The organism is Nisaea sp., assembly GCF_034670185.1.
Classification (GTDB): domain Bacteria; phylum Pseudomonadota; class Alphaproteobacteria; order Thalassobaculales; family Thalassobaculaceae; genus Nisaea.
The window spans coordinates 461,374-517,437 of sequence record NZ_JAXMNY010000003.1 but is presented as its reverse complement, the minus strand read 5'-3'; the positions used below and the strand labels follow the sequence as shown (position 1 = coordinate 517,437).

Genomic DNA, 56,064 nt, shown 5'->3' with positions numbered 1-56,064 from the left:
GCCCGCGGCGATGACCACGGCAACATTTCCAATCGCATCGTTGCGCGAGCAGAGCCAGACGGAGCGGACATTCGCGTCACCGTCACGGAAGCGATAGAGCAGTCCAACGCTGGCCATATTGGCAATGAAGGCGAGGACACCGACCGAACTCATAACGACTGCTTCCGGCACACCGACCACAAGCACCTGATAGGCGGTGGAGGCAAACACCCAGAGCCCCATGAGCGCGAGTGAAAACCCTTTGAACAGGGCCGCGCTGGCCCGGACCCGGGCGGCTTTTCCGATGACATAGAAGCTGAGCGCATAGGTCGCTGTATCGGCCAGAAAATCGAGCGCGTCCGCCTTCAGGGCCATCGACCCGGCGCCGAACCCGGCGGCCATTTCGACGACGAACATCACGCCGTTGATCAGGATTACGGCCCAGAGCGCCCGGCGGTACGCCGCTGACATTCCTTCGAAAACCACATTTTCATGATCGTGACCGCAACAGCCGGCCATGGCACGCCCCTCGACAAATCAACTCATCAGGCCCAAATATGGGAGCTACAGCGACTGTAGGTTCAAGGACAAACGACAGAGAATTCGAGAAAGCCATGACGGAAATCGCCACAAACGCCACAGTCCCGCGTTATCCCATCGGCGATCTCGCCCGCCAGACGGGCACAAAGGTGCAGACGATCCGTTATTACGAGTCCATCGGGTTGCTGGCGGAACCGGCCCGCACCGCCGGCAACCAACGGATCTACGGACAGGATCAGCTCGACCGGCTGGGCTTCATCAAGCATGCCCGCGATTTCGGTTTTCCCCTGGATGCCATTCGCGAACTACTGGAGATGACCGACAAGCCCGCCGCCTCTTGCGTGGAAGCGGACGAAATCGTCAGCCGTCATCTTGGAGAAGTCAGAAGGCGGATCGGTCGCCTGCAGGCTCTGGAAGGAGAGTTGGCGCGGATGCTGGAGAGCTGCTCGCACGGAACAGTCGCGGACTGCCGAATAATCGGTGTGCTTTCGGACCACGAAAAGTGTTGCGCCACCAGCCATGAGCCGGTGGAAACCATGCCCTACCGGTCGCCGGATTAACCCTCGTCCTCCGGGTGAAGCGTACGCTCGTCATAGCCGTGCTTGGAGCTGTAATAGGCGAGCCACATCAGACCGCCGCCAAGCAGCAATGTGAAGAAGGCTCCCAAGGCCAGCGCAATGAATCCGTGGATGCTCATCTCGACATCCTCGACGGCGAACCAGACCTCCCAAACACCCCAAAGGGCGCCCGCGAGAAGGCTGAGGAGTACTACGGCGAGCAGGATCACGTTACGCATTGCCTATCACCCGGCGAATTTGACCAATCACAGAATATAGGCGCAATCTCGCGCGGATCGACAAAAACGGGAACAGCTCATGACGTGGTCAATCGTCGCACGTGATCCGAAGAGCGGCCGCTTCGGCATCGCCGTCTCCACTTGCGCCTTCGCCGTCGGCGCCATCTGCCCCTGGTCCCGTGCCGGAATTGGCGCCATATCCACCCAGGCTCACACCAACCCGATGCACGGTCCGCTCGCGATGGACCTGATGACACGCGGCCTGCCGATAACCGAAGCCCTCGCAATGACACTCGCCCACGATGAAGGGCGGGAAATTCGCCAGGTGCACGGTGTCGACGCCAAGGGCAACACATTCGCCCATACAGGCGCTAACTGCGTCGACTGGTGCGGGCACCTGACGGGAGAGAACGTCACCGTCGCCGGGAACATGCTGGCCGGCCCCGCCGTGGTGGCCGATACCCTGGCAAGCTACGAAGCCCATAACGGACTCGAGTTCGGCGACCGTCTGCTAACGGCTCTGGAGGCAGGAGAAGCCGCAGGCGGCGACAAGCGTGGCAAACAATCGGCAGCCCTGCTTATTCAGGGAAGTGAGCCCTATGCCGAAGCCGACATCCGCATTGACGACCACCCCGAGCCCGTCACCGAATTGAGGCGACTATTCGGCATCTACGCGGGAAGCCGGCGCGCCTACATGCGCACCATGGGTGGGATCGGCGATTTCGCGGGCATCGTCGATGACGCAGAGCGGGAGGATTTTATGGCGCAGAAGCAGGACAACTGAACGGCAAAAGTCAGCTTCCGCTCTGCGCATCCGACACCAGCTTCTCCATACCGCGGATCAGATTCCGCTCAAGCACCTGAATCCGGGAATGATCGATCCCAGCCGCAACTGCTGCTGCCTGCGCAGATTCTATATCCTTCACAACGGTAATCTCGACAGGCAAGGCTGAGGCTTCGATATCGAATGACCCAATATATGCGACTGAACCTTTCGGAATATCAAAGAGATAAGCGGCACGAACACTGGTCCTGCCATCTTTCTTTTTCAGCGTCTCGGCGAGACGCGTGACTTCCATACCTTGAGCTCCTCCGCCTCGCACATAAACATCGTCTAAAATGTACAATCCCGCGACGACAGGAAACACTTCGTACGACCATCCCTGGCCACCCCGAACGGATATTGCATGATTACGGATGTCACGCCTCTTCGGGATGTGAGACAGACCAATCCCGGCACTGGTCGACGGTGTGAAGAGACCAATCACGCCCTCTCGCATCTTCGGCTCCACACGCGCTCCCATTATTATGTGCGCGTTCGGCGTCTGATAATCCCGCGTGCTTGCACAGCCGCTGAGAGCACCAAACACTAGAAAGAAGAAAAAAACTTGCCGTTTCATCGACCACACCATTCTCAACATTAAAATCTCTAATAAATTCAAATAAATGTGCAATTATTCAACGTAGATATCATATGAGAGAATAGATCGTTCGATCATTTAATTCTCCTCAACTTTCGTACGACAACCCGTGAAACGTCGAGACGGCTGGACATCGCCTCCTTCATTCTACTGACATCTAACCCGAAAGAAAATTTAATATTCTTGGCGTAATGATAAGTCCTCACCTCATCCACAGGCATATTCGAATTCTTGAATGAATAATTTTTATTCATGACATTTTTTGAAACAATATCGAACTCTATTTTTGCATCTGCAACATAAACCAACTCTCCGGCAGAGACAGAAAAACCCAGCGAATTTTGCGACACCTGCCCACGCTTCAATTGCATTACATTATAAAGTGTGTTTCCACATCCACGAGGATTGATACAGCCAAATTTGTCATATCTATAACGCTCGAAGACCCAATTCCCTGGAGTAACTTCAAAAACATCATAAACCAGATATCCCTCGCCAAAAACCTGCGCGCTTTTCCCGTGAAATTTGTCTGTTATTTCAGAGATATCAACGCCTCGACCGCCCCCCCCAAAAACAATAGACTGAAGTGAATTCCGAAAAGGAAAAGGCGAAAGGTTCAAATCAACAATAAACGTCTCATTATCATTCACTGGGTATTTAACGTCGGATAATTTTCCATCGCTGTTATATTTTCTAAAAATCATCTCCCGTCCGCTAGGCATTCCTCGAATTACTTCGGAAGACACCTGCGACTCCAGAGTATCGTTATAGTCAAAATAGTCTTTCCAGCCATGCGCCACAGCTTCCCGACCAACGATCACGTAGGCTTTCTGCTGATTGAGACCTTTGGACAAATCTGGCTGCGTCGTAACACAGCTGCAAAGAGCAAAAAGCAGCACGAAAACCGGCAGCCTGCGAAGACGAAACTCTCTAAACATTACAAGCCCTGGATCTTTTGAAATTTACCTAATCAACGATTATCGCGACTGAGCATGAAAATCGACCCCTGCTACCATTTTTTAATGTCCACAAAGCCCCGCACCCGGTGCATCACTGCATAAACCCGGTCTATCTCCCCGAGCGGGCAGATATCCCAGTCCCATGATCTGCCGCCGGGTGGCAACGGGACGTCATGCAGGGCAGCGAGCCCTATGCCGAAGCCGACATCCGCGTCGACGACCACCCGGAACCGGTCACTGAACTGCTCCGCCTCTTCGGGATCTATTCAACCAGCCGCCGCGCCTACATGCGCACCATGGGCGGGATCGGCGATTTTGCCGGTATCGTCGATGACGCGGAACGGGATGCCTTTGTCGCTGCAAACCTGAAGACAGAGGAAGCCTCCTGATCAACCCGGTACCGGCGCCTTTCTGAAGGTCTCCCGCGCCTCGCAACGTTCTGCGAAGGCAGCCAGCGCCGGGAAGCGTTTTTCAACGCCCAGATTAGGGCGAATCTTCCGCGCAAAACTGAAAGCGACAACGGCCGAAATATCAGCCTGGCTGATATTATCCGTCCGGCCCAGCCAGCCATCTCCCGCCTTTTCGACCAGCTCGTTCAGATAGGCAAGGCCACCACAGGCCTGATTTTCATTCTTATCGATCCAGGGTTGGTGGACTTTCTCCGCCGGATGGAACGTAACCTCGTAGGCGGCCCACTGAGTCTTATCCATCGTCCCGAGCGCGATCGCAGTGATCTTGAGGATCCGACGCCGGTCCGCACCGGATGCCGGGACAAGAGCCTTCTCTGCCCCCGCCATCTCGTCGATGGCATCGAGAATGGCGAAGCTCTCGACCAGCACCTCGCCGTCATCGAGAATGAGCGTTGGGATCCGGATGAGCGGGTTGTGCCCCGAAACCGCTTCGGGGTTCTTGCTCACCATCACGTTTTCCATCTCGTGGGCAATACCGAGCTCATTGAGGCTGATCGCCACCCGCCGGGCGAAGGGTGAAAGATAATTTCCGATCAGTTTCATTGGTCGATGCTCCCCAGAAATTTTTTTGTTACGGATCATTCTAGAGCGCGGGAGCAAGCTTCGAAAAGCGAAGACGGTTCAGCCCTTCGGAAAATCCGCATACCCCCTCACCCGATGCACCACGGAATGATCCCTGTCGATCTCCCCGAGCGGGCAGATATCCCAGTCCCAGGACTTTCCACCAGGCGGCAGAGCTACGTCATGCAGGGCGGATGCTGTTGCGGTTTCCGCGCCTGACCGGTCACGGATGATATGCGCCTCGTCGGCGACCAGAGCCACGGGGCACTCGAAAGCGCCGAGATAGGCGAGATGCGCGCGGACCAGTTCTTGCCCCAGCCGCTCGCTCTCCGCGTCGCTCTGACCGAAGTTCTTTTCAAGATAGGCGTTCGGGACGACGAAAAGCTGGGACAGGATGCTGGCGGAAATCACCAGCGAGATTGAGGGGTCATCCAGGTAGGCTGTCGGTTGCGTCAGCTCGGTATTTCCTTCGGCGAGGGAGGAGAGCGAGGCGGTGACGTCGAGAGTAGCCAGCTCGATCCGCTCCTCCCCCTGCGCGGCGTGGCGGGCAGGCGTCATGAAAAGAAGATCCGCCAGAATGACGCGCCGGAACATGCCGAGCAGTTCAGCCAGGGGAATGTCGTGGAGCAATCCGGCACCGAAGATCAGCACCGTATCACGCGTGTCGCACTGTCCGGCCGCTTCCAGCATCAGCTTCCGGCTCTGCTCCAGGTGTGACGCCCAGGGCTTCCGGTTCCGGCGATACCGGCTCTCGATACCGACACATTCACGAAGATATCCCATCCGCCGATAGGGCGCCGGGCACGGGGTGGTGAGGTACGTGATACATTCGCGAATCATTCGGCGATGATAATGGCATGGGAGGCCCGCTCCAAGAACAAGCCCCCCTTTCCGTCTCCCTGCCCCTCAGATCAAGCATTAACGTCCGTATCGCGCCCCTGATCCCAACACCAGGGGCGATGCGCAACCCGTCGATTTGCGCCTTCATGCGCGGCCAGCTCGGAAAGCCGTTTTCCCGCGCGATGACAAGCTGCACATCGGCGAGCTGCCGCTCCGAGGCGACGCCCTTCGGATGATGTGCTTCCCATCGTGCAACAGCCTCCGCATCTCCTTCACGGACAGCTTTCGGAAGCTCTTTTACAAGTTTTTTCAGTTGTTCAAGATTGAGCCGTTCGCCGATAAAATCGAGCGGACAGGTCGCTGCCGGACCGTTGGCGGAAACAATACAGGTACGGCCTGGGCGAGCAAGAAGGGGACTGAACTCTTCAGCCTAATCGTCCGGATAGATCGCGGAACGATATGCGAAGAGCGCAGGCAGCCCGCCGGTATGGATATAGAGCACGTTCCCCATGCCCTCGAACGCGCCCGCTCGGGTGAGGCCGATCAGGCCGGCCAGGCTTTTCGCCGTATAGACCGGGTCGACAATCAACGCCTCAAGGCGGCCGGCAAGGTCGATGGCTTCGTGCGTGCTCTCCACCATCTTGCCGTAGCTCGGGCCAAGCCAGTCGTCTCGGCAGATCACGTCGCTCTCGGGAACTATCTCGCCGCAGCCGAGCATGTCTTCGGCCAACCTGGTTATGGAGAGAACGCGCTCTGTCTGACTCTTCGCGTCCCTGCGCACGCAGATGCCGTGCACCGGCCCGGTATATCCCGCGAGCCGCAGGCCCAGCAGGGTACCGACATGGGTGGCGGCACTGCCACTCGGCACCACCACCGCATCGAACGGCATGTCTCCAGCAATGGATTGCTCGAATAATTCAACGACGCATTGCATATAACCGAGGGATGTCACCGGTTTGGTGTCCGCAGAGAGGGTGAAAAGGTAGGGTTTCTTGCCTTCCCGCTTCAGCCGCGCGGCAATGCTGTTGAGATTGGTGTCCGCCGCCTTCTCGTCCTCGCCAAGCGGGAAGTGGTGCATGCGGGCACCGAACATCCGGTCCAGCAAGACATTGCCGGACTTGTGATATTCCTCGCCCATACCCTCGACCCGGTTTTCGAGCTGGACATGGCATTCCATGCCGAGCTTCGCCGCGAAGGCGGCGGCCGTGCGCATGTAGTTCGACTGCACCGCCCCGGTGATCACGGCCGTATCGGCCCCGGCAGCCTGGGCGGCGCCAAAGGAATACTCGAGCTGGCGCACCTTGTTGCCGCCGGTGGCAACGCCGGAGCAATCGTCCCGCTTCACCCAGAGCGACGGCACCGGCTTGCCAAGCTCCTCCGAAAGGTGGCTGGCCAACCGCTCCATCTTTTCCAGCGGTGTTGGAAAATGTCCGAGCCGGACGCGCGGCAAACCATCCAATCGAAGTTGAAGCGCGTCCGGCGTACGCATCATTCCATACCTTCAAGTTCGGTGATGAAGCCGTCGATCACATCCAGCCCCTTGGACCAGAAAGCCGGATCGCTGGCATCGAGCCCGAAGGGTGCGAGCAGCTCCTTGTGGCGCAGTGTCCCGCCAGCGGAAAGCATCTCCAGATACTTCTCCGCAAAGCCCTCTTCCGCGTTTTGGTAGACGGCGTAGAGCGAGTTCACCAGGCAGTCGCCGAATGCATAGGCATAGACATAGAACGGCGAATGGACGAAGTGCGGGATGTAGGACCAGAAGGTCCGGTAGTCGTCGTCGAATTTGATGGACGGACCGAGGCTGGCGGTCTGGGTTTCGATCCAGATATCGCCGAGATCCTCCGGCATCAGCTCACCGTTGCTCCGGGCCGCATGCACCTTGGTCTCGAACTGGTGGAAGGCAATCTGCCGGACCACCGTGTTCAGCATGTCCTCGACCTTGCTGGCCAGCATGGTCCGGCGCTGCTTCGGATCGGTCTTGGATGCCAGGACGGCGCGGAAGGTGAGCATCTCACCGAAGACGGACGCCGTCTCCGCAAGAGTGAGCGGCGTGTCGGACAGAAGCTGGCCCTGCTTGCCGGCGAGAACCTGATGCACGCCGTGGCCGAGTTCATGGGCCAGCGTCATCACGTCCCGGGTCTTGCCCTGATAGTTCAGCAGCAAATAGGGATGCGCGCTCGGCACCGTCGGATGCGCGAAGGCACCAGACGCCTTGCCCGGCCGTACCGGCGCGTCGATCCAGGCATTGTCGAAGAAACGCTGACCGACCTCGGCGAGATCAGCTGAAAAGCTCCCATAGGCTTCAAGCACCGTTTTCTGTGCTTCGTCCCAGGGGATCGTGGTGTCATCGTCGTCCGGCAGCGGCGCGTTGCGGTCCCAGTAGTTCAGCGCATCGACACCGAACCATTTCGCCTTCAGCGCATAATAACGGTGCGACAGCCGATCGTAGCTCCCCGTCACGGCATCGGAGAGTGCCTGAACAACTTCGTCCTCGACCTGATTGGCGAGGTTGCGTGCCGAAATCGGCTGGGCATAACCGCGCCACTTGTCATCAATGGCCTTGTCCTTGGCGAGCGTGTTTGTGACCAGCGCGAAGAGGCCGATATTCTCCTTCAACACACCGGCGAAGCTCTTCGCGGCCTTCTCGCGGATCGCACCGTCCTTGTGGCTGAGCTTGTCCAGCACCTCGGCAGAGGTGAGCTGCTTGCCGTCAAACGGGAAGCGCAGGCGGGCGAAGGTCTCGTCGAAAAGCCGGACCCAGGCGGATTTGCCGGTCACGGACTTCTCGTGCAGCTTCTCCTCGATCTCGTCAGAGAGCTGATGATCCCGGAAGGCCCGGACATCGCGCAGCCAGGGTTTGTAGAAGGCGAGTTCCGGCGCCTTAAGGCTGGCCTGGAGATCCGCCTCCTCGATCCGGTTGATCTCCAGAGTGAAGAACAGCAGGTCCGTCCCGGCGGCGTTGACCTTTTCCTGCATGGACTGGAAGAAGCGGCCGTTCTCGGCGCTGCTCATGTCTCCCGCATAAACGAGATAGGCGTACGACATGATGCGCCCCGTGATCTCGTCCATCAGCTCATAGGTCTGGATAGCCCGGCCAAGCTCGGTGCCGCCGAGGCCAGCAATCTTTCCGGCATAACGGTGCTTGAAAGCCTTGGCATCCGCGGCAAGCTTCTCCAGGTCCTTGGTCAGGGCCTCCGATTCCGGTCCGGGATAGAGATCGGACAGGTCCCATTCGGGGAGAGCGCCAAGTTCGGATTGTGCGGCATCGGCCATCTGAGTATCCATTCGTTTCATTAGTGCGAGCGCGAATGCTCAACCAGTCGTTCGTCTGCTAAACTCATCCAGAGCCGCCAGGAAACGAGCGGCCATGGGAGGAAACACCAATAATGGACTACAAGGCAGTACGAAATCTCGCAACGCTGTTCTTCGATCAGTCTGAAGCGCTCTCCACGCGCCCATTCCTGTGGATCAAGCAGAGCGGCACCTATCAGCCCATGACCTATGGCGAGGCCGGGGATGCCGTCCGTCGTTTCGCGAAGGCCTTGCGGGCGAGCGGCATTGAAAAGGGCGACCGCGTCCTGATCGTCTCGGAGAACCGGCCGGAATGGGTAATCGCGGACCTTGCCATCATGGCAACCGGTGCCATCGCGGTTCCGACCTATACGACCTACACGGCCGACGATTACCGTCATGTGCTTGAGGATAGCGGCGCAAAAGCCATCGTGGTTTCCACCGAACGTTTGGTGGAGAAGGTTTTGCCAGCCGCCGAAAATGCGGCGGACTGCAAAACCCTGATCACGATCGACAAGCTTTCGAAGACACCCGACAGCACGCTAACCATCATGAACTGGGACAGCTTTCTCCAGCACGGCGACGCTGTCGACGGCGATCCCGTCGACTGGGCCGCGGCATTGCAACGCGACGAGGTTTGCAGCCTGATTTATACGTCCGGCACCGGCGGCCAGCCCAAGGGGGTGATGCTGACACACGGCTCACTTCTGGCTAATTGCGAAGGTGCGCATGACCTGCTCTGCGGCCTCGGCCTGGACCATGAGGTTTTCCTCTCTCTACTCCCCCTCTCTCACTCCTACGAACATATCTGCGGGCTGCATTTTCCGATCTCCATCGGCGCCGAGATCTACTATGCAGAAGGGCCCGAAAAGGTCTCCCAGAACCTGACCGAAGCCCGGCCGACGATCATGACCGCGGTCCCGCGCCTCTACGAGGTTCTGCATGACCGCATCCGTCGCGGGGTCGATACCAAGGGCGGGTTGAGCGCGAAGCTGTTCCACCGTACCGTCACGCTCGGCAGAAAGGCCTATAACGATCCCAAAAGCCTCTCGCTTCTCGAATGCGCCGAGAATGCCCTGCTCGACATTGCCGTGCGCAAGAAGGTTGCAGGCCGGTTCGGCGGCAGGCTCAAGGCTTTCGTGTCTGGCGGCGCAGCACTGAACCCCGATATCGGAACCTTCTTCCTCTCCCTCGGAATCCGCATTCTGCAAGGATATGGCCAGACCGAAGCGTCACCGGTCGTCTCCTGCAACCGCTGCGCCCCGAACAAAATCCAGACGGTCGGCCCACCGCTGAAGGATGTGGACGTCCGGATCGCGGCAGACGGCGAGATCCTGGTGCGCGGCGAACTGCTGATGAAAGGCTATTGGGGCGATCCGAAAACCACCGCCAGCACCATCGTCGACGGCTGGCTGCATACCGGTGATATCGGCCGGATCGACGAGGACGGCTACATTCACATCACCGACCGCAAGAAAGACATCATCGTCAATTCCGGCGGCGACAACATCGCCCCGGCCCGTGTCGAGGGACAGCTGACGATCGAGCCCGAAATCGCTCAGGTCATGACCTATGGGGACAAGCGTCCGTATCTGGTGGCCGTCGTGGTACCGGAACAGACGTTCATCGAGGAATGGGCGACAGCGCATAACGCTGAGCCGACGCTTGCCGCGATCAAGGAAGACAAAGAGTTTGTAAAAGCCGTAGGCGCCGCGGTGGACCGTGGCAACGCCCGCCTCAGCCAGAGCGAGAAAGTGCGGCGCTTCCTTATTGCTGACGAGGCGTTCACCACCGAAAACACCATGATGACCCCAACCCTGAAGCTGAAACGGCACCTGATCAAGGACGCTTACGAAGACCGGCTAGCCAACCTTTATGCGCGGAACTGAGTGATAACGCGCAAACCATCCACTAAGGCCTCATGAAACAAAACTAGCGAATCACGCGTAGGTTTGCGTAAAATAAAGAAGGCTTAAGCCCAGAACAGGGCAATCAACTCCTGCCAAAATGGTTTGGAAATGAAAGGCTCAGAAGATTGAGCGACTACAGTACAAAACCAGCTCCCAAATACGGGCATCGCGTTCTTGACCCGATGCCGACGCGGGAAGATCTCGACCGTTTTTATGCGGAACAGTATTACAAGCTCATAAACGAAGGTGAACTCGCCTCCGACATTGCGCGGGCCAACCGCGGCGGCGACGAGGCGGCAGACCAGGAAAAATGGCTCCGGGAAACCGTCCACAAAGACATCATCGACATTCTTCTGGAATTTGCGCCCGGCAAACGGGTCGCCGAAGTCGGGTGCGGACTCGGCGAGCTTGTCAACGACATGAAACAGGCCGGGCTTGAACCGCTCGGCATCGATTTGGCCAGCGATGCAGTTGAAGCGGTAAAATCCAAGGGACTGGACGCTCTCGAAGGCTCTCTGGATGGTCTGTTTGAGGATGGAACGATCAAGCCCGAGAGCCTTGATGCGGTGGTCTTCAACAATGTTCTCGAGTTCACCCACGATCCAGCACACAACCTAGGGACTGCATCCAAGATACTGAAGCCCGGAGGTGTTCTGATGGTCCGTGGCGGAAACGACTTCAACGCACTGCAGATGGCGGCGGTCGATTCGCTCGGCCTTAGGGAATGGTGGGTCTCAGCGCCAGGGCATATCAATTACCTCACCTTCGATGCCGTTGAGGCCATGATGCACGATGTCGGGGTCATGCCCTTCCATAGGCATGGCGAGTTTCCGATGGAGCTATGGCTTCTTCTCGGCTTTGATTATATTTCAGAGCGTGCGCTCGGTGCCGATTGCCACAACCGGCGTGTCGCGTTCGAACGATCTATCCCGACCGAGGTCCGCAGGCGGCTTTACAAAGCCTTCGGGCAGGCCGAGCTTGGACGGACAATGGTTATCGCCGGGAGGCGTTCCTAGGAGATGACGATGCGTGTTGCGATCATGCAACCGACATGGCTCCCCTGGATGGGATATTTCGATCTGATCGACCAAGTCGACCAGTTCGTCTTCCTCGATACCGTGCAATTCTCCAAGCAATCCTGGCACTGCCGCAACCGAATCAAAACCAGCCAAGGCAGCAAGTGGATTTCGCTGCCTGTTTCCGCCCGATTTAGCGAAGGCACCAGTCTCGACACTGCGATTGTTCACCCTGAACGCCGCATGCGGAAATTCGCAAAGACCCTGCAGCAGGAGTATGCGAGCGCTCAGGCCTTTGATAGAGAATTTCCGGCATTGGCAAAGCATTTGTCGTCCATTTCTGACAGCGCCTGCCTCGCGGACGTAAATATCGCTTTCATCCACTTCGCGATGGAGCGTCTGGGGATCACCACGGAAACAGTCCGCGCTCAATCTCTTCCTAAATTCGATGGCCGCGTGATGCGCCTGATTGAGATTTGCCGTCTTTATGGCGCCGATACCTATGTCAGCGCTCCCGGCTCCGCCGACTATATTGGACTCGATGGCATAAAGCGTTTCGAAGAGGCTGGCATCGATGTGGTGTTCCAGCGCTACGATCACCCGATTTACCCTCAGTGCGGATCCGGATTCCTAGGCTTCATGTCAATCGTAGATCTGCTACTGAATGCCGGAGAACAGGCCGGAGCGATACTTCGCTCTGGTCACCGTGATCCGATACCAGCCCGTGAATTCTTCAGTGTTTCCAGGAGTGAGTCCGGTGGACGAGAAAACAATTACGGCGCAGCTTGATACGTGGCGGGGCCGGTTCGGCGATGCCTATGCAGAACGCAATTCCGCAACAGCCGAACGTGTGCGCGACTACACTCGCGCCTACGCGAAAATGTGGGAGTGCATGGCTGCCGACCCGCCCGCTTCCATTCTTGAATGCGGCTGTAATGTCGGCATCGCCCTGCGCGCCCTGTCGAACATTACCTCCGCTGAACTCCATGCCATCGAGCCGAATGCCAAGGCCCGGGCGAAAGCAATTGCAGCTGGCGTAACGGCCAAAGGCAACATCGTCGAAGGGTGGCTGCAATCAATTCCGTTTCCAGACCGTCATTTCGACATGGCGTTTACATCTGGTGTTTTAATCCATGTAGAGCCGGATTCCCTGGACAGGGCGCTTTCTGAACTTGGACGTGTCGCAAACAAGTACGTGCTGATGACCGAGTATTATTCCAAGCATCTTCAGGAGGTCGAGTATCGCGGCCAGAACGAGATGCTCTGGAAAGCCGACTACGGTGAGCTCTTCATGAAACAGAACCCCGACTGGCGCCCCATCGAAGCCGGGTTCTTCTGGGATAAGCTGACCGGGTTTGGCGATTCAAACTGGTGGGTTTTCAAGCGCGAAGAATAACAAGGCTCCATATCATGACACCGGCGGCAGGCACGATGAACCAGGAAACCGGAAATCTCGAGCAACTGTTCGCCGAAGCGATCGCACAGCACGAAGCCGGACGCCTGGATCAAGCGCGACCTATTTACGAGAAACTCCGTGCGTCCGTAGGGCCGAACCCGGATATATTACACCTTCTGGGCACGCTTTATTTCCAGCAAGGCTCGCCTAATAGGGGAGCTCACCTCATCCAGCAAGCGATTGTTCTGCGGCCCGACCCGGCGTCCTATTATGATCATTTCGGCAGCGCGGTTCGCGCCGAGGGCAGTCCGAGTCTTGCTGCATCGGCCTACAGACGCTCATGCGTCCTTAATCCCGTTTCCGGCACTGCGTTCCTGAATGCCTCTATCGTCGCCCTGGAGATGGGACACCCCGAGATTGCTCTCACAAATGCAGAGCAATCTGTCCATCTCATGCCGGAAAATGCCGACGCGTGGTTGAGGTTTGGTTGCGCTCTTCACACGAACGGCAAGCTCGAAGACGCAGTCAGAGCGCTAACCCAGGCTCGTGACCTATCCCCAAGCACGGTCGAGCCCTATTTCCATCTGCACACCATTTACCAATCTCTCAAAGACACTCCGGCTGCTGATCGCGCAGCCATGCAGGGCATCCTCCTGAACCCACAACGCCACGAGATCTATGCCAATTTTCGGAGCGGTGACATTTCAAACGTGACTGGGTGGGAGAGTATCGTACCGAAACGACTAGCAACCATTCTCCAACCCATTTCGGCAAGAACATGGAACCAACTTTCTGCCGAATATTATGCGGATCTGAACTACCAAGCATGCACCGACGCATCGCGTCGGTCAGTTATTTTAGCTCCAGAGCTTGGCACCGCTTATAATTCTCTCGGCACTGTAACCTACCAGCTCGGTGCATTCGAAAACTCTGTCCGAATATCCCGCAGAGGATTGGTGGTAGAGCCCGGTTTCGCGGATATGGCCTACAATCTCTCCCTTTCCGCATTTTGTCTGCAGGATGTAGAAATCGGATGGCGCTATTGGCCATACCGACTTGCCATGAAATCGTCTCCCAAAAGAATTGGTCTGCCTCCGCATCGAAGTAACGTCACCACAAAACCAGATCATTTGCTCGTCGCTTCCGAACAGGGGATTGGCGATGATATCCGGTTTTTGAGCTGCCTTCCGGATCTGCTGAAGGACGTGGACACCGTCACAGTGGAAACCGATGTGCGACTGCACAGTTTCCTGAAACGAACTTTCCCGACTCTCAATCTGATCGACAAACAGCTTCGCCCAGGCCCGCATGGAGAAACCACATACGACTACACCTTGACCACGCAGGAACACGGGTTCACACACTACCTTTGCAGCGGGGATCTGCCCGCACTCTATCGCACACAGCGCGTTAGCCAACCGGATCGGCCCGGCTATCTAAAAATGGATAGTTCCGAGAGGACCAAATGGCAAACCCGTCTGAATGAACTAGGTAACGCGCCTTACCTCGGCGTCTGCTGGCGAAGCGGCACACTGATAACCTCACACCGATCTATTCACTACAATACTCTCGACGAACTTATTCGGAGTATTCCTGCAGACGCATTCACGCTGATAAACCTTCAGAACGGGGATGCAGGCGAAGAAATCGAATCTGTTCACGCCAAATATGGCGTGACCATTCATGACTTTCCCGATCTCGATCAAACAAAAGAACTCGACCGGGTCGCAGCGCTGATGTCCTGCCTGGATCTCGTCATAACGCCTTCAACGGCAGTGCTCGCGCTCGCTTGTTCAGCCGGAGCGCCTTCCATCGGATTGGGTAAAGCCTACTTCTATTTCGGCGACGAGTGGGACCCACTTTTCCCGAACCACTATCCCATTATGAAGCCGTCAGATCCGACATTTGTTCCTGACAGGCCGCAACGGGTCGGCACTGCTGTACGCTATTTCCTAAAGCACGGAAAACTTCCGATCAGGAAATCTTGATTCGGTTCACGTGTCCCATCTTTCGGCCCGGGCGGGCTTCCGCCTTGCCATAGAGATGCAACTTCGCGTGCGGCTCGGCGGCGATATCCAGCCACTGATCAGCTTCATCGCCAATCAGGTTCTGCATCACCGTCGGGAACAGTACGTCCACTGGCCCCAGCGGCAGCCCGGTCACCGCGCGCACAAGCTGTTCAAACTGGCTTGTCGCACAGCCATCCTGCGTCCAGTGTCCCGAATTGTGAGGACGCGGCGCGACTTCATTCACGAGAACGTCGCCCTCTTCCGTCACAAACATTTCGACAGCCAGGAGCCCGACCAGCTCCAGGCGTTCCGCCAGGGCAACGGCCGTGGCTCGGGCGGCCTTTTCCGTCATTTCAGGAATTTTTGCCGGCACGGTGCTGGTGCTTAGAATGTGATCGACATGATGGTTTTCCGCCACGGGGAAAGCCAATGCCGTACCGTCGATGCCGCGCGCCACAATGACGGAAACTTCCTTGTCGAAAGAAACGAAGCCTTCCAGCACCGCATCGCCTGTCTTCAGTGATGCCCAAGCCGCCGCAAGATCCGTCTCCGCCGTGATCTTGACCTGACCTTTGCCGTCATAGCCGAAGCGGCATGTCTTGAGGACCGCCGGGCGACCGATTTCGGACACAGCATTGCGTAATTGGTCAAGATCGGTGACATGCCGGTAAGGTGCAGTGCCCGCCCCTGAATCGCGCGCAAAATCCTTTTCGGCAACGCGATGCTGAGAGACCGCCAGCACACTCGGCCGTGGCCGGACCGGCGCCAGTTTCGAAAGGCGCTGCACAGTATCGACAGGGATATTCTCGAATTCATAGGTAATGACATCGACAGCTGCGGCGAATTCCGCCAGCGCCGTCTCGTCTTCATAGGAAGCGACAGTGGTCTTCTCGGCCACCTGTGAGGCCGGACTGTTTTCTTCCGGTGTGAAGATATGGCAGCGATAGCCAAGCGGTGCCGCCGCCAACGCCGTCATGCGGCCGAGCTGACCGCCGCCGATTATCCCGATGACGCAGCCGGGAGCCAGAACGTCAGACATCAGGCATCCACCGGCACGTCACCGACCGACTCAGTCTGCGCCTTGCGCCAGGCATCCAGCCGGGCATGCAGCTTTTCATCCTCGTTAGACAGGATCGCGGCCGCAAGCAGCCCCGCATTCTTTGATCCGGCCTTTCCAATAGCCAGAGTTCCAACTGGTATGCCCCCGGGCATCTGGGCAATCGACAGCAAGCTGTCCATCCCCTTGAGCGCCTTGCTCTCGACCGGAACCCCCAGCACCGGGAGCGTCGTCTGCGCGGCCACCATGCCCGGCAAGTGCGCGGCGCCGCCAGCCCCTGCAATAATTACCTTGAGGCCCCGTTCCCGCGCCGTCGCGGCATAGTCCGCCATGCGAGCCGGCGTCCGGTGCGCGGAGACAATCCGGGTTTCATGCGGGACGTCGAGGGCATCCAGAATGAGCGCGGCTTCCTTCATGGTCTCCCAGTCAGACTGGCTGCCCATGATGATACCGACAAGAGGGGTCGCGGCATTGGCCATATACGCATTCCTGCTTCCGTCACGACCCCAGCCCGAAAGACGGGAAAGGTCAAAGAAGCGCGGCATTATAGGAGCGAGGCTTGCAGTTACAAGCTTGGACTGACGACTTCCGCCCGCTCCGGCTTCATGCTTCAGTCTTGGCACCTGATATTCTGGGGAGGCAAGCCCAATGACAGCACTTCCAACACGGGATGCAACAGCCTTCCTGCATCAAGCTGGCTCCACACCGGTCGACCATGCCTTCATCTCTTGCGAGGGTGCCTGGGCGACAGACGAAACCGGCCACCGGTTCTTGGATTTCCACGGCAACTCTTGCCACAATATCGGCTACCGGCACCCAAGGCTGATCGCCGCCCTGAAAGAACAACTCGATACACTCTGCTTCACCCCACGGCTTTTCACTTCCGAGCCTGCCGTAGAGTTGGCGGAGATGCTGGCCGCCCGCTGGCCTTATGGCCCCGCGAAAGTACTGCTTGGCACCTCCGGTGCCGATGCCATCGAAATGGCCCTCAAGCTCGCCTATACCGCAACCGGCCGGACCAGAACTGTCGCTTTTGACGGAAGCTGGCATGGGGCTGCTCTCGGCGCGCTCTCGGTTGGCGGGACGACCGGCGAGAAAGACGGTCTGCCCATGCTTGAAGGCTGCCATCACGCCCCCTCCTATTGGCCACGGCGGCAGGAAGAAGATCCGGAGACAAGCGCCCGGGATGCGCTCGCCGGCCTGAAACAGATCCTTGAACGCAACCAGATCGCCGCGCTGATCGCGGAGCCGGTACGGTCCACCGGACAGACGGCACCCGACTGGTTCTGGCCGGAGATCAGAACGCTTTGCGACCGCGCGGGAACCTTATTGATCTTCGATGAAATCCCAACGGGCCTCGGCAAGACCGGCCGGTTTTTCGCAAGCGATCATACCGGCGTCGCGCCGGACATGACGGTACTCGGAAAATCTCTTGGAGGCGGCGTTCTACCGCTCTCGGCGGTGATCGCCAGAGCAGAGCTTGATGTCGCCGGGCATCTCGGGGTCGGACATTATACGCACCAGAAAAACCCGGTCCTTGCCCGCACCGGGATCGAGACCTTGCGGATACTCGACTCGGAAAACCTGATTGCAGCGTCTGAGAACAAAGGCTGTGACGCTTTGAAAGCGCTGGAACAAATGACAACGGAGGCTCCGGCATACGAGACCGCAATAGGCCTCGGGCTCTCCATGGCTGTCGCCTGCACAAATCCCGATCAACTAAAAGACCTGAAAGATGCCTGCTACAGGCTCGGCCTCAATACCGGTGCAGCCGACGGACGTCTTCTCACCCTGTCGCCGGCTCTCACCATTTCAGAGGATGAGCTTGCCAAGGCCACCGAAATCCTTCGGCGTGCCAGTCTTGAAGTCGTTAGCTGACGCCAGTTCCATTGCGTTGCGGATCGTAAAGCAGCCAGGTCTTCACCTGCTCAGACCGGCCGAGAACATCAATGCTCTGCGGTTTTGATTTGGTCTTGCCCGACAGGTGGAGAATGCCAAGCGGGCGGTGCGGAATGCCCGGCTCGACAAATTGGGATATCCCGGGATCGAAGGCGGGAAGCGCCATGCTGGCCAGCCAGTTGAACTGGCTAGGCAGGAAACAGCGCGGATGATCCCCAGCATAGACAACGTGATTGAGCGACATCTGGTCTGCAAAAAAGCCAACATGTCGCTGCAAAGCATCCCTCAGCTTCTCTGCCCACAAGTCCCAAAGCGGATGCGCCGACGGCATCGAAAAGACCCCGCAATTCAGGACCGGGTTATAACCAACCCTCTTTGCGACATCGTGTCCGAAGAATTGCGCCTGCTGGTCAACGGTCCAGCGGACATAAGCCTTGAAGTCAAAACAATGCTCATAGGCCCGGTCCATCTCCGGGGCTATATTGAGGTCGCCACGGCGCGCGCCTTCAATGAGCCAGTCAATTGCCCACCAGTTCTGAACCCAAGCATCCGCGTCAATCCAGATATAGACGTCATAACCCGGAAAATGATCGCGTAAGAATGGTCGGGAGGTCATTGCCTTGAAGCCGTCTCCAACCTTGGTTGGGTCGCCATCCGGCGGTACGAAATCGATATCCCAGCCGGGCGTCACGACACTTGCACCGTATTCGGAGAGCTTTTCCAGATTTCCGGCGGAGAGTCCGAGGTTCAGATAACCGATATCGATATCGCCCTGCTGCTGGTCGCGCACCGAGCGCAGCAAACATTGCGAGATCGGAAAGAACCGATCCTCTCCGGCCGTACAGATGATGGTTTTGACACTCACTGCGCGGACCGCCCCGGTCAGGCGATGATGTCGGGCAGCAGTTCGCTCTCAAGCCTGATCATCTGATCCTTCAGGAGCAGCTTGCGCTTCTTCAGACGCTGGATCTGGAGCTGATTGAACGGACCGTCTTCCGCAAGACGTGCGATCACGTCATCAAGGTCCCGGTGTTCGATCTTCAGCTCTTCGAGCCGGCGGGACAGTTCTTCGCGGTCCTGTTCCAACAAGGCATTCCGTTACAATTTGTATGTGAGACGGTCTGTCATATCGCAAAGCACAATAGTTTGGTAGGGCGCTTTTGCATGCTAGACAAGACGGATGAGCGTGCCTGACACCCCATTCTGGACCTATTCACTCGCGACCTATAGCCGGAAAGACGTGGCCGCCGGATGCCTGGCACTGCAGGACCGCTTCGGCCTCGACGTGAACCTTATCCTGCTTTGCTGCTGGCTGGGCTCCCGCGGGACGGCTCTGGACAGGGCTAAAACCGATCAGGCCGTTGCTCTTGCCGGAGAATGGGCGGACCCGGTAATAGCCCCCCTGCGTGCGGTCCGCCGGCACCTCAAGCCCAGGACCGCTGACGAGCACATCGCGAGCTTCCGCAAACAACTTGCCGCCCTTGAGCTCGAAGCGGAACAAATCCAGCAGCATCGGCTTTTCGAATGTTTCTCCGCTCTTCCTGCCGATCCAGCAGCAGCACCTCTCCCGACAACCGCCAATAACCTCGCGCATTACCTGAGCGTTTTCGGCCTCTCCACGTCCGGACAACAACTTGAGCAGCCGCTGCGTGAAACTCTTGTAAAACTGCTCGTTGCCGTCTTTCCCGAGGCTGCGGAAGCGGATATCGTTTCGTCTCTTGCCGTATCGGCTACCGATCCGACGATATAGGGAGTTCGTTCATGCGCGACGGCGCCACGGTTACGCTTCGATTTGAGAAACCCGATGGCGGAATGCTTGCCGTCACTGTGTCCAACCTGATTGTCGGCGGCTGGACCGGCCGCGATACGGACGCGCTCCAGCATCATATCGACGAGCTCAAAGCCATCGGCGTTACGCCACCGAGCGAAACGCCGCTTTTCTACCGCAATGCAGTCAACGTGCTGATGCAGGACGACGCCATCCAGGTTGTCGGGCCGGATACATCGGGCGAAGTCGAGGCCGTGCTGATCTCCACTGATGAAGGCATCTGGGTCACGGTTGGCTCCGATCACACGGACCGGGCCGCCGAGACTTATTCGGTCGCCGGCTCGAAACAGATGTGCCCTAAAGTTCTCGCCCGGGAGGCCTGGCCGCTCGATGATCTGCTGGATCACTGGGACGATCTCCGGCTGAGAGCCCGCGCGACCATTGATGGCACCGAAGTCCTCTATCAGGACGGTGCACTCGCGGCCATGCGCCGCCCGGAGGAAATGATGGAACTATATGCCAATGGCGCGCTGCCATCCGGATCTGCCATGATGCTCGGCACCTTCGCCGCCATCGGCGGCATCCGTCCCGCCAGCCGCTTTGCCATGGAGATCGAGGACCCGGTTCGCGGCGTCACGATCTCCCACGCTTACAACATCCATTCCCTGCCACTTGTGAGTTGAGCCCATGTTTGCCCCCCTGAAAAACCTCGCCGCCGATCTTGCTGCCGGAAAGACAAGCTCTGAGAAGCTGACCGAGGAAGCGCTGACCCGAATCGGAGATGCAAAAGGTGAAGGCGGCAGGGCCTACACGGATGTTTTCACCGAAGCCGCCCGTGCCGCAGCGAAGGCAAGCGACGCTCTTCGCGCTTCGGGCGTGGTGCCTTCCCCACTCGCAGGCATCCCAATCTCGGTGAAGGATCTGTTCGACATCAGGGGCCGCGTCACGATGGCCGGGTCCGTCGCCCGCAAGGACGAACCCGCCGCCAATGAGGATGCACCGGTTGTTGCCCGGCTCCGCGCTGCTGGTGCGGTGATCCTCGGCCGCACCAACATGACCGAATTCGCCTTTTCCGGCCTCGGCCTCAACCCGCATTACGGCACACCGAAAAACCCGTTCGACCGGGAGACCGGGCGCATTCCGGGCGGCTCCTCCTCCGGCGCAGCGATCTCCGTCACCGATGGCATGGCCGCCGCCGGCATCGGCACGGACACCGGCGGATCCGTCCGCATTCCCTCCGCCCTGAACGGGCTGACCGGCTTCAAGCCGACCGCCCGCCGCGTGCCGACGGATGGGGCCTTCCCGCTCTCATGGGCACTCGATTCCATCGGCCCGCTGGCCCGCTCCGTTGATTGCTGCGCGTTGCTTGATGCCATCATGGCCGGTGAAGCGCCGTCGGACGTCACGCCGCTTTCGGTCAAGGGAATGCGTCTGGTGGTGCCGGGCACCATGGTGATGGACGACATGGACGAGCATGTCGCCAAGACATTCGAGGCCGCGCTGGACAAGCTGTCGGCTGCCGGTGCGCTGCTGGAAGAGAAGAGCTTCGAATGGCTGCTGGAAATCCCGGCCTCGAACAAGGCCGGCGGATTTGCCCCGACCGAGGCCTACGCCATCCACCGCGAGCTGCTGTCCCGCAAGGAAAGCGTCTATGACCCGCGCGTGGCCACGCGTATTCAGGGCGGCGCCAAGATGGCGGCAGCAGATTACGTGATCCTGAGCCGCCGCCGGGTGGAAATTCAAGCCGTCGCCAATGCCGCGACGCGGGGTTACGACGCCGTGCTGATGCCGACCGTGCCGCAAATCGCCCCGAGCATCGCCAGCCTGGAGACCGACGAGCACCTCTACCACACCATGAACCTGCTGATGCTGCGTAACCCGTCGCTCGGCAACTTCCTCGACCGCTCCGCCGTCTCCCTGCCCTGCCACGAAGCAGGCACGGCACCGGTCGGCCTGATGGTCATGGGCGAGACGATGGGTGATGCGAAGACCTTATCAGTCGCCGCCGGCATTGAGGCTGTTCTGGAGAAATAAAGCCTACCGCGCCCCTGCAAAGGGGGACCGCCGTTTCGGGGCGCAGTCTTTCAGCGCCTCGAACGGGTTCTTCAGCTTCGCGCCGGCTTCTTTCAGACGCCCGGTCAGTTTCGGGATCTGCATGACGTTCTGGATTCGGCGATCCAGGAACGACCAAGTCTCCGCGTAGTCTTCCGACGTATCGTTCAGCCAGAATAGCAGTGTCGAGGAATACACCGCCGCGAGCAGCCCGCGCTTTGTGTAGAAATTGTAGTCAGTCGCGGTATCTCCCGCTGCCTTCCAGATTGCATCGACTGTCTTGTAGAGGCTGCGGGTGCCAAGGCCGCCATGACCGGGGATGGCGAGATAAGCGAGGGTCCGGCGAACGGCTTCCTTATGCGGAGCCGCCTGCTCCAGACGGATGCGCACGGCAGCGGCAATGCGCTCGCGGATTTTCATCGCAGACGGATTCCGACTCTGGAAGGCCTGCACCATATCCCGGTCCGCCCGGTCGAGAAAATGGCCGATACAGTCCGTGACACCGGCGGGGAACAGACGATCAAGCTCGGCGATTGAAATGTCTGCATCCTCGGCGCCGTGACGCAGGGTCTTGCGACTCCAGCCGTCGAACATGACATGCGGCAGGATGCAATCGAGCACCCGGTCACGTTCCGCCTCGCGTTTTTCCAGCACGGAATCGGTGTCTTCGGTCATTTTCCGTCTCCCCGAATGTCGTCCGGCGACGCATCGACCGCCGCCTGCAACAGTTCCTCGCCATAGCCGAAGCGGCGCATATCCGTCATCCGCTCGGGATAGAGAATGCCGTCAAGATGATCGACTTCATGCTGAACCACCCGTGCATGAAAACCTTCCGCCTGACGCAATACCTTCTCACCCTGAAGGTCGAACCCCCGATAGGCAATCTTCCGATAGCGCGGCACTTCGCCCTTCAATCCTGGAATCGACAGACAGCCTTCCCAGCCAAGCTCCATCTCGCCGGAAAGCGGCTCGATCTCCGGATTGATGAGGACCTGCAGCTCCAGCGGCCCGTCGTTCGCCGCCGCCGTTGCCCGCTCGCCCGGCACCTTGAAAACGATTATCCGCTTCGGCACACCGATCTGCGGCGCCGCGAGGCCGACGCCACCGGCTGCCGTCATCGAGTCGGCCATGTCTGCGGCAAGGGCCGCGATCTCTTCTGAGGCCGGATCCGGAATTTCATCGGCCCGGCGCCTGAGCACAGGCGCGCCCATGCGTACGATCTGTTGAGCTGTCATGCCTTGGATATAGAACCCTCTCCCCAATTGGTAAACTCTCGGCTATAATGTGAGCGCGTCAGATTGGCGCCGAGAACAGATTGCAAAGCCGCCATGCAAAAGCCGCGTGATTTATGCACGCTGGGCCTTTGCAAGCGGCAATCTCTTGTGATACACACCGCGTTCTTGTCCCAGGGGGGCGAATTTTCCCGGGGCATTCTGCGTTCTGAATTCGCACAATTGTTTTGGAGGTCGGGTTTCGTGCATGTAACGGTCCGCGATAACAATATTGATCAGGCACTGCGCGCGCTTAAGAAGAAGATGCAGCGCGAAGGTGTCTTTCGGGAAATGAAGCTGCGCCGCAACTTTGAAAAGCCGTCCGAAAAGCGGGCACGCGAGAAGGCTGAAGCCGTCCGCCGCTACCGCAAGCTGATGCGCAAGCGCATGGAGCGTGAAGGCTTCTAGAGCTTCAGGGCTTCGCCGCTCCGGCGGCAGACTACCCGATCCAAACACGGAACCGCCCTCGCATGCCGAGTGGCGGTTTTTGTGTTTGTAGAATTTCTCTCGGTCAGTCGTCCTGTTTTGGCATCAGCCGCGCCAGCGACATGGCAAGCTCTGCAATCGGCTGGGTCTGCACGATGACACGGCCGGGGCCTGTGACGTGCGTCACGAAAATTCCCTCACCACCGAACACCAGGTTCCTGATGCCTTTCTGGAAAGCGATGTCGTAGTCACACGTACCGGAAAAGCCGACGAGGCAGCCGGTATCGACGGTGATCCGTTGTCCGGCGGCGAGTTCACGCTCCACCAATGTGCCGCCGGCATTGAGGAAGGCGAGACCATCTCCTTCCAGCTTCTGCAGGATCAGTCCCTCGCCACCGAAGAAGCCGGCGCCGAGTTTGCGGGTAAGTGCGATGGAGACATCGACGCCGCGGGCGCTGCAGAGATAGGCGTCCCTCTGACAATAGAAGAGGCCCCCATTCTCGCTGAGGTCCATGGCGCGGATCTGCCCGGGCATGGAGCCGGCGAAGGATACATCCTGCCGCTTGTCGCCTTCATTCACGAAATAGGTCAGAAACAGACTCTCGCCGGAGAATTTGCGGAACAGGCCGCCAAGTAGACCTCCGGACAGCTCCGTGGTCATTTTGATGTGCTGGTCCATCATCACCATGGCGCCGGCCTCGGCCTGCACGGCCTCTCCGGGATCCAGCGTCACCGTCAGAAGCGGGGCGTGATCCCCTTCGATCCGGTAGTCGATAACATCGGCGGCCATGAGAACTCCTGTCGGTGCGGATAAACCGGCGATCAACGACACATAATGTCGGCATGTGCGCAATCAACGTGATTACAATCCGGTATTGAGACCGATAATGCTGCCCTAAACAAGTCCAGCTTCGGGACTACCGCCATGACCAATCTGCTCTCCGAACTGCTCGCCACCCGCCCCTGGCTGCTGGCCGATGGCGCCACCGGCACGAACCTGTTCGCGCGCGGCCTGCAACATGGCGACGCGCCGGAGCTGTGGAACCTGGAAGAGCCGGAAAGGGTCCGGGCGCATTACCGGGACTTCATCGAGGCGGGCAGTGACATCGTCCTGACCAACACATTCGGCGGCACGGCGAACCGGCTGAAGCTGCACAAGCTGGAAGACAAGGTCTACGAGATCAACAAGGCAGCCGCCGAACTGCTCGCGGCCGAAATTGCCGAGAGCGGCCGGACGATCGTCAATGCGGGCAGCGTAGGACCGACTGGCGACCTTTACGAGCCGCTGGGCCCGCTTACCATAGAAGACGGCAAGAACGCCTTTGCCGCCCAGATGCACGGCCTGAAAGATGGCGGCGCCGATGTCGCCTGGATCGAGACCATTTCCTCCGAAGAAGAGCTGACGGCGGCACTCGATGCTGCGGATGAGGTCGGCATTCCGGCGGTCTGCACACTCTCGTTCGATACCAATGGCAGGACCATGATGGGCATGACACCGCAACGCCTCGTCGCGATGGTGCATGCGCGCCCCGTAAAGCCGATCGCCTTCGGTGGAAATTGCGGCACCGGGGCATCTGATTTGCTGGTCGGCCTGCTCAGCGCCCACGACAGCCTCGCGCCGGATGATGTTCTACTGTCGAAGGCCAATTGCGGCATCCCGGTCTTTGAGGATGGCGCGGTTCGCTACAACGGCACGCCGGAACTGATGCAGGCCTATGCCAGGCTCGCTGTCGATCTGGGAGCCCGGATCATCGGCGGCTGCTGCGGCACCACGCCGGAGCATGTCCGTGCCATGCGGCAGGCACTGGAAAGCCACACCAAGGGCGATACGCCCGACATGACGGCCATCGTCGCGGCTTGCGGCGTTCTAACAGGCGCCACCGCCGAGCTTCTGGGCGACGGAGAGAGCAAAGAATCTTCTCGCCAGCGCCGTGGTCGCAGACGGAATTAATCCGGCGAAAGCCGATCCGGGAACGGTTCGGTTTATTTAACTTTCCGGCCTTTTCAACACGTTGACCCTCCCCTGCACCGTCCTTACCTTCAGGATCGGAACGGATAACCATTCCCGCGGGATTTGACAGGGCAGCTTGCATCCGCGTCACCAACTGCTAAAGCGCCACGGGTGCGTTCCCGTGGGCCCGAACCGAGTGGCGGGCATGCCGCGTTCTGCGCGGTCTTGCATGACCTGAGCGATGAAACAGGCGGATGATTTCCGTCAACGGGCCGTCTTGTCCGATTGCTGAGGCACGCCTGCGAGCGACGCTGGAAGGATAGAACGAGCATGGCGCAAGCAATCGAACGGATACACGAGGACAATACGGGCAGGTATCACCGGGCCTGGGATCAGAGCGAAGCCGAAACGGCGGCCCTGCATCGGCGGCTGACCGAGAGTTACGGAAATCTGAGCGAGCAGGACATGCTGTCCGCCCTGACCGAAGAGGAATTTCCCGGTCGCAGCGCCGTGATCGCTTCCTTTGGCACGGAATCCGCCGTACTGCTGGATATCGTCGCCTCGGTGAACAAGAACCTGCCGGTGATCTTCATTGATACCGGTAAGCATTTCGAAGAGACCCTGCGCTACCGGGACCAACTGGCTGCCCGGCTTGGCCTGACCGATATTCGCAACGCCACCCCGTCGACCGCACTGGTCCGGCGTCAGGACAGGGATGGCACGCTCTGGCAGACCGACCCCGATGCCTGCTGCAACCTCCGCAAGGTGCTGCCGATGCGCCAGGCCATCCAGCCGTTCGGGCTGATCATCACCGGCCGCAAGCGCGCCCATGGAGGCCTGCGCGCGGAGATCGAGATGATCGAGCAATTCGGCGAGCGCATACGCCTCAACCCGCTCGCGGACTGGGACTCGTCCCGGATCGATGCGGAATTCACCGTTCGCGATCTGCCGCGCCACCCGTTGCAGGCGCAAGGGTACAGCTCCATTGGCTGCGCGCCCTGCACCGCCCCCGCCGCCGCGGATGGTGACGTCCGCTCGGGCCGTTGGGCACAGTCCGACAAGACGGAATGCGGCATTCACTTCAATGCCGATGGCTCCGTGAGCCGCGACGGGCCGCAAGACCGGAACAACCGGGATCAGGCAGCCGCCTGATCCTCTTTCAACCATCTCGCAGCCATGCAATGGCACGGACCGTGGGTCCCACCCTGCATGGAATGATTGATCCCGGCGACCGCCAACGCTAGAAAACGGCGGTCGCCGCCCTTCCAACGGGCCGACAGAATTCAGGCCGCCCGGTCATTACCGGCGGTGCCGGTGCCAGCCGGCCCTCGCAACAGGTGAGCAGGTAAATGAACATGATGGACAGTCACGCGGCGGCTCCCGCCAGCGCCGAAGAGCGCAGCACCGGCGGCTTTCCGATTCCAGACGGCGTCTTCGCGGAAACCGTGACCGAGGTGCAGCACTATACGGATCGCCTATTCCGCTTCCGTATAACCCGACCGCAGAGCTTCCGTTTCCGCTCCGGCGAATTCGTCATGATTGGGCTGCCGAACGCGGAGAAGCCGGTCTACCGGGCCTATTCCATTGCCAGTCCGTCTTGGGATGAAAATATCGAGTTCTACTCGATCAAGGTTCCGGACGGCCCGCTCACCGAGCATTTGCAGAAGATCCAGCCGGGCGACACCGTGCTGATGCGCAAGAAGCCGACAGGCACGCTGGTCAATGACGCGCTGACGCCGGGCAAACGGCTCTACATGTTCTCCACTGGCACCGGCATCGCGCCTTTCGCTTCCGTGATCCGCGATCCGGAGACCTACGAGAAATTCGACGAGTTGATCCTGACCCATACCTGCCGCGACGTTGCCGAACTGGATTATGGCAAGGAGCTGGTCGCCTCCCTGAAGGCAGACGAGGTTTTTGGCGAACTCGCCCAGGCCCAGCTCACGCTCTACTCCACCACAACCCGTGAAGAGAGCCCGAAGATGGGCCGCATCACGGATCTGATGGAAAGCGGAAAGCTTTACGAGGATCTCGGTGTGCCGCCGCTCAATCCGGAAACGGATCGCGGCATGATCTGCGGCTCCATGGCCATGTTGAAAGACGTGAAAGAGCTCTGCGAGAAAGCCGGCCTGACTGAAGGCGCGAACAACAAGCCGGCCGAATTCGTGGTCGAGCGGGCGTTCGTCGGCTAGCGACACGCTACATTCCGGCGCCATGTGGCGCCGGAATAACTGTAACGACCAGCTCAAAGTTCCGAAAATTCCAGCGTTTGACCGTGCCCTATTAAGCTCGGCTTAATACTAGGTTTGTAGAATGGGCTTGCCCGCTCAAAAAGCTGGCCCACGTTATGAACCAGATATGAGCAGAAGCACTCAGGTGGTGGCATGATTAAAGGATGGAACTTGGTCGGGACTGGCATGGGATCTTACAGGCCGTACGCAAACAACATCGAAGAAGACGATGATGCGCTGGTTTTCATGGATGAAGACCCGGACGTCGAAGACGGTGTCGATTCCGATCCAGAAAGCCAGATGCCATGGCGCATCCTTATTGTCGATGACGATGCCGATGTACATCAGTCGACACTTTTCGCGCTTGGCGGAGAAACGATGCTCGGCCGTCCGCTGCATTTTCATCACGCATATTCCAGCGCCGAAGCGATCGACGTTCTGGGCAAATGCGACGGTATCTCGGTCATCCTGCTTGACGTGGTAATGGAGACACCGGACGCAGGCCTCAAGCTGGCGCATTACATCCGCGAGACACTCGATCAGGACGATATCCGGATCGTTCTGCGTACCGGTCAGCCGGGTTTATTGTCCGAGCGGGAAGCCAAAGAGAATGACGAGATCAATCGGTATGTCCTGAAATCGCAGATCACCCGATCGTTGCTCATGGATGTGGTTGCCACTGAACTTCTTGAGTATCTGGGCTCGGAATCCTAACGAACCAGCCCAGAGGATGCCTTGGAAAACTGCGACTTTTCCAGGCAGGAAAAAGCCACCCAAAACCGACTCTGACAACGCAATTATCGCCCACCGGGAATCTTCGCACTTGCGAAATACCCAGATAAATTGCTCTAATTTCGGACAATGTCAGAAAGCAAAAACGATTACGACGAGATGTTCGGTGGCGCAGGCGATGTCCGCGAGCCGTATCGAGAGTACTATGACTGGGTCAACTCAGAGGACCCGGGTCAGCTACTCAGAAAATCGGTAGAAGCGGAAACTTTTTTCCGCCGTACCGGCATCACCTTCAACGTCTATGGCGATGTGGAGAACACCGAACGGCTGATCCCGTTCGACGTCGTTCCGCGCATCCTGTCGGCGTGGCAATGGTCCAAACTGGCGCGCGGTATCGAGCAGCGTGTGCGGGCTATCAACGCGTTCCTGTACGATCTCTATCACCAGCAGGAGATCATCAAAGCCGGGCGCATACCGGAACGGCTGATCGCCGAAAACAGCGCGTTCGAGCCAAAGATGATCGGGGTAAATCCGCCAGGTGGCGTCTATACCCATATCGTCGGCATAGATCTGGTGCGCACGGACGACAACGAGTTTTTCGTGCTTGAGGACAATGCCCGCACGCCTTCCGGCGTCTCCTACATGCTGGAGAACCGGGAAACCATGATGCAGATGTTCCCGGAGCTGTTCTCCCGCATACCGGTGCAGAATGTCGGCGACTACCCGAAGAATCTTCGGCGCACCCTCGCCCGCTCTGCTCCGGACGCCTGTAATGGCCGGCCGACCATCGCGGTGCTCACCCCCGGCATCCACAACTCCGCCTATTTCGAGCATTCCTTCCTCGCCGACCAGATGGGCGCGGAACTGGTCGAGGGGCACGATCTGCGGGTGATCGACGGCCGTGTGGCCATGCGCACTACCAGAGGCTACGAGCCGATCGACGTCATCTACCGGCGGGTCGATGACGAATATCTCGACCCGATGAATTTCAATCCGGATTCGATGCTTGGCGTGCCTGGTATTCTTGATGTCTACAGATCCGGTGGCATCACCATCGCAAACGCGCCCGGCACAGGCGTCGCGGACGACAAGGCCGTCTATTCCTACATGCCGGATATCGTCCAGTTTTATACGGGCGAGACACCGATCCTGAAGAATGTCGATACCTGGCGCTGCAGCGAGCCGGATTCGCTCGCCTATGTCCTCGACAATCTGGAAGAGCTGGTGGTCAAGGAAGTGCACGGCTCCGGCGGCTATGGCATGCTGATCGGCCCGGCCGCCAGCAAGCGCGAAATTGCCCGGTTCAGAAAGTTGCTGAAAGCCAGGCCGGAAAACTACATCGCCCAACCAACCCTGGCACTGTCGACAGTGCCGATCCTGACCAAGGCCGGACTTGCACCGCGCCACGTCGATCTTCGCCCGTTCGTTCTGGTCTCTCCCGACCGGATCGACATCACGCCCGGCGGCCTCACCCGCGTTGCCCTGAAAAAGGGCTCTCTCGTGGTGAATTCAAGCCAGGGTGGCGGGACCAAGGACACCTGGGTGTTGGAGGACTGATGCTCGGAAAATCCGCAGGCGGCCTGTTCTGGATGTTCCGCTACCTGGAGCGCAGCGAAAATCTCGCGCGTCTTCTGGAAGCCGGCTTCCGCATCGCCCTCACCCGCTCCAGCGCGGCAACCAGCGAATGGCAGTCCGTGATCGCCACAGCTGGCGTCACCGAAGGTTTCATTGCCAGCCACAGCGAATACAATGCTCCGAACGTTGTCGATTTCCTGCTCCGTGATCGCAGTAACACCTCAAGCGTCCGCTACGTCATCGAGCAGGCCCGGACCAACGCGAGACTGGTGCGCACCGCGCTGACCCGGGAGGTCTGGGAGGCAACGAACGAATGCTGGATGGTGCTGGACCAGATTCTGCAACGGCCGATCCGGGAACGGGACCTGCCATCCGTTCTGGCCACCATCAAGCAGCAGAGCACCTTGGTGCGCGGCACACTCGTCGGCACCATGCTGCGAAACGATATCTATAACTTCGCCCGTCTCGGCACATTCATCGAACGGACGGACAACACGGCACGTATCCTGGACGTGAAATATTACGTCCTGCTGCCATCGCTTTCCCATATCGGCTCGTCACTGGACAATGTGCAGTGGGAGACGATATTGCGCTCCGTTTCTGCGAACCGGTCCTATCGCTGGCTGAACGGCGAGGACATCAACCCGACCAGTATCGCCGATTTCCTGATCCTCGACCGGTCCATGCCCCGCTCCATCGCGCATTGCATGGAAGAGATCGTAGACAACCTGGATCAGCTCTCGGAACGTTATGGCGAACGCAGCATATGCGCGGATCAGGCCACCGAGATGTTCAGCAAGCTGGACAGACGTCCCATTGACTCTATCCTAGCGTCCGGGCTGCACGAGTTTCTGAAAGGTTTCATTCAGGATACCGGACAGCTCAGCGGCCAAATCGAACAAGATTACAGATTTTATAGCTGATCATGCGTCTCAGGATCTCCCACAGGACGAGCTATCACTATGATACGCCGGTCCATTTCGCACTCCAGCAGCTTCGCAAGACGCCGCGTTCGTCCCCTATGCAGTCGATTGTGAACTGGAATGTGAGTCTCGAAGGCGCCACTGAGGAGCTCAGCTTTACAGACCAGCACACCAATCACGTCATCCTGAGCAGTATCGAACCCGGTCAGAGCGAAATGACGATCCTCTGCGAAGGCGAAATTGACACGCACGAGACCCATGGCGTTCTCGGGTTCGAGGCGCAACATGCGCCGCTCTGGTATTACCGTCGCGAAACGCCCGCCACCTTCGTCGGGCCGGAAATACGAAAACTGCTGAAAGCTCTTGGCGAAGAGGAGTCCGATCTTACGCGGATGCATACACTCTCGGCCCTGATCCGCGACCGGGTCGCCTATGAGGCCGGCCGGACCGAGGTGACGACGACAGCGGAAGAGGCCTTGAAGGCGGGCCATGGTGTTTGCCAGGACCATACCCATATCTTCATAGCTGCTGCCCGAGAAATCGGCTACCCGGCCCGCTATATTTGCGGTTATCTGATGATGGATGACCGGATCGAGCAGGATGCGGAACATGCTTGGGCAGAGGTTTTCGTGACCGATATCGGCTGGGTGGGATTCGACGTCTCGAACGTCATCTCGCCGGATGAACGATATGTTCGTGTTGCCTGTGGTTTAGATTATAAGGAAGCGGCACCTGTGTCAGGAATGCGCTTCGGCGACAGCGCCGAATCATTCTCTGTCAGCTTGCAGGTGGAACAACAATAACCGCGCGTTCGGAGCACACTAAAAGAATGACCTACTGTGTCGGCCTTAGGCTGGAGAAGGGTCTCGTGTTCATGTCGGACACCCGCACCAATTCGGGTGTCGATAACATTTCCCAGTTTAAGAAACTGTTCACCTGGTCGAAGCCCGGTGAGCGTGTAATTACCATGATGACCGCCGGCAATCTGGCGACGACACAAACAGTCGTCAGCATGCTGGACGAACGCGCCAAGGCGCCCGAAGACCGCAGTCCGTCGATTCTGGACGCCCCGTCCATGTTCGATGTCGCCCGCCAGGTTGGCGAGCTGCTGCGCGACGTTATCCGGACCGCCTCCCCGACGGGAGAGCGTGCGGATTCCACCTTCGATGCGACGATCATGCTCGGCGGCCAGATCCGCGGCGGCGGCGCCCGTCTTTTCCTGATCTATCCGGAAGGCAACTTCCTGGAAGCCTCGAAGGACACCCCCTTCTTCCAGATCGGCGAGACCAAATACGGCCGCCCCATCATCCTGCGCGCGTTCGAGCCAACGATGACCGACGAGCAAGCCATCAAGCTTTTGCTCGTCTCCTTTGACTCGACCATAAAAGCCAATCTGTCCGTCGGCCTGCCGCTGGATCTGATGACCTACAAGGAAGACAGCTTCGAGGTCGGCCACGAGCATCGGATCACCGCGGATGACCCTTACTATCTGGCCATTTCACAGGGCTGGGGCGATGCGCTGAAAGATGCCTTCAACGCATTGCCGGACTTTCACTTCTAGGAGCTGGCGCGCCGGGATTACTCAATCCATTCGACAGCGTCACCCGGACGGATCACACCACCCTCGACGATCTCGCAATTGAGGCCAGAGCGGTTCAACAGCAGTTTGAACAGCTTCTTGCCCAGCAGATCGTCGAGATACTTGCAGGGCGTGTTCAGCCTGCCGCCATAGAGCACCGTCTCGCCGACCCGGAAGCGTTTGCCAACGAGATGGTTGAGCGGCACGCCCGTGACCGTGAGATTGCGGCGGCTTTCGACCGGGGTGAGTTCCATATCGTGGTCCCGCGCCAAGGCTGCCAGGGTCTCGCTCTCGATCAAGGTGACCTGACGGTCGGGAGCCGGTTTGTCCGAGTACGTGCCGGTCCCGAGGAAATAGCGGTCCCCTTCGATACCCTGCCCCGCGACGAGCTTTGCTTCTCGCAGCTCGGTCATGCTCTCCGCGCCCTTGGCGCAGATATGGATGTGATCGAGACGGCCCTTCCAAGACATGCACATGCTCCCCAAAATGCTCGCGGAAACGGTAGCATGAAATCACCTAGTACCGTCATCCCGGCTCGGTGGCCGGGATGACGATTATAAAGTGCATAGAAAAACCGCCGCCCGTTGCCAGGCGGCGGCTCACTTTATTCAGGTGAGGTATCCGATCAGGCCGACTTGAAGCCCTTGTCGAACGGCAGGGTACGCACCCGCTGTCCGGTTGCGCGGAACACTGCGTTGCCCACAGCCGGGCCGATCGGCGGAACGCCGGGCTCGCCAATGCCGGTCGGGCGTTCGGTGCTGGGCACGATATGCACCTCGACCTGCGGCATCCGGTCGATCCGGAGCGGCAGATAGGCATCGTAATTGCCCTGATCCACCACACCGTCGGTCAGAGTCAACTCTTCCTGAAGGACCGAGCCGAGCCCGAAACCAACACCGCCTTCGACCTGCGCCTTGATGACATCCGGATTGATCGGCGTGCCGACATCGACGGCGGCGACCACCCGGTGCACGATCACTTCTCCATCCTCGACCGAGACCTCGGCCAGCTCCGCCACATAGGAGTGGAAGCTCTCATGCACGGCGACGCCCCAGTGGTGGCCTTCCGGCAGCGGCTTGCCCCAGTCAGCCTTTTCCGCCGCCAGCTTCAGGACGCCCGCATGGCGCGGATGATCTTTCAACAAGTCTAGGCGGAACTGCACCTGATCGGCACCGATCTCGGCAATCACTTCGTCGAGGAACATTTCGGTTGCATAGGCCGTGTGGGTGGAGCCGACAGAGCGCCACCAGAGCACCGGAATCCCCACATCCGTGGTGGTCAGTCCAACACCAAGATTTGGGATGGCATATGGCAGGGTGGAAGAACCTTCGACGGAGGTGGCGTCGACACCGTCCTTGATCAGTCCGGCGAAGGGACCGCCCGCAACGATGGACTGGCCGACAATATGGTTATCCCAGGCCACCAGCTTACCATCCGCGTCGATCCCGGCACGCAAACGGTGGACATAGGCCGGACGATAGCGTCCGCCCCGCGTATCGTTCTCACGGGTCCACTGCACCTTCACTGGCGCCTTCCAGCCGATCGCCTTGCCAATATTGACCGCTTCGAGGATCACATCCGCATCCGGCGTCGCCCGCCGGCCAAAGCCACCGCCGGTCTTCATGATGTGCATGCGCACTTTCGACGGATCCAAACCGGCAGCCTTGGCCGCCATCTGCTGATAGAAATCCGGCATCTGGTGACCGCCCCAGATTTCCAGATCGCCATCCGCATTCATATGCACCGCTGCATTCAGCGGCTCCATGGCGGCATGAGCGAGATACGGAAACTCGTAGGTCGCCTCCAGTACCTTGGCGGCCGAAGACAGCGCCGCCTCCGGATCACCGTCCGTCCGGGCAACCGCCGTCGGGGCCTTCGTGGCCAGGGCGTGATACTCGGCCATGATTTCGGCCGAACCACGCGTCTCCGCCTTGCTCTCATCCCAAGTGACTGTAACGAGGTCTCGGCCCTTCAGCGCGGACCACATATCCGTCGCCACCACCGCGACGCCCCGGTCGATGGCGACCACATCGGTAACGCCTTTCAACGCCTTGGCTTCATCCGCATCGAAGCTGGCAACAGTCGCACCGAATTTTGGCGGGTGGATCATTACGGCGGTCAGCATGCCGGGCAATTTCACATCGATGGTGAAATCCTGCTCGCCTCTGGTCTTGCCGACGCGGTCGAACCGCTTCAGGTCCGGATTGCCGATCTCCGTCCACCCGGACGGATCTTTCAGTGCGATCATGTCCGGGATCGTCAGGTTTGCGGCGGCTTTCGCGAAAGCTCCGAAACCGGAGGACTTGCCGGAACCAACATGGGCGATGATGCCCTTGCTGACAGTGATCTCGGAGGCCGGAACATTCCATTCCTTCGCGGCAGCCTCGACCAGCATCATCCGTGCGGCGGCACCGGCCTTGCGATACCGGTCCCAGGAAGATGCCATCGAGGTAGAGCCGCCGGAGCCCTGGAACCCGCCGCCCCACATGACATTGCCGTAATGGGTGACATTGCCGGAAGCGCCCTCGACCTTCACCTGCGCCCAATCTGCCCCAAGCTCCTCAAGAACCAACGTTGCGACGCCATGATAGGAGCCCTGGCCCATATCAAACTGCGAGGAATAGATGGTGACGGTGTCGTCTTCGGAAATCGCGATATAGGCCGCAAGATTACCGCCCTGTTTGGACGGTTCAGTCGCCGCGAGACCGGCCAGCGGGCGATAGCCGATGGCGAGCCCTGCCGAGGTGGCGGCGGCGGATAGCAGGAAGCCTCGCCGAGAGACCGGTTCGGCCTTCACGCGTTCGGCAAGTGCATTGAGTTTATGGACCAGCATCGATCAGGCCTCCAGACGGTCGGCGGCGACATGGATCGCTGCACGAATGCGTTGGTAGGTGGCGCAGCGGCAAAGATTCCCGCTCATAGCCGCGTCGATATCGTCATCCGTCGGCTTCGGCGTTTCCGCCAGCAGCGCGGCCGCCGACATGATCTGTCCGGACTGGCAATAGCCGCATTGCGGCACGTCCAGTTCCGCCCAGACTGTCTGCACTGTCTCGGCAACTTTGCCCGAGACGCCCTCGATGGTGGTAACTTTTGCCCCGTCGATATCGCCGAGGAAAGTCTGGCAGGAGCGCACTGGCGCCCCATCGACATGCACGGTACAGGCTCCGCACTGCGCCAGCCCGCAGCCGAATTTCGTACCGGTCAGACCGGCATGGTCGCGGATTGCCCACAGCAACGGGGTATCCGCATCGGCATCGAGCTGATGCTCGGTGCCGTTCAGATTAAGTGTTATCATTTTTCAGCTCTCCCACACGCGCGAAAGCTCGCCGACGCATACCCGCGCCGCTTTCGTCGCCGTTGGAAAAGAGATAGGTGCAGCCGCGAAAAAGACATCCGCCCTTGAACTGCAAGGATTGTGCAATATTTTTCAGCAATGCAAAGAGACATACTCCCCCACCTTCCCGTCGTCCTCGCCGTTGCCCGGCGCGGCGGGTTCGCCGCCGCCGCCAAAGAGCTCGGAATGAGCGCCTCGGCAGTCAGTCACTCGGTGCGATTTGTCGAGGACCGGCTCGGCCTGCCGCTCTTCGCCCGGACGACGCGCAGCGTGTCCCTCACCGACTGGGGACAATTGCTGGTCGATACCACCGGCCCTTCTATTTCCGGCATCGACGAAGCGCTGGAGCGGCTGAAATCGGCTCAGGGAAAGGTTTCCGGGCTATTACGCCTGACAGTCGCGCAACCCTTCGTTCCGATGGTGGTCACACCGGTCGTCAAGGAGATGCTGCCGCGCTATCCCGACCTGAGGATCGAGATAGCCGTCGACAAACGGCTGGTGGATATCGTCGCCGAAGGGTTCGATGCGGGTATCCGGCTCGGCGGCTCCATTGAGCAGGACATGAAGGTCTTCCGGCTTAAACCGCCCTTCCGGACCATCGTCGCGGCATCCCCGTCCTATATCGAACGATACGGCAAACCGACATCGATTGAAGATCTCGCGAACCACAATTGCATGTCCTACCGAAATTCCTCGGGCGGCATGTATGACTGGGAGCTGGAATCCGGCACCGGCGAAGTGCGCGTCCCCTCCAACGGCAATCTTGTTCTGAACGATCTGACGATCGGCCTTGATTTCGCGCTCGAAGGACTCGGTATCATCTATATTTTCGAGCCCTGGATCGAGGATGAACTGGCGGATGGCAGCCTCGTGGAGCTGCTCCCGGAAGCGTCCGTCGAGGAGACCGGCCTGTTCCTCTATTTCCCGGAACGCGCTGGCAATAATCCAAAACTGCGCGCCTTCATCGACACGGCGAAAACGGTCCTGAAGCGCCTGGACCATGCCACGATGGACTAGAGCGCGACGTCGAAGCCGTCTCCTTCCGCCCGCTCCAGCCCGAGATATTTCACCCACCGCACCAGCTCTGCCTCCATCCGCGCCTTGCGCTGAGCTGTAAGGCTGAGGCGCGGCTCAAGCCAATGCTTCTGCACGCGCAGAACACCGGCGCTCCGGTCCGCCTTCATGTCGATCCGTCCAACCAGCTTGTCGCCTTCCAGCATCGGGAAGACGTAGTAGCCATATTCCCGCTGCGCCTCGGGCACAAAGACCTCGATCCGGTAATCGTATCCGAACAGGCGCTGCAAACGCTTACGGTCGCGCAGCGCCGGATCGAACGGGCTGAGGAACCGGATACGGCCGGGCGGGGTCGGCGCGCCTGCCATCAGGTCGAGCGCATCGGGCCGGGCCAGATGCTGCCGCAGGCTACCGTCCGCATTCTCCACCTCTACCGAAATAGCGGTTTCAGCAGTCTGCTGTTCGGCCCAGGATTTCGCCTCCGCAGGAGAGATCGCGTCCCAGTAGGCGGCAAGTTCCCCCGGTGTGGCGAACCCAAGCCGTTCCAGAGCGGAGCGGCAGGCCCAGTCGATGAACTCCGCGTCATGCACCACCGGGTCAAAATGCTCCGCCGGCACCACATTGGAGGCAATATCGTAGACCTTCTGAAAGCCTTCACGAGCCGAGACCGCCAGCTCTCCCGTACGCCAGAGATGTTCGAGCGCGGATTTCGACGGCTTCCAGCCCCACCAGGCCTTGTTCTCGTCGCTCCCGTCGTGATGGCTCTCCCCCACCGTCAGATCTCGGGACCGGACCGGGCCGTTCTCGATAATGTGGGCGCGAATCCGGGCGCAGGTTTCCTCGTAATCCTCCCCGAGCCTTTCCCGCCACCAGTCCCGGCTCATCAGGCGTGCGCGGGTGCGGGAGAATTTCGGTTTCCAATAGCGGTAGAATTCGACCGGGATCACCGAGGCATCATGCGTCCAGTTCTCGAACAGGGTGCGCTCCCGCTCGATATGGTGATGCAGCCATTCCGGTTTGTACGCTGTCGCCCGGGAAAACAGGATGTGATGATGCGCCCGCTCCACGGTGCGGATACTGTCCACCTGCACGAAACCAATACGATGGATCAGCGCCGGCAGGTCCTTACGCCGGAATGGTCGGCCGGGAGAGTCCGATAGCGCGTGCAGATTGAGAAACAGACGCCGCGCGTCGCGATTGGGTATGATGTCGGCCATGAGGTAAGCTTCTTCCGAATTGCCCTACCGGATCGAAACATAACGTGAACAAAAAGGAAAGCCCATGGCGCTCAAGACGCTCGATCACGTGAACCTCCGGACAAAAAACCTCGACGCCATGATCGCATGGTACGGCCGCGTCCTCGACATGCATCCGGGCGACCGTCCGCCCTTTCCGTTCCCCGGCGCCTGGCTTTACGCCAACGGCGCCGCGATGGTGCATCTGGTCAGCGTAAAGGACGACCCTGCCCCCTATCGCCCCGACGCGCAGCTGGAACATTTTGCGATTTCCGCGGATGGACTGAGCACTTTCCTGGCGCATCTGCGGGAGCAAAATGTTGCCTACCGCTGCGGCGTGCTGCCGGAAATGGGAATTCAGCAGGTGAACATCCACGATCATGACGGCAATCATATCCACGTCGACTTTGCGCCCGGGGAAGAAGCTGACCTGATTGACTATGATGGCCGTTAACGAGCCTAACCCCGACATTTCAGACCTGCTGACCCTTCTGTCCTCTCCACAATTCGATGACAGGTTGCGCGGCCTCGTGCAGCCATATTTGCGAAAGGGCGCACGCAGTTTGGTCGCCACTCTTCCGCTCGCGCGGCATATCGGGCATCTGGGCCCGGAACCTCATTATCTGAAGACAATGTTCGGAAGCATGTACGAGCAGATCGTGCTGATCACACCGCCAAGAAGTGACGCCGGGATCAATCAGAGTTTGTTCGATCTGCTTGCGAAGCAATTCACGATCATCGAGACCGACGACAAGCTCGTGCTCTATTCGTCACTGCTCAATCAGGGGCTCGTACAGAAAGGACCATACGATTTATATGCCGCACATATTTTGCGGTTTTACAGAGATTATGGAATGGAGCGCTGGACCCACGGGCCGTCGTTTCTTTCCATGGACGAGCAATTACTGGAACGCGGCTGGCATTGGCTGAACCGGCTCGGCATTGAAGCCGGGCGCCGTTTCATCCTTCTCCATGTCCGGGACGTGGAGCACGTATCCAACCCGGTCAACAGACGTGAAGGTGTGATGCGCGCCGCGTCGCTGGAGAATTTCCTCCCCGCCATCGAATGGCTGACACAACAGGGGTTCCCGGTTTTCCGCATTGGCAGCAAGGATGACCCATTGTTGAATACCGGGAGTGGTCTTGTCTTCGACGTGCCCCATCTGGATGACCACGAAGACTGGATGGATGTCTTCCTCTGCGGGCAGTGTTTCCTGTCAATCAATTGCCAATCCGGACCGGAAGGCCTGGTCCGCGCCTTCGGACGGCCGAGCCTGACGACAAACCTGATCCCGACCATTTTCGGTCATCATCTGCCGGGCGATCTGTTCCTCTATAAACCGCTCATCGAAACCGGTGCTTCAGCACCTCTCACCTATCAGCACATTCTGGAGCGTGACCTACCGATCACCCTCAATTCAACACCTCTGCCCGACGCACAATTTTATCAGGATGCGGGAATCGCTCCGATGGAGAATTCAGGTCGCGCCATAGAACTGGCGACGATGGAAATGATCGGACGGCTCGAAAACGGGACGGAAAGCCGGACATCGGAAATGAAGGAGCGTTTTCTCGCCCGGAGCATGTCCTATCAGGCACGACTGAACGGCAATCAGTACGCTAGATCGCGCGGGCTCGATCTTTTCACCCATGCTCTCGGCTGGGGCTCACTGGCCGACGCGCAATTGGATCAGGTTCCAGATTTCGTCTAAATGCCCCCGTCTCAGGGCATATGGCGCCCGGAAATCCAACGTAGCCGTTCTCCTCGCAAGGCAGCGTCATAGGCTTCAGGGAAAAACTCTTCCAGCTCCCGGACGCAGGCCTGATTTTCGAACAGTTCGTGTTTTCTTGCCTCGATTTTCGCGACGACTTTGGCCCGCCATGCCGGGTCGGTGCCGCAAGCGAGCGTGATACGGACGTAATCATCCGGCGTGTCCGCAACCAGCTCCATCACATCGATGGCCTTCAGCCAGCCAATCGTCATCCTGCCGCGCACATAATCCGCCGGCAGGGTAATCGGCGGGATACCGAGGCCGAGCGCTTGGATGGTTGTGTTACCGCCGCAGAAATGAGTGGTGTCGAGCATCGCGGCGCTGTGTTTCAGCAAGGCGTAATAATCGAGTTTCGGTAGTCGCCCGACCCAGTGGATGCGCTCCGTCAGATCGCCGAGCGTCTCCGACAGGCGTGCCTCAAGCTGCCGGTTCCGAGTTTCTTGCCGGTCTTTCAACAGCACGAGCATACCGTCCGGATCGCCCTCCAGAATACCTTTCAGGATGGCATCGAAATCCGGATGGAACTTGAACAGGGTCTGCGGACAGAAATAGAGCGTCTGGTCCTCCGGCAGGCCGAAGGCTGAAAGCGTCTTGTCCGGAACCTCAGGCAATTCCGGATAGCAGAGCGGGATATCCTTCACCCTGATCGGCATTTCCGTGTAATGCGCTTCCGCGCCGTCAATTTCCTGCAATGCGCTGCAGACGAAATAATCCATATGCGGCAGGCCGGTCGTCACCGGATGGCCCTGCATGACACATTGCACAGGGGCAAACCGCGCAAACCCGAGATAGTAGCTGAGCGGTTCCATCCCGATATCGCCGAACACCAGGACGTCCAGCTCCAGGGCCGCGATATCGCGTTGCGCCTGGAAAAGATCCTCCTCGATCCGTGTATATCCCGCCGGCGTCTGGCCCGGCGGGAAGATATCGACATCCTGTTCCGCCATGGTGCTGATCAGATGCACTTCGAAGAGCGCCGAATCGAGATTGCGGATGATGCCTTCGCTGATGAACTTGACCGAGTGATCGTAGAAGAATTTCGACAGGAAACCGATCTTCAGTCTGCCGCCAGTGCGCGGTTTTGGCGCCCGGCAATGCGGCGCAATGAAACCGAGAGGTGGGCAGAGCGCAAGATACGTCTCGGCGATCAGCGTCTGCAGATCCCTGTCGTTCCGGCCATGGTAGGCGAGATAGAAGTTCGGGCGGCCAACCTCTTTCAGAGGATCGGCGATCAGCAAACCGGAGCGTTTGATCGCCTGCATCCGGCGTTCGATATCCGTCCGTATCGTATCGATTTCAGCTTCGGAGCGCAGGATGGTGGGGAAGGTCATCGCCCGTTTCATCGCGAGGCCGGCATCGTCCGGTGCAATCCGGAGCGCGTGGTCGTATGCAGTGGCAGCGGCTTCCATGTCGGTCATGTCGAACAGAAGTGCCGCGTGGTTCTTGATCGCAGGAAGCAATTCCGGAGAAATCGTGCGGGCCCGTCCGTAGGCGAAATTCGCCTCGCTAACAGCACCGGCCTGCTTCAGCATCACTCCCCGGTCATTCCATTCCATTGCATCGGCAGGATCGAGCAGTAGTGCCCTTCTGTGCCCCGCAATGGCGGCCTCTTTCTCACCGCTGGCAAAACGGGCGAGCGCCAAGGCGGCATATGCTTTCGCATCTGCAGGAAGAGCGGTCAGCGCCTGCGCTGCAAGGTCGCGCGCCTTGGCGGGACTTCCGTGCAGAGCCTCGATACGCGCTCCGAGAAGCAAAGCATCAGGCCAGCCCGGAGCGATCGCAAGAGCGCGCCCGCATTCACGGCTAGCGGCGTTGTTCTGACCAATCAGATCGAGAATACGGGCCGCATTGAAGACCGCGTCGAGATCCGCCGGGGCGAGGCATTGGCTCCGCCGGAAAGCAGTCACGGCTTCAGCATGCGCGCCCCCTTGCCCAAGACAATGAGCCAGCAACAACTGCAGCCGGGAGGAAGCCGGAAAACGCCTGACAGCATCCTCCAGAATAAACTGGGTGTCTTCGGCCCCGGCCCTGAAAGCAATCTCACCGAGCCGCTCTGCCTGCTCGACCTGCAGGCTTCCATCAGCCAAAAGCCGGCGGCCACTGCTCAGAACGTCAGCATGCAGACCAGCGGCGTGAGCAACGTCAAAGAGGAAGGCCAGAGCTTCCTGATTACCGGATTCTCCGGATCGCCGAAGAGGCGGGACGGCCTCCCCGACCGCGCCACGACGCAATCTGAGCCGGGCAAGATTGATCGCCGGATCGGCCAGCTCCGGTTCCATTTCATGGGCACGCGCCAGCACTGTCTCAGCCTCATCCGCACGGCCGCATCCGTCCAGCGCAATGGCAAGCAGGTTACTCGTCGCCGCATCCGGCCCGTCTTCAAGAACGGAACGGTAGCCAGCAATCGCGCGGGTCAGATCGCCCGCATGATGTGCGGATTTGGCCTCAGCGAGGAGAGGAGAATTCGTCATGCAACAATGATAACGGGTCTGGCGCAGAGCGCCACATTCCGATCATTCGGGCACAAGAGGGGTCAGTGGATGGGGTCGGTGTCTTCCGCCTTGGTGCGGAAATGCTCAAGCAGGAACATCCGGACAGCAGCCGTCCGGCTCATCTCGGGGAAAGCCTTCTCGGCATCGGTCACGATGGAATCGATGCACAATTCACGGTCATGCGCGCACTCTTCCAAGGCATCCCAGAAATCTTCTTCCAGGATGATGGAAGTCCTATGCCCCGCATAAACGTTCTTGCGTGATTTTGAAGAGCTCATGCTGCCCCCGTTAAAATCCAACGCCATGGTTAATTCCCGTGAATACTAAGACAAGTTGTATGCGTTCAACAATCCGTATGATCTGGAAATCAAGAAAAACACGGAACTTATTAATTCTTGATTAACATCCAATCCCCAAAAAGCCCGTGACTCCGCAAAAACACAACCAATAGGGCGGGATATTCAGTCATTTCAATCTTTAAGGGATATAGGTTCTGCTGTTGGATTACCCAGGATCAGATCCGCAGCCTTCTCCCCGATCATCATGGTCGAAGCATTCAGATTTGCAGACGGCATGGTCGGCATGATTGACGCGTCGACAACCCTGAGATTTTCCATACCCCTAACCCGAAGCTGATCGTCCACCACCGCTGTCGGATCGCTGTCCGGGCCCATCCGGCAAGTCCCCATCAGATGGAAGGTTGTGGTGCCCCGCTCGCGGGCGGCGGCCAGCAGCTCATCGTCGCTCTGCACGCCCGGTCCGGGATAGAGTTCGCCGTCGAAATAGGGCTGCAACGGTTCAGTCTGTAACAAGCGCCGGGCGAGCTTCATGCCCGAAAGCAGCACCTGCCGGTCCGTCTCGTCCGCCAGATAGTTTGGCTGGATCACCGGGGCCTCGAACGGATCAGCGTTGCGGGCACGGATATAGCCGGTGCTCTCCGGCCGTTGCTGCCAGGAAGCGATAGTCATGCCCGGCAGATCGTCCAGCTTCGACTGCACGCCGTGCTTGTAGCTGGCCGGCGTGAAGGTGAATTGCAGGTCGCTGTTCCGCGCCGTCTCGTTCGAATGCCAGAAGCAATAGACCAGCGTCGGGCTGAGGCCGAGGATGCTTTTCTGGCCGGTGAAATACTTGAACACCTCGCCCCAGAGCCGCGGCCCGCGGGCCAACTCGTTGATGCTGCCTGAATTCTTGACCCGGGCGGTGAAACGCGGTGCGTAATGGTCCCGCAAATTCTCGCCAACGCCAGGGAGTGCATGCTGCACATCAATACCGAGACCGCGCAGCAACTCCGGATCACCGACGCCAGAAAGCTGCAGCAGTTGAGGTGAATTCACCGCACCGCCGGACAGGATCACCTCGCGCCGGGCGAAGACCTCCGTCTCGATCCCGTGCCGACCGCCTTCGGAATAACAGATACCTTTGGCACTCTTGCCTTCGAACAGAATTCTCGTCGCATGCGCATTGGTCTTGACGGTCAGGTTCTTGCGTTTCATCGCCGGACGCAGATAGCCGCGCGCCGTACTCATCCGGCGGCGGCCGTAGATCGTCCGCTGGGCGTAGGAAACGCCCTCCTGGATCTTGCCGTTGTAATCCTTGTTGTGCGGAATGCCGAGGCTCTCGGCTCCCTTGATGAAGGCGTCGCAGAGCGGGTGCTGCCAGTCAATGTCCGTCACCGCCATGTTTCCCTCGCGGCCCCGGAACGTATCCTCGCCCTCGCCTATGCGATGTTCGGTCCGCTTGAAATAGGGCAACACGTCTGCGTACCCCCAACCCCGGTTTCCGCGCTGGGCCCAGCCGTCGAAATCGAGACGCTGGCCACGATTGTAGATGTGCCCGTTGATGGAGCTGGAGCCGCCGAGTGTCTTGCCGCGCGGCGCCGCGATGGAACGGCCGCCCGTCCAGTAGCTCGGCTCGCTCTCGTAAAGCCAGTTCACCGAGGGATCGACCAGCGTCTTCATGAAACCGGCCGGAATATGGATCATCGGATGGTAGTCCGGCGGGCCTGCCTCAAGCAGGCATACGGTGACGGACGGGTCCGCACTGAGCCTGTTAGCGAGCACACAACCGGCAGAGCCGGCGCCGACGATCACATAATCAAAGCTGGTCATTGAAGGGCGTTTCCAGGAGTGGGAAGAGCGTTTCCAAGGGTTGGTTAATTAGCTCTATCATTGCGCAAGCTTAGTCGGTTGCGCAATTTGGTTTCCTCATGGAGCCGAACCGACTAAGAGAAAGTCCATGTCACCTGGCGGTTTTTGCGCTGCTATTCAAAAGAAACTCGGGAGGATCAGAGATGAAGCATCTCTTCTCGCGCCGCGCCATGATGGCGGGCGTCACCGCACTCGGCATTATGGCCGGGACGTTCGGAACGGCCGTTGCCGCCGACAAGATCACCGTCGGGGCGCTCCGCTTCACCTCGCACTCGGGTGGCTTTGTCGCCTTTGAGAAAGGCTACTTCACCGAGCAGGGTCTCGAAGTCGAATTCAAATACTTCCAGGCAGCTCAGCCGATGGCCGTGGCGATTGCCTCGGGCGACGTCGATTTCGGCGTGACCTCGATCACCGGCGGTCTGGTCAACCTGGCCGACAAGGGTGCCGTGAAAGTGATCGGCGGCGTTCTGCAGGAAGAAAAGGGCATTGACGGCTCCGCCATTCTCGTCGGCACCGCTGCCTATGAGGCTGGTCTGACCAGCCCGGACAAGCTCGCGGGCCATAGCCTTGGCATCACTCAGACCGGCTCCTCCTTCCACTACATGGCCTCCCAGGTTGCGGCGAAGGAAGGCTTCGATATCTCGAAGATTTCCCTGAAGCCCCTGCAGAAGGTCGGCGCCATTATCGGCGCGCTGAAGTCCGCCCAGGTCGACGCCATGATCATCGTGCCGCATATCGCCAAGCCGCTGCAAAAGGGCGGTGCCGCGAAGATCATCGGCTGGATCAATGCATATGACGACTATCAGGTGACCACCGCTTTCACCTCCGCCAAGAACGCCGCCGAGCGTCCGGAGCTGGTGAAGAAGTTCGTCGCTGCCTACGCCAAGGGATCGGCCGATTTCAACGCCGTCATGGTCGACAAGACCAAGGGCGATGCGGCCATCGAAGAGATGACCAAGCTGATCCACAAATATGTCTATGCCAGCCGGCCCTACGAGAAAGCCGCGCCGTCGATCAAGAACGGCGCCATGCGGCTGCAACCGGGCCTCAAGCTGAACCTGACCAACGTGAAGAAGCAGCTTGCCTGGTTCCAGAGCGAAGGCCTGGTCGGCAAGGACATCGCGATCGACACGCTGGTCGACCCGAAATTTGTCGAAACCTACTGATCCGATGCGCCCGGCTCCGCTGAGCCGGGCGCAAACGGACGCCGCGAGCAGCCATGCAACTGACACTGAACGGCATCAGCCACCGCTATGGCGGCATGCCGGTTCTGAGCGACATCGACCTCGAAATCCCCGCCGGTGAGATCGTCTGTATCGTCGGCCCGTCAGGCTGCGGAAAATCGACCCTGTTGCGCCTGATCGGCGGCCTGGAACGCCCGGACGAAGGCTCTATCCTTGAGCATGGCGCCCCACCGGCCGACAGCCTCAACCCGCTGACCTATATCTTTCAGGATTTCGCCCTGTTGCCCTGGCGCAGCGTTGCCGGAAACGTCTCTCTGGTGCTGGAAGATCACGGACTCGGCAAGGCGGAAGCCGATGCGATCATTGATGACGTGCTGGCGCGCACCAAGCTCTCCGATTTCAAGGCCGCCCTGCCACGCCAGCTTTCCGGCGGCATGAAGCAGCGGGTGGCCATCGCCCGCGCTCTCGCCGTCCGCCCCGCTGTGCTGCTGATGGACGAGCCGCTCTCGGCACTGGATAGCCAGACCCGTGAGTTGCTGATGGATGATCTTGTCAGCCTCTGGTCGAAGACGCCTTTCACCGCCGTTTATGTCACCCACAATCTTAACGAGGCCGTTCGCCTCGGGCACAAGATCGTCGTGCTGTCCCGCCGCCCGGGGCGCATCCGGGAGACCGTCTCCATCGACATGCCGCTCACCGAGCGCGCCGCGCGCGTGGGCGAACTTGCCACCAAGCAGGAACAGCTCTGGTCCCTGATCCGCGACGAAGCGGCTGCCGCCGACATGGAGCTGATCGATGCCTGAGACCTCCACACCGCAACCCGTCCCGTTCCGTGGCGGCGGCTTCAACCCGCGCCCGCGCACCTTGTTCGGTCTTGCCGTCATGGTAGTCCTGATCGCCGTCTGGGAGACCGGCTGCCGGACAGGCATCATTCATCCGCTTGTGCTACCCGCGCCGAGCGAGGCCGCCACGGCCTTCATGGAACTACTCGACAGTGGCTTGCTCTGGACACATCTCGGCGCCTCGCTCTCGCGCCTGGTAATCGGGTGGACGGCAGGCACCATTCTCGGCATCGCCGTAGGGTTCTCCATCGGTCTGTTCTCTCTCGCCCGCGCCGGGTTCGTCCCCCTCGTCGCCGCCATTTTCCCCATTCCGAAGATCGCACTGCTGCCGCTGTTCATCATCTGGTTCGGCATCGGCGAAGGCTCAAAGGTTGCCACCATCCTGTTCGGCACCTTCTTCCCAACCGTGGTCGCGACCTATGGCGGGGTCGACAATGTGGACCGGGGCCTGATCCGCATGGGCCAGTCCTTCGGGCTTTCCTGGTTCTCCATCGTCCGCAAGATCATCCTGCCAGGCGCCCTGCCCGCGATCCTGCCGGGCTTCAGGATTTCCGCCGCCATCGCCATCGTGCTGCTGGTCGCGGCTGAAATGATCGGCGCGGAGTTCGGTGTCGGGGCTTACATCCTGATGGCCGGCAGCCTGATGGCGATGGACCAGCTCATTGCCGGCGTCGCCATCCTCTCGACCATCGGCCTTACCGTGTCCTGGATCATCGGCCGGGCGGAAAAAGCGTTGCTGCGATGGCGGGTCTGAAACCTCAAGGCGCCCGAGTGCCGTTCAGGCGCCAGTCGTAATCGTCTCCGGCGATCCGCGTGACCGTCGCCAAGCTTGCCGTGAGTTCACCTTTCGCATACTCCCGCAAATGCGCGATGACACCGGCATCAGTGCCGCCGAAATCCGCTTCGAACCAGTCGTAGATGCTGGATACCCGAAGGCCACCATCCTCGATCCGGGAACCACGCGGATGGTTGATGAAGGCGATCGCCGCCTCGTTCAGGAAAGCCTCTGCGTTCTCAACCGTCATCGCATACGGCTGCAGGTTCGGACATCCGACGGAGGCGCAGTTCACAGCATAATGGATACGCGGGTCGCGCCAGACCGGACGCAGGATGCGGTGCTCGATATCGTCGAGCGAAACCTCTTCGCTTTCCAACGTGACCAGCTTCTTCCCCCACGGCCCGTCGGCGAAAAAGCCGGGTGATATGTCGATGTCTCGGATCGAGGCGACCGGGTAATGCTCAAGCACCACGCGAACGGTCAGCGCGTTGTAGAGATTGACCCAGAACGGAAGCTGTTCGGCCCGTGAGAGGGATCGCACCGATATCGCCGCAAGGGCGTCAATATATCCATCCAGAGCCTTCCGATCAGCCGCCGTGACCTCGTCATAAGCAACCCGGTTTATACCGTCACTTCCGGGCCGGACATATTCTCCAAGGAACCAGTCCCAGGCCGAATGATCCGCAACGATATCGCTGGCCGGGTCATGCACCGCCCAGACATCCCATAGCTCAGCCTTGGGCGCCGCTCCGGCCGGTGCGCTCCAGATCGCTATGACGGCAAACAGTGCCGCAGCCCGCGTCAGAAAACTCATGCCTGCACACTCCGTTCAACCATCTCGATCAGCACCTCTGGATTTGGATGACAATGTGCGTATGGTATTGCCTCGCGGCAATGTCCCGCGCCTCACCTTCCTTCACATCGCCGTAAAGCGCTCGGCGCAAAGCACAAAAACGACAGAACGAAATGACCATGGCAATGGACCAGATCTCCCTTCGCGGCTCCTCCTACGACCTCGGATACGGCCTCGGAAAACAAGCGGCAAAAGCCATCGCGGAGGCCTCGTTTGCTACACCGCAATTCCAGGCGCTTGAACCATGGCTCGGCTCGGAGCGTCTGAAGGGCCTCGAAGCCGCCGCCCGAAACGCCTTTCCGGAGTATGTCCGGGAAATAGAAGGCATCGCGGACGGTGCCAGCCAGCCCTTCGAGAAGGTTTTTCTTTGGAACTGCCGGGGTGACCTCAGGGATCTGGTGCGCAGTGACGAGGATGCCTGCACCAGTCTGATGCTGCCCGCCGAAGCGGGCCGCCCGGCCACGCTCGCTCACAACGAGGATGGCGCTCCGGAACTGGCGGGGCAGGGTTTCATCGCCCATTTCGAGCCGGAGACCGGCCCTGCTTTCTCCGCCTTCTGCTATCCAGGCATGCTGCCGGGCCATGCCTTCGGCTGGAACGCGGCGGGCATTGTCCAGACGATCAACAATATCCGCCCGCATGACCTCACCGTCGGCATTCCCCGGCATGTCATCACCCGCGCGGTGTTGTCCGCCACAACACTTGAGCAGGTACTGGAAATCGTCGGACGCGACGACCGGGCCTCCGGTTTCCATCACAATTTCGCGGACGGCAGCGGACGGATGATTTCAGTCGAAGCCCCGGCAAGCGGAATGGTCGCTCTGGAAGTGACTGAGCCACATGCTCACGCCAACCATCTGGTCCGGCCCGCTCTCGCGACTATCGACCAAACCGTCTCAGACTCTTCCCGCGAACGGCAGGCCCGCGCGGACGCGATGCTGCTCGCCGGAGAGCGCGATGCTCTGACAATCCTGTTCGACCGCACGGTCCAGGAATTCCCCATCCTGTGCCGAGGAGAGCATGATGCGAGTGACAGCTACACGCTCGCGACCTTCTCATGCACTTTTGGCGCGACCGGTATGGAATGGGCAGTGCATCACGGACCGGACCGCAATCCGGTAGCGTCAGGCACAGTCTCCTGACACAAGGCCACACTATGGAAAACCGGTAACCGTATGCGCCTCGACAAACCAATCGCTCTGCTCGCCGTTGCGGAAACCATCGTCTGGGCTGGCCTCTATTACATCTTCCCGGCCCTGCTGGTGCATTGGGAGGCCGATCTCGGCTGGTCGAAGACAGAGCTGACCGGCGCCTTCACCGCGTCCATCGCCATGACTGCACTCTGCTCTCCGCTGGTTGGCAATCTGGTGGACCGGGGACATGGCGCAACGGTTCTCAGCGGCGGAACGCTGATCGGCGGCATCCTGATTGCCTTGCTTTCCTTCGTTGATAGCCTGCCGGTCTTCTACGCCGTCTGGTGCGGCCTCGGCATGGCCATGTCCGCCTGCCTCTATGAGCCCTGCTTCATGCTGGTCACCCGGACCCGGGGCGTCTCCGCGAAACGCGGCATTACCTTGATCACTCTGATGGCCGGATTCGCCGGAACGGTCTCGTTCCCGACCGCGCACGCGTTGGTCGCCTTCGCGGACTGGCAGCTCGCGGTTCAGGTCGCCGGGGCTGCCGTCTGCCTCGTCGCACTGCCGCTGATGATCGTGGGTACACGCGAGCTGGAACGCACCAGAACAACCCATGTGCCTCCACCTGCAGCGAGCTCCGGCGCACATGCTGCCTTGCAGCCGAAGAAATCCACCTTCCTCGCCAACCCGACCTTCTGGCTACTCGCCATCGGCTTTTCCATGATGGCGATTTCCCACGGTGTGGTCATCAACCACCTGCTGCCATTGCTGAAGGAACGGGGTGTCGATGCCGCCATCGCCGTCGCTGCCGCCTCCATGATCGGCCCGATGCAAGTCCTAGGCCGGGTGGTGATGATGTCAGTCGAGCGCTTCGTCTCCAACTTCATCGCCATGTGCTATTGCTTCCTCGCCGTTGCCGTTGCCTGCGTCTTGCTGATCGGCGCCGGCTCCCTGCCGATCCTGCTTGTCGGGTTTGTCTTCCTGCAGGGCAGCGGCTACGGGCTGACCAGCATCATGAAACCGGTCGTCACCCGGGAAATCATGGGCGAGACCAATTTCGGATCCATTTCCGGTACAATGGCGCTGCCCTATCTCGCCTGCTTCGCGGCTGCACCGTTCCTCGGTTCCCTGTTCTGGGAGATCGGCGGCTACGATTTCGCGCTCGAAGTGGTCGTCGGCACGTCGATCATCGGATTTCTCTGCTACTTGCGGGCGGCCGTGCGGGCCGGGAAAACCGCTTGAAGCCCCGGTAACGGCGACGGGACTTGACCTCCTCCGCTGGGGCGATAGAACCGACGGAAGCATCCGCCGAACTGCCGGGGAACGTGGCCATGGAGACCGGGATTGTGAGACCTTCGATCGGAACCCTTCCGGCCTGGTTGGTTCCTGCCGGACTTGCCGCTTTCGCCTCATCCATGCTCGGCGGCGCCTTTGCCTTCCAGTATCTCGGCGGCCTCGCCCCGTGCGTTCTCTGCCTCTATCAGCGCTATCCACACGCGGCGGCAATTATCCTCGGCCTGATCGGACTTGCCCTTGTCCACCGCGCACCGCAGGCCGCGCGGTTGCTTTGCGTACTGGGTGGGCTGGCCCTGCTCACCAGCGCCGGGATCGGGCTTTTCCATGTCGGCGTCGAACATCTCTGGTGGGAAGGTACCGCCGAATGCGGCGCGACATCGATGCCGGACAGTCTGGAAGCGCTGAAGGCACAGCTCATGAACCAGCCGATCGTCCGCTGCACGGACATCGCCTGGGAAATGTTCGGCATCTCAATGGCTGGCTACAATTTCCTGCTTTCCGCCGCTGCGGGCTGTCTCGCCATCGCACTTAGCCTGCCGCGCCGGGCCTGACAGCATGAGCGTACAACCAAAGAAACACGCACCAGACTGCAACTCCTGGCTCGAAATCCTGATGATTTTTCTGAAGCTCGGCTGCACCAGCTTCGGCGGCCCGGTTGCTCATATCGGCTATTTCCGCACCGAGTTCGTCGAGCGCCGGAAATGGTTCAACGACGGGACCTATTCGGAACTGGTGGCGCTTTGCCAGTTTCTGCCCGGCCCGGCCAGCAGCCAGGTCGGCTACGCCATCGGCCTTCTGCGCGGCGGCCTCCCCGGTGCGCTGGCTGCCTGGGTCGGCTTCACCCTGCCGTCGGCTGCTCTGCTGATTGCTTTTGCCTATGGCGTCAACATCGCGGGTGGAGCGGAAGGCCAGGGCTGGCTGCATGGCCTTAAACTGGTCGCCGTCGCCGTGGTAGCCCAGGCCGCATTGCAGATGGGGCGTTCCCTCTGCCCCGACGCCCCGCGCGCAACCCTTGCTGTCTGTGCCGCCGCATTCATGCTTATCGCTGCGCCTGCCTACGGCCAGTTGCTGGTGATTGTTGCCGGAGCCATTGCCGGACTACTGTTGCTGAAGTCCGATGAAGAAGCCCCGACCGGGACCGCCATGAAGCCGGGGATCGGCACAAAGACCGCGCTGGCGCTCTTCACCCTGTTCGCCGCCCTGCTTGTTGGCCTGCCGCTGCTGGCCTCAGAGTCCGGCCATCCACTGCTCCAGCTCACCGATATCTTCTACCGGGTCGGCGCGCTTGTTTTCGGCGGCGGCCATATCGTTCTGCCGATGTTGCAGGCGGAGATCGTGCCGCCAGGCATCATCGACAACGACGCGTTTCTCGCGGGCTACGGCATGGCCCAGGCCGTGCCGGGACCGCTCTTCACATTTGCCGCCTACCTCGGCGCAGTCATCGCCCCGCCTGGCAGTGAGATTCCCTATGCTCTGGCAGCGCTGGTTGCGATCTTCTTCTCCAGCTTCCTGCTGGTCCCAGCGGCTCTCCCGTTCTGGGCCAAGCTGAGAAGCAGCAACAAGGCGTACGCGGCCCTGCGCGGCGTCAATGCAGCAGTCGTCGGCCTCATCCTTGCGGCGCTCTACAATCCGATTTTCACTGGTGCGGTGGCATCACCGGCAGACTTCGCCCTGGTTGCCGCGGCCTATCTCGCGCTGGCGGCCTGGAAGCTGCCGCCCTGGCTGGTCGTGCTGCTCGGCGCGCTGGTGGGATGGGGCGTCTGGGATCTTCTCGGTCTGGTCGGATAGGCCGGATCAGAAACCCGGGCGGGTTTCGAACGCGTCCTGCTCCAGCTCGCTGTCCCAGTAGAGATAGTCACGCCAGCTTTCATGCAGATAGTTCGGCGGGAAGGCCCGGCCATTTTCCTGCAGCAGATAAGTCGACGGCTGCACCGGTTTCACGATCGGCATGAAGCCGCGCGGCGAGGGCATCTTGTTGCCCTTGTGCAGATTGCAGTAACCGCAGGCGGTCACCACGTTTTCCCAACTGGTCCTGCCGCCGCGCGAGCGCGGGATCACATGATCGAAGGTCAGATCCTGTGTCGGGAAGCGAGTATCGCAATACTGGCAGCTGAACCGGTCCCGCAGGAACACATTGAACCGTGTGAAGGCCGGGCGCCGGGATTGCGGCACGAACTCCTTCAGCGCGATCACACTCGGCAGCTTCATCTCGAAGCTCGGAGAGCGCACCACGTGATCGTATTCGGAAAGAATATTCACCCGATCCAGGAACACCGCCTTGACGACGTCCTGCCAGGACCAGAGAGACAGAGGGAAGTAACTGAGCGGTCTGAAATCAGCGTTCAGGACGAGGGCCGGAGAGGGATGAGCAGCTGATAGGGCGTTCACGCGTTTCTCTCCGTCCTGCCGAGGAATTACCGACTAGGAAACTGACGAGGGCGCGCCAAGCCCGGCCACAATATGTTGTGGGGTATAACGATGTTCATTTCTCGTCGACCTCAATTTCCAACGCTTTGTGCTCCAGAAGCACCCGATTGATATCAATATATTGTTACGGTTTTTCGAACTTGTCACCGGAGAAATTACCGGCCTCTTCCCGGATCGCGGGAAAGCCTTGTCGCCTGCCGCTATTGAGGTAGCACACGCTGCAGAAAGGCAAGCCCCCGGCCCAGCCCTTCTTCGTCAATGCCATGGCCCAGCCCCGGACGGGACTGCGATTCGACCTCGATGCCGACAGCCTGCAACGCTGCCTCGGCAGCTGGCATTGCCGCATGCGGCACAACCTCGTCCGCCAGACCATGGATCAGCGAAACAGGCGGTTTTCCGACAGTTTCTTCAGCCAGCAATCCACCCGCGACAAGGGCACCGGAATAACCGAGCACACCGGCGGGAGCCTGTTTCAGGCGGGGCGCCACATGCAGGGACATCATGGTGCCCTGGGAGAACCCGACAAGTGCCAGACGGTCCCAACCAAGCCCTGTACGGGCCAGCTCACCGACCAGGAAATTCTCAAGGATCGGCGCGGCCTGCCGCACGCCTTCGAGCATGACTTCCTCGGTCCGGACTTGCAGACTGAACCATTGCCGGCCGTATGGCGCCATGTCGCAAGGGTATGGCGCGTTCGGGGAGACGAACTCGACATGCGGCAGATGCGGCGCCCAGACCGGCGCAAGGCCGATCAGATCGTTACCGTCAGCACCAAGTCCGTGCAGCAGAACCACCAGCGCCGTCGGGGCTTCAACGCTCGCAGCCGCCATGCGCGGCCCGTCAAGTTCGGTCATCTCCATCTCCCATGTTCTATCGCGGGAGACCGGTTTCGCTCCCTCACCTGCTACGCTACCTATATCAGGAACCGTGCCCCGCCAAGCTTGGAGGCTTCGCTCTGTCTTCTTCGTTGCTGTTTCCAGACGGCACGCCGCCTCTTGTCGGCACCGTCACCCGTTTCGCGCCGTCACCGACCGGTGACCTTCATCTCGGCCATGCTTACTCGGCCCTGTTCGCATCAGACCTGGCAGCACGCGACGGCGGCACGTTCCTGTTACGGATAGAGGATATCGACGTCACCCGCTGCCGGCCGGAACATGAGGCGGCCAATCTGGACGATCTCCGCTGGCTCGGCCTGTCCTGGGCGGAGCCGGTACGCCGCCAATCGGAACATTTTGATTTTTACCGGACAGCCCTCGATCTACTGGAAGAGATGGGGCTGCTCTATCGCTGCTTCCTGTCACGACGCGAGTTGAACGAGACGCTCTCGGCGCCACACGGCGCTCCGACAGAGGCTCCCACGGACACCGACACGCTGCTCACCAAAGCCGAACGCCAGCGCCGCCTCGACTCCGGCGCGCCCTTCGCGCTCCGGCTGCGGATGACCCGCGCGCTTGAACGGACCGGGCCGCTCGTCTGGACGGACCGGCAGCGCGGCACGCAACAGGCCCGCCCCGAAATGTTCGGCGACGTGGTGCTTGCCCGGCGCGATATTCCGACGAGCTATCATCTCGCGGTGACGCTCGACGATGCGCTGCAGGGCATCACTCTGGTCACCCGGGGCGAGGATCTGCTGGACGCAACGCATGTTCACCGATTGCTGCAGGCCCTGCTCGGCCTGCCCACACCCGACTACCAGCATCACGGGTTACTGCGGGACGAGGATGGCAAGCGGCTCGCCAAAAGGGACCAGTCCATCGCCATCCGGGATTTGCGTGCGGCCGGGCACAGCGCCAGTGAAGTGTGCGCCATGGCTCGCAACCAAGTCTCCGACTGACGCCCATTCGGAACCTTCGAATGGTTGAACAGGCCACTTGTCGCCGACCATCTCCGTGGGATTAAATTGCAGTAACGAAAAAGAATAACCACACGGGAGGAAGAGATGGCTCAGTCCAGACTGGCGCAGCAGACGCTCGACATCAGACCGGTAGCCGGCGCCATGGGCGCGGAAATTCATGGCATCGATGCCTCCCGAGAGCTTGATGACGGCACTGTCGCAGCCCTCCGCAAGGCGCTGCTCGATCACCTGGTGATCTTCCTTCCCGCCCAGACATTGACGCCGGAGCAGCAGCTCCGTTTCGCGCGCCGCTTCGGCGACCCTCTGATCTATCCCTTTGCAAAAGGGTTGGATGAGTTCCCGGAGATCACCCCAATCCTGAAAAAAGAAGACGATCAGTATAATTTTGGCGGGGTCTGGCACTCGGACACGGTCTACCAGGACACACCGCCCATGGGCACGATGCTCTATGCGCGGGAGCTGCCGCCTTTTGGCGGCGATACGCTCTTCGCCAACCAGTATCTTGCCTATGAAGCCTTGTCCGACGGCATGAAAGCGCTGCTTGCCCCATTGAAAGCGTTCAACATCTCAGGCAAGCGCAAGGTGCAGCGGACACGAACGCACATGATGGACCGCGCCTCGGCAGGACTGACGGGAGACGAGTTCGAATCATGTCATCCGGTGATCCGGACGCACCCCGAGACCGGGCGAAAAGCACTCTATGTAAATGTCGCCCATACGGTCCGGTTCGACGGCATGACCGAAGAGGAAAGCGCTCCCATTCTGGAGTTCCTGTTCGAGCACCAGATCCAGCCCGAATTCACCTGCCGGTTTCGCTGGTCAGAGGGTGCTGTCGCCTTCTGGGACAACCGTGCGGCGATGCACTATCCAGTGAACGATTATCATGGATATAGACGCCTGATGCACCGGATCACACTCGCTGGCGACCGTCCGTTCCAATAAAGCAATAGCTTAGGTAATCGCCACCCCAAACTAGATAAAATTTCACTAAATCCACCACTAAATCATGTAGCTAAAGCGCACGAATGCACTTAGTCTTGTGATGTG

Annotated in this window: 58 protein-coding genes (1 of these 58 only partly in view); 33 read left to right on the top strand and 25 right to left on the bottom strand. The window is 59.7% G+C overall.

Annotation, left to right across the window (positions count from 1 at the left end; translation table 11 throughout):
- Positions 1–498, bottom strand: partial view of a cation transporter gene (locus VOI22_RS15955; RefSeq protein ID WP_028467399.1) — the 5' portion only. 132 nt of this gene lie to the left of the window's left edge; 498 of the gene's 630 nt are visible here — the first part of the coding sequence; it begins with the start codon at positions 496–498; its stop codon lies beyond the left edge, outside the window.
- A 95-nt stretch (positions 499–593) separates the two neighbouring features.
- Here VOI22_RS15955 and VOI22_RS15950 point away from each other — a divergent pair, with 95 nt between their 5' ends.
- Positions 594–1,079, top strand: a complete 486-nt coding sequence (locus VOI22_RS15950; protein WP_323797442.1) for a helix-turn-helix domain-containing protein — start codon at positions 594–596, stop codon at positions 1,077–1,079.
- Here VOI22_RS15950 and VOI22_RS15945 read toward each other — a convergent pair.
- A complete protein-coding gene (locus tag VOI22_RS15945; protein ID WP_323797441.1) occupies positions 1,076–1,315 on the bottom strand; it encodes a hypothetical protein in 240 nt (79 codons plus the stop codon). The two genes, VOI22_RS15950 and VOI22_RS15945, sit on opposite strands and share 4 nt — an antisense overlap.
- A 79-nt stretch (positions 1,316–1,394) precedes the next feature.
- Between VOI22_RS15945 and VOI22_RS15940 the strand changes: the two genes are divergently transcribed.
- Complete coding sequence (locus VOI22_RS15940; protein WP_323797440.1) at positions 1,395–2,099, top strand: DUF1028 domain-containing protein; 705 nt, start codon at positions 1,395–1,397, stop codon at positions 2,097–2,099.
- A gap of 10 nt (positions 2,100–2,109) precedes the next feature.
- Here VOI22_RS15940 and VOI22_RS15935 read toward each other — a convergent pair whose 3' ends face one another.
- Entirely contained in the window at positions 2,110–2,715 is a 606-nt protein-coding gene (locus tag VOI22_RS15935) for a hypothetical protein (protein ID WP_156901498.1), read from the bottom strand.
- 95 nt (positions 2,716–2,810) lie between these two features.
- Positions 2,811–3,590: a hypothetical protein gene (locus VOI22_RS15930; RefSeq protein ID WP_323797439.1), complete on the bottom strand. Its 780-nt coding sequence runs from the start codon at positions 3,588–3,590 to the stop codon at positions 2,811–2,813.
- Positions 3,591–3,868: 278 nt separating this feature from the next.
- Between VOI22_RS15930 and VOI22_RS15925 the strand changes: the two genes are divergently transcribed.
- Positions 3,869–4,084, top strand: a complete 216-nt coding sequence (locus VOI22_RS15925) for a hypothetical protein (RefSeq protein WP_323797438.1) — start codon at positions 3,869–3,871, stop codon at positions 4,082–4,084.
- On the opposite strand, the gene VOI22_RS15920 is transcribed toward VOI22_RS15925, so the two are convergent.
- From VOI22_RS15920 to VOI22_RS15905, 4 genes are all read right to left on the bottom strand, one after another.
- The gene (locus VOI22_RS15920) at positions 4,085–4,708 is read right to left on the bottom strand and encodes a glutathione S-transferase family protein (protein WP_323797437.1); all 624 of its coding nucleotides are present in this window, start codon (positions 4,706–4,708) and stop codon (positions 4,085–4,087) included.
- A gap of 78 nt (positions 4,709–4,786) precedes the next feature.
- On the bottom strand, positions 4,787–5,509 hold the full coding sequence (locus VOI22_RS15915) for a hypothetical protein (RefSeq protein ID WP_323797436.1): 723 nt from the start codon (positions 5,507–5,509) through the stop codon (positions 4,787–4,789).
- A gap of 487 nt (positions 5,510–5,996) precedes the next feature.
- Complete coding sequence (locus VOI22_RS15910; protein WP_323797435.1) at positions 5,997–7,058, bottom strand: D-cysteine desulfhydrase family protein; 1,062 nt, start codon at positions 7,056–7,058, stop codon at positions 5,997–5,999.
- Positions 7,055–8,839: a M3 family oligoendopeptidase gene (locus VOI22_RS15905; protein WP_323797434.1), complete on the bottom strand. Its 1,785-nt coding sequence runs from the start codon at positions 8,837–8,839 to the stop codon at positions 7,055–7,057. The genes VOI22_RS15910 and VOI22_RS15905 overlap by 4 nt, the downstream gene beginning before the upstream one ends.
- A 113-nt stretch (positions 8,840–8,952) precedes the next feature.
- Here VOI22_RS15905 and VOI22_RS15900 point away from each other — a divergent pair, with 113 nt between their 5' ends.
- The 5 genes from VOI22_RS15900 to VOI22_RS15880 all read left to right on the top strand — a co-directional run bounded on the left by VOI22_RS15900 (position 8,953) and on the right by VOI22_RS15880 (position 15,167).
- On the top strand, positions 8,953–10,746 hold the full coding sequence (locus VOI22_RS15900) for an AMP-dependent synthetase/ligase (RefSeq protein WP_323797433.1): 1,794 nt from the start codon (positions 8,953–8,955) through the stop codon (positions 10,744–10,746).
- Positions 10,747–10,892: 146 nt separating this feature from the next.
- Positions 10,893–11,783, top strand: coding sequence for a class I SAM-dependent methyltransferase (locus tag VOI22_RS15895; RefSeq protein ID WP_323797432.1), 891 nt, complete (start codon positions 10,893–10,895; stop codon positions 11,781–11,783).
- 9 nt (positions 11,784–11,792) lie between these two features.
- Positions 11,793–12,572 carry a WbqC family protein gene (locus VOI22_RS15890; protein WP_323797431.1) on the top strand — a complete coding sequence of 260 codons (780 nt, stop codon included), beginning with the start codon at positions 11,793–11,795 and terminating at the stop codon, positions 12,570–12,572.
- The gene (locus tag VOI22_RS15885; RefSeq protein WP_323797430.1) at positions 12,541–13,179 is read left to right on the top strand and encodes a pseudaminic acid biosynthesis-associated methylase; all 639 of its coding nucleotides are present in this window, start codon (positions 12,541–12,543) and stop codon (positions 13,177–13,179) included. The genes VOI22_RS15890 and VOI22_RS15885 overlap by 32 nt, the downstream gene beginning before the upstream one ends.
- 14 nt (positions 13,180–13,193) lie before the next feature.
- Positions 13,194–15,167, top strand: coding sequence for a tetratricopeptide repeat-containing glycosyltransferase family protein (locus VOI22_RS15880; RefSeq protein WP_323797429.1), 1,974 nt, complete (start codon positions 13,194–13,196; stop codon positions 15,165–15,167).
- Here VOI22_RS15880 and VOI22_RS15875 read toward each other — a convergent pair.
- The gene (locus VOI22_RS15875) at positions 15,154–16,227 is read right to left on the bottom strand and encodes a 5-(carboxyamino)imidazole ribonucleotide synthase (protein WP_323797428.1); all 1,074 of its coding nucleotides are present in this window, start codon (positions 16,225–16,227) and stop codon (positions 15,154–15,156) included. The two genes, VOI22_RS15880 and VOI22_RS15875, sit on opposite strands and share 14 nt — an antisense overlap.
- Complete coding sequence (gene purE, locus VOI22_RS15870) at positions 16,227–16,724, bottom strand: 5-(carboxyamino)imidazole ribonucleotide mutase (protein WP_323797427.1); 498 nt, start codon at positions 16,722–16,724, stop codon at positions 16,227–16,229. Before purE ends, VOI22_RS15875 begins: the two co-directional genes overlap by 1 nt.
- 169 nt (positions 16,725–16,893) lie before the next feature.
- Here purE and VOI22_RS15865 point away from each other — a divergent pair, with 169 nt between their 5' ends.
- Positions 16,894–18,123, top strand: a complete 1,230-nt coding sequence (locus tag VOI22_RS15865; RefSeq protein WP_323797426.1) for an aminotransferase class III-fold pyridoxal phosphate-dependent enzyme — start codon at positions 16,894–16,896, stop codon at positions 18,121–18,123.
- Here VOI22_RS15865 and VOI22_RS15860 read toward each other — a convergent pair.
- Positions 18,116–19,009, bottom strand: coding sequence for a hypothetical protein (locus VOI22_RS15860; RefSeq protein WP_323797425.1), 894 nt, complete (start codon positions 19,007–19,009; stop codon positions 18,116–18,118). The two genes, VOI22_RS15865 and VOI22_RS15860, sit on opposite strands and share 8 nt — an antisense overlap.
- Positions 19,010–19,026: 17 nt before the next feature.
- Positions 19,027–19,233 (bottom strand): YdcH family protein, encoded by a 207-nt coding sequence (locus VOI22_RS15855; RefSeq protein WP_028467380.1) that lies wholly within the window; start codon positions 19,231–19,233, stop codon positions 19,027–19,029.
- A 91-nt stretch (positions 19,234–19,324) separates the two neighbouring features.
- On the opposite strand from VOI22_RS15855, the gene VOI22_RS15850 reads away from it, so the two are divergent.
- Genes VOI22_RS15850 through VOI22_RS15840 form a run of 3 tightly spaced genes read left to right on the top strand, consistent with a single transcriptional unit; the run spans position 19,325 to position 21,946 of the window.
- The gene (locus tag VOI22_RS15850; protein WP_323797424.1) at positions 19,325–19,894 is read left to right on the top strand and encodes a TIGR02444 family protein; all 570 of its coding nucleotides are present in this window, start codon (positions 19,325–19,327) and stop codon (positions 19,892–19,894) included.
- Positions 19,895–19,905: 11 nt separating this feature from the next.
- Complete coding sequence (locus tag VOI22_RS15845) at positions 19,906–20,595, top strand: DUF2848 domain-containing protein (protein ID WP_323797423.1); 690 nt, start codon at positions 19,906–19,908, stop codon at positions 20,593–20,595.
- Between the two features lie 4 nt (positions 20,596–20,599).
- Positions 20,600–21,946: an amidase gene (locus VOI22_RS15840; RefSeq protein ID WP_323797422.1), complete on the top strand. Its 1,347-nt coding sequence runs from the start codon at positions 20,600–20,602 to the stop codon at positions 21,944–21,946.
- 3 nt (positions 21,947–21,949) lie between these two features.
- On the opposite strand, the gene VOI22_RS15835 is transcribed toward VOI22_RS15840, so the two are convergent.
- Both VOI22_RS15835 and def read right to left on the bottom strand, forming a co-directional pair.
- Complete coding sequence (locus VOI22_RS15835; protein ID WP_323797421.1) at positions 21,950–22,639, bottom strand: COQ9 family protein; 690 nt, start codon at positions 22,637–22,639, stop codon at positions 21,950–21,952.
- Complete coding sequence (gene def, locus VOI22_RS15830) at positions 22,636–23,199, bottom strand: peptide deformylase (RefSeq protein ID WP_323797420.1); 564 nt, start codon at positions 23,197–23,199, stop codon at positions 22,636–22,638. The genes VOI22_RS15835 and def overlap by 4 nt, the downstream gene beginning before the upstream one ends.
- Before the next feature lie 240 nt (positions 23,200–23,439).
- On the opposite strand from def, the gene rpsU reads away from it, so the two are divergent.
- The gene (rpsU, locus tag VOI22_RS15825; RefSeq protein ID WP_028467376.1) at positions 23,440–23,643 is read left to right on the top strand and encodes a 30S ribosomal protein S21; all 204 of its coding nucleotides are present in this window, start codon (positions 23,440–23,442) and stop codon (positions 23,641–23,643) included.
- A 103-nt stretch (positions 23,644–23,746) separates the two neighbouring features.
- Here the strand turns inward: rpsU and VOI22_RS15820 are convergent, their stop codons facing one another.
- Positions 23,747–24,451, bottom strand: coding sequence for a TIGR00266 family protein (locus VOI22_RS15820; RefSeq protein ID WP_323797419.1), 705 nt, complete (start codon positions 24,449–24,451; stop codon positions 23,747–23,749).
- A 135-nt stretch (positions 24,452–24,586) separates the two neighbouring features.
- Between VOI22_RS15820 and bmt the strand changes: the two genes are divergently transcribed.
- The 8 genes from bmt (at position 24,587) to VOI22_RS15780 (ending at position 32,634) form a co-directional block, all read left to right on the top strand.
- Positions 24,587–25,612, top strand: a complete 1,026-nt coding sequence (bmt, locus tag VOI22_RS15815) for a betaine--homocysteine S-methyltransferase (protein ID WP_323797418.1) — start codon at positions 24,587–24,589, stop codon at positions 25,610–25,612.
- A gap of 330 nt (positions 25,613–25,942) precedes the next feature.
- Positions 25,943–26,764: a phosphoadenylyl-sulfate reductase gene (locus VOI22_RS15810; protein ID WP_323797417.1), complete on the top strand. Its 822-nt coding sequence runs from the start codon at positions 25,943–25,945 to the stop codon at positions 26,762–26,764.
- A 206-nt stretch (positions 26,765–26,970) separates the two neighbouring features.
- A complete protein-coding gene (locus VOI22_RS15805) occupies positions 26,971–27,804 on the top strand; it encodes a ferredoxin--NADP reductase (RefSeq protein ID WP_416366258.1) in 834 nt (277 codons plus the stop codon).
- A gap of 225 nt (positions 27,805–28,029) precedes the next feature.
- On the top strand, positions 28,030–28,557 hold the full coding sequence (locus VOI22_RS15800) for a hypothetical protein (RefSeq protein WP_323797415.1): 528 nt from the start codon (positions 28,030–28,032) through the stop codon (positions 28,555–28,557).
- Between the two features lie 147 nt (positions 28,558–28,704).
- Positions 28,705–30,132, top strand: coding sequence for a circularly permuted type 2 ATP-grasp protein (locus VOI22_RS15795; protein WP_323797414.1), 1,428 nt, complete (start codon positions 28,705–28,707; stop codon positions 30,130–30,132).
- Positions 30,132–31,073 (top strand): alpha-E domain-containing protein, encoded by a 942-nt coding sequence (locus VOI22_RS15790; RefSeq protein ID WP_323797413.1) that lies wholly within the window; start codon positions 30,132–30,134, stop codon positions 31,071–31,073. The genes VOI22_RS15795 and VOI22_RS15790 overlap by 1 nt, the downstream gene beginning before the upstream one ends.
- Positions 31,074–31,075: 2 nt before the next feature.
- Entirely contained in the window at positions 31,076–31,876 is an 801-nt protein-coding gene (locus VOI22_RS15785) for a transglutaminase family protein (protein WP_323797412.1), read from the top strand.
- Positions 31,877–31,902: 26 nt separating this feature from the next.
- On the top strand, positions 31,903–32,634 hold the full coding sequence (locus tag VOI22_RS15780) for a proteasome-type protease (RefSeq protein WP_323797411.1): 732 nt from the start codon (positions 31,903–31,905) through the stop codon (positions 32,632–32,634).
- Positions 32,635–32,651: 17 nt separating this feature from the next.
- Here VOI22_RS15780 and VOI22_RS15775 read toward each other — a convergent pair whose 3' ends face one another.
- The 3 genes from VOI22_RS15775 to VOI22_RS15765 form a co-directional block, all read right to left on the bottom strand.
- On the bottom strand, positions 32,652–33,122 hold the full coding sequence (locus VOI22_RS15775; protein ID WP_323797410.1) for an MOSC domain-containing protein: 471 nt from the start codon (positions 33,120–33,122) through the stop codon (positions 32,652–32,654).
- A 155-nt stretch (positions 33,123–33,277) separates the two neighbouring features.
- Positions 33,278–35,485 carry a xanthine dehydrogenase family protein molybdopterin-binding subunit gene (locus VOI22_RS15770; RefSeq protein WP_323797409.1) on the bottom strand — a complete coding sequence of 736 codons (2,208 nt, stop codon included), beginning with the start codon at positions 35,483–35,485 and terminating at the stop codon, positions 33,278–33,280.
- Positions 35,486–35,488: 3 nt separating this feature from the next.
- Positions 35,489–35,947: a (2Fe-2S)-binding protein gene (locus tag VOI22_RS15765; RefSeq protein WP_323797408.1), complete on the bottom strand. Its 459-nt coding sequence runs from the start codon at positions 35,945–35,947 to the stop codon at positions 35,489–35,491.
- 138 nt (positions 35,948–36,085) lie between these two features.
- Between VOI22_RS15765 and VOI22_RS15760 the strand changes: the two genes are divergently transcribed.
- Complete coding sequence (locus tag VOI22_RS15760) at positions 36,086–37,003, top strand: LysR family transcriptional regulator (RefSeq protein ID WP_323797407.1); 918 nt, start codon at positions 36,086–36,088, stop codon at positions 37,001–37,003.
- On the opposite strand, the gene VOI22_RS15755 is transcribed toward VOI22_RS15760, so the two are convergent.
- A complete protein-coding gene (locus VOI22_RS15755; protein ID WP_323797406.1) occupies positions 37,000–38,217 on the bottom strand; it encodes a winged helix-turn-helix domain-containing protein in 1,218 nt (405 codons plus the stop codon). The two genes, VOI22_RS15760 and VOI22_RS15755, sit on opposite strands and share 4 nt — an antisense overlap.
- A 64-nt stretch (positions 38,218–38,281) precedes the next feature.
- Between VOI22_RS15755 and VOI22_RS15750 the strand changes: the two genes are divergently transcribed.
- Together VOI22_RS15750 and VOI22_RS15745 are read left to right on the top strand one after the other, a co-directional pair.
- Complete coding sequence (locus VOI22_RS15750) at positions 38,282–38,689, top strand: VOC family protein (protein ID WP_323797405.1); 408 nt, start codon at positions 38,282–38,284, stop codon at positions 38,687–38,689.
- Entirely contained in the window at positions 38,676–39,947 is a 1,272-nt protein-coding gene (locus VOI22_RS15745) for a TIGR04372 family glycosyltransferase (RefSeq protein WP_323797522.1), read from the top strand. Before VOI22_RS15750 ends, VOI22_RS15745 begins: the two co-directional genes overlap by 14 nt.
- 11 nt (positions 39,948–39,958) lie before the next feature.
- Here VOI22_RS15745 and VOI22_RS15740 read toward each other — a convergent pair whose 3' ends face one another.
- The 3 genes from VOI22_RS15740 to VOI22_RS15730 all read right to left on the bottom strand — a co-directional run bounded on the left by VOI22_RS15740 (position 39,959) and on the right by VOI22_RS15730 (position 44,607).
- Positions 39,959–42,478, bottom strand: coding sequence for a hypothetical protein (locus VOI22_RS15740; RefSeq protein WP_323797404.1), 2,520 nt, complete (start codon positions 42,476–42,478; stop codon positions 39,959–39,961).
- A gap of 62 nt (positions 42,479–42,540) precedes the next feature.
- The gene (locus VOI22_RS15735; protein WP_323797403.1) at positions 42,541–42,777 is read right to left on the bottom strand and encodes a ribbon-helix-helix domain-containing protein; all 237 of its coding nucleotides are present in this window, start codon (positions 42,775–42,777) and stop codon (positions 42,541–42,543) included.
- Between the two features lie 192 nt (positions 42,778–42,969).
- Positions 42,970–44,607 (bottom strand): GMC family oxidoreductase, encoded by a 1,638-nt coding sequence (locus tag VOI22_RS15730; RefSeq protein ID WP_323797402.1) that lies wholly within the window; start codon positions 44,605–44,607, stop codon positions 42,970–42,972.
- Positions 44,608–44,789: 182 nt separating this feature from the next.
- Here VOI22_RS15730 and VOI22_RS15725 point away from each other — a divergent pair, with 182 nt between their 5' ends.
- From VOI22_RS15725 to VOI22_RS15715, 3 genes are read left to right on the top strand one after another with little or no spacing between them, the layout of a single operon-like run.
- Complete coding sequence (locus VOI22_RS15725) at positions 44,790–45,812, top strand: ABC transporter substrate-binding protein (RefSeq protein ID WP_323797401.1); 1,023 nt, start codon at positions 44,790–44,792, stop codon at positions 45,810–45,812.
- 53 nt (positions 45,813–45,865) lie between these two features.
- The gene (locus VOI22_RS15720) at positions 45,866–46,633 is read left to right on the top strand and encodes an ABC transporter ATP-binding protein (RefSeq protein ID WP_323797400.1); all 768 of its coding nucleotides are present in this window, start codon (positions 45,866–45,868) and stop codon (positions 46,631–46,633) included.
- On the top strand, positions 46,626–47,426 hold the full coding sequence (locus VOI22_RS15715) for an ABC transporter permease (RefSeq protein WP_323797399.1): 801 nt from the start codon (positions 46,626–46,628) through the stop codon (positions 47,424–47,426). Before VOI22_RS15720 ends, VOI22_RS15715 begins: the two co-directional genes overlap by 8 nt.
- A 4-nt stretch (positions 47,427–47,430) precedes the next feature.
- Here the strand turns inward: VOI22_RS15715 and VOI22_RS15710 are convergent, their stop codons facing one another.
- Entirely contained in the window at positions 47,431–48,264 is an 834-nt protein-coding gene (locus tag VOI22_RS15710; protein ID WP_323797398.1) for a DUF547 domain-containing protein, read from the bottom strand.
- A 158-nt stretch (positions 48,265–48,422) separates the two neighbouring features.
- Between VOI22_RS15710 and VOI22_RS15705 the strand changes: the two genes are divergently transcribed.
- The 4 genes from VOI22_RS15705 to chrA all read left to right on the top strand — a co-directional run bounded on the left by VOI22_RS15705 (position 48,423) and on the right by chrA (position 52,523).
- Positions 48,423–49,445 (top strand): C45 family peptidase, encoded by a 1,023-nt coding sequence (locus VOI22_RS15705; protein WP_323797397.1) that lies wholly within the window; start codon positions 48,423–48,425, stop codon positions 49,443–49,445.
- A gap of 33 nt (positions 49,446–49,478) precedes the next feature.
- Positions 49,479–50,681 (top strand): MFS transporter, encoded by a 1,203-nt coding sequence (locus VOI22_RS15700; RefSeq protein WP_323797396.1) that lies wholly within the window; start codon positions 49,479–49,481, stop codon positions 50,679–50,681.
- Positions 50,682–50,785: 104 nt separating this feature from the next.
- A complete protein-coding gene (locus tag VOI22_RS15695; RefSeq protein WP_323797395.1) occupies positions 50,786–51,286 on the top strand; it encodes a disulfide bond formation protein B in 501 nt (166 codons plus the stop codon).
- Between the two features lie 4 nt (positions 51,287–51,290).
- Entirely contained in the window at positions 51,291–52,523 is a 1,233-nt protein-coding gene (gene chrA, locus VOI22_RS15690) for a chromate efflux transporter (protein WP_323797394.1), read from the top strand.
- Between the two features lie 6 nt (positions 52,524–52,529).
- On the opposite strand, the gene VOI22_RS15685 is transcribed toward chrA, so the two are convergent.
- Entirely contained in the window at positions 52,530–53,123 is a 594-nt protein-coding gene (locus VOI22_RS15685; RefSeq protein ID WP_323797393.1) for an HNH endonuclease, read from the bottom strand.
- A gap of 239 nt (positions 53,124–53,362) precedes the next feature.
- Entirely contained in the window at positions 53,363–54,016 is a 654-nt protein-coding gene (locus VOI22_RS15680) for an alpha/beta hydrolase (RefSeq protein ID WP_323797392.1), read from the bottom strand.
- Between the two features lie 113 nt (positions 54,017–54,129).
- Between VOI22_RS15680 and gluQRS the strand changes: the two genes are divergently transcribed.
- Both gluQRS and VOI22_RS15670 read left to right on the top strand, forming a co-directional pair.
- Complete coding sequence (gene gluQRS / locus VOI22_RS15675) at positions 54,130–54,996, top strand: tRNA glutamyl-Q(34) synthetase GluQRS (RefSeq protein ID WP_323797391.1); 867 nt, start codon at positions 54,130–54,132, stop codon at positions 54,994–54,996.
- Between the two features lie 105 nt (positions 54,997–55,101).
- The gene (locus VOI22_RS15670; protein WP_323797390.1) at positions 55,102–55,959 is read left to right on the top strand and encodes a TauD/TfdA dioxygenase family protein; all 858 of its coding nucleotides are present in this window, start codon (positions 55,102–55,104) and stop codon (positions 55,957–55,959) included.
- The last annotated feature ends 105 nt before the right edge of the window (positions 55,960–56,064 follow it).

Bases quoted from the DNA above. Each gene is read 5' to 3' on its own strand.
- VOI22_RS15950 (WP_323797442.1), top strand. From the start codon at position 594: ATGACGGAAATCGCCACAAACGCCACAGTCCCGCGTTATCCCATCGGC.
- VOI22_RS15945 (WP_323797441.1), bottom strand. From the start codon at position 1,315: ATGCGTAACGTGATCCTGCTCGCCGTAGTACTCCTCAGCCTTCTCGCG.
- VOI22_RS15940 (WP_323797440.1), top strand. From the start codon at position 1,395: ATGACGTGGTCAATCGTCGCACGTGATCCGAAGAGCGGCCGCTTCGGC.
- VOI22_RS15935 (WP_156901498.1), bottom strand. From the start codon at position 2,715: ATGAAACGGCAAGTTTTTTTCTTCTTTCTAGTGTTTGGTGCTCTCAGC.
- VOI22_RS15925 (WP_323797438.1), top strand. From the start codon at position 3,869: ATGCAGGGCAGCGAGCCCTATGCCGAAGCCGACATCCGCGTCGACGAC.
- VOI22_RS15920 (WP_323797437.1), bottom strand. From the start codon at position 4,708: ATGAAACTGATCGGAAATTATCTTTCACCCTTCGCCCGGCGGGTGGCG.
- VOI22_RS15915 (WP_323797436.1), bottom strand. From the start codon at position 5,509: ATGGGATATCTTCGTGAATGTGTCGGTATCGAGAGCCGGTATCGCCGG.
- VOI22_RS15910 (WP_323797435.1), bottom strand. From the start codon at position 7,058: ATGATGCGTACGCCGGACGCGCTTCAACTTCGATTGGATGGTTTGCCG.
- VOI22_RS15905 (WP_323797434.1), bottom strand. From the start codon at position 8,839: ATGGCCGATGCCGCACAATCCGAACTTGGCGCTCTCCCCGAATGGGAC.
- VOI22_RS15900 (WP_323797433.1), top strand. From the start codon at position 8,953: ATGGACTACAAGGCAGTACGAAATCTCGCAACGCTGTTCTTCGATCAG.
- VOI22_RS15890 (WP_323797431.1), top strand. From the start codon at position 11,793: ATGCGTGTTGCGATCATGCAACCGACATGGCTCCCCTGGATGGGATAT.
- VOI22_RS15880 (WP_323797429.1), top strand. From the start codon at position 13,194: ATGACACCGGCGGCAGGCACGATGAACCAGGAAACCGGAAATCTCGAG.
- VOI22_RS15875 (WP_323797428.1), bottom strand. From the start codon at position 16,227: ATGTCTGACGTTCTGGCTCCCGGCTGCGTCATCGGGATAATCGGCGGC.
- purE (WP_323797427.1), bottom strand. From the start codon at position 16,724: ATGGCCAATGCCGCGACCCCTCTTGTCGGTATCATCATGGGCAGCCAG.
- VOI22_RS15865 (WP_323797426.1), top strand. From the start codon at position 16,894: ATGACAGCACTTCCAACACGGGATGCAACAGCCTTCCTGCATCAAGCT.
- VOI22_RS15850 (WP_323797424.1), top strand. From the start codon at position 19,325: ATGAGCGTGCCTGACACCCCATTCTGGACCTATTCACTCGCGACCTAT.
- VOI22_RS15845 (WP_323797423.1), top strand. From the start codon at position 19,906: ATGCGCGACGGCGCCACGGTTACGCTTCGATTTGAGAAACCCGATGGC.
- VOI22_RS15840 (WP_323797422.1), top strand. From the start codon at position 20,600: ATGTTTGCCCCCCTGAAAAACCTCGCCGCCGATCTTGCTGCCGGAAAG.
- VOI22_RS15835 (WP_323797421.1), bottom strand. From the start codon at position 22,639: ATGACCGAAGACACCGATTCCGTGCTGGAAAAACGCGAGGCGGAACGT.
- def (WP_323797420.1), bottom strand. From the start codon at position 23,199: ATGACAGCTCAACAGATCGTACGCATGGGCGCGCCTGTGCTCAGGCGC.
- VOI22_RS15820 (WP_323797419.1), bottom strand. From the start codon at position 24,451: ATGGCCGCCGATGTTATCGACTACCGGATCGAAGGGGATCACGCCCCG.
- bmt (WP_323797418.1), top strand. From the start codon at position 24,587: ATGACCAATCTGCTCTCCGAACTGCTCGCCACCCGCCCCTGGCTGCTG.
- VOI22_RS15810 (WP_323797417.1), top strand. From the start codon at position 25,943: ATGGCGCAAGCAATCGAACGGATACACGAGGACAATACGGGCAGGTAT.
- VOI22_RS15805 (WP_416366258.1), top strand. From the start codon at position 26,971: ATGGACAGTCACGCGGCGGCTCCCGCCAGCGCCGAAGAGCGCAGCACC.
- VOI22_RS15800 (WP_323797415.1), top strand. From the start codon at position 28,030: ATGGGATCTTACAGGCCGTACGCAAACAACATCGAAGAAGACGATGAT.
- VOI22_RS15795 (WP_323797414.1), top strand. From the start codon at position 28,705: ATGTCAGAAAGCAAAAACGATTACGACGAGATGTTCGGTGGCGCAGGC.
- VOI22_RS15790 (WP_323797413.1), top strand. From the start codon at position 30,132: ATGCTCGGAAAATCCGCAGGCGGCCTGTTCTGGATGTTCCGCTACCTG.
- VOI22_RS15785 (WP_323797412.1), top strand. From the start codon at position 31,076: ATGCGTCTCAGGATCTCCCACAGGACGAGCTATCACTATGATACGCCG.
- VOI22_RS15780 (WP_323797411.1), top strand. From the start codon at position 31,903: ATGACCTACTGTGTCGGCCTTAGGCTGGAGAAGGGTCTCGTGTTCATG.
- VOI22_RS15775 (WP_323797410.1), bottom strand. From the start codon at position 33,122: ATGTCTTGGAAGGGCCGTCTCGATCACATCCATATCTGCGCCAAGGGC.
- VOI22_RS15770 (WP_323797409.1), bottom strand. From the start codon at position 35,485: ATGCTGGTCCATAAACTCAATGCACTTGCCGAACGCGTGAAGGCCGAA.
- VOI22_RS15765 (WP_323797408.1), bottom strand. From the start codon at position 35,947: ATGATAACACTTAATCTGAACGGCACCGAGCATCAGCTCGATGCCGAT.
- VOI22_RS15760 (WP_323797407.1), top strand. From the start codon at position 36,086: ATGCAAAGAGACATACTCCCCCACCTTCCCGTCGTCCTCGCCGTTGCC.
- VOI22_RS15755 (WP_323797406.1), bottom strand. From the start codon at position 38,217: ATGGCCGACATCATACCCAATCGCGACGCGCGGCGTCTGTTTCTCAAT.
- VOI22_RS15750 (WP_323797405.1), top strand. From the start codon at position 38,282: ATGGCGCTCAAGACGCTCGATCACGTGAACCTCCGGACAAAAAACCTC.
- VOI22_RS15745 (WP_323797522.1), top strand. From the start codon at position 38,676: ATGATGGCCGTTAACGAGCCTAACCCCGACATTTCAGACCTGCTGACC.
- VOI22_RS15740 (WP_323797404.1), bottom strand. From the start codon at position 42,478: ATGACGAATTCTCCTCTCCTCGCTGAGGCCAAATCCGCACATCATGCG.
- VOI22_RS15735 (WP_323797403.1), bottom strand. From the start codon at position 42,777: ATGAGCTCTTCAAAATCACGCAAGAACGTTTATGCGGGGCATAGGACT.
- VOI22_RS15730 (WP_323797402.1), bottom strand. From the start codon at position 44,607: ATGACCAGCTTTGATTATGTGATCGTCGGCGCCGGCTCTGCCGGTTGT.
- VOI22_RS15725 (WP_323797401.1), top strand. From the start codon at position 44,790: ATGAAGCATCTCTTCTCGCGCCGCGCCATGATGGCGGGCGTCACCGCA.
- VOI22_RS15720 (WP_323797400.1), top strand. From the start codon at position 45,866: ATGCAACTGACACTGAACGGCATCAGCCACCGCTATGGCGGCATGCCG.
- VOI22_RS15715 (WP_323797399.1), top strand. From the start codon at position 46,626: ATGCCTGAGACCTCCACACCGCAACCCGTCCCGTTCCGTGGCGGCGGC.
- VOI22_RS15710 (WP_323797398.1), bottom strand. From the start codon at position 48,264: ATGAGTTTTCTGACGCGGGCTGCGGCACTGTTTGCCGTCATAGCGATC.
- VOI22_RS15705 (WP_323797397.1), top strand. From the start codon at position 48,423: ATGGCAATGGACCAGATCTCCCTTCGCGGCTCCTCCTACGACCTCGGA.
- VOI22_RS15700 (WP_323797396.1), top strand. From the start codon at position 49,479: ATGCGCCTCGACAAACCAATCGCTCTGCTCGCCGTTGCGGAAACCATC.
- chrA (WP_323797394.1), top strand. From the start codon at position 51,291: ATGAGCGTACAACCAAAGAAACACGCACCAGACTGCAACTCCTGGCTC.
- VOI22_RS15680 (WP_323797392.1), bottom strand. From the start codon at position 54,016: ATGACCGAACTTGACGGGCCGCGCATGGCGGCTGCGAGCGTTGAAGCC.
- VOI22_RS15670 (WP_323797390.1), top strand. From the start codon at position 55,102: ATGGCTCAGTCCAGACTGGCGCAGCAGACGCTCGACATCAGACCGGTA.